Annotated in this window: 27 protein-coding genes (2 of these 27 cut by a window edge); 20 read left to right on the forward strand and 7 right to left on the reverse strand. The window is 64.5% G+C overall.

Features of this window, described 5'->3' with window-relative positions; genetic code table 11:
• Positions 1 to 1,041, reverse strand: the 5' portion of a protein-coding gene (locus J5M73_RS06385) for a cryptochrome/photolyase family protein (protein WP_115580013.1). Its footprint begins 507 nt before the window's first position; the window shows 1,041 of its 1,548 coding nt (coding positions 1-1,041); it begins with the start codon at positions 1,039 to 1,041; the stop codon falls past the left edge of the window.
• Positions 1,035 to 1,745, reverse strand: coding sequence for an SDR family oxidoreductase (locus J5M73_RS06390; protein WP_102865071.1), 711 nt, complete (start codon positions 1,743 to 1,745; stop codon positions 1,035 to 1,037). Before J5M73_RS06390 ends, J5M73_RS06385 begins: the two co-directional genes overlap by 7 nt.
• Before the next feature lie 177 nt (positions 1,746 to 1,922).
• On the opposite strand from J5M73_RS06390, the gene J5M73_RS06395 reads away from it, so the two are divergent.
• Positions 1,923 to 2,066 carry a hypothetical protein gene (locus J5M73_RS06395; RefSeq protein ID WP_162884047.1) on the forward strand — a complete coding sequence of 48 codons (144 nt, stop codon included), beginning with the start codon at positions 1,923 to 1,925 and terminating at the stop codon, positions 2,064 to 2,066.
• 97 nt (positions 2,067 to 2,163) lie between these two features.
• Here the strand turns inward: J5M73_RS06395 and gltS are convergent, their stop codons facing one another.
• Complete coding sequence (gene gltS, locus J5M73_RS06400) at positions 2,164 to 3,375, reverse strand: sodium/glutamate symporter (RefSeq protein WP_102865070.1); 1,212 nt, start codon at positions 3,373 to 3,375, stop codon at positions 2,164 to 2,166.
• 512 nt (positions 3,376 to 3,887) lie between these two features.
• On the opposite strand from gltS, the gene J5M73_RS06405 reads away from it, so the two are divergent.
• From J5M73_RS06405 to pelG, 12 genes are all read left to right on the forward strand, one after another.
• Positions 3,888 to 4,088, forward strand: a complete 201-nt coding sequence (locus J5M73_RS06405) for a hypothetical protein (RefSeq protein ID WP_102865069.1) — start codon at positions 3,888 to 3,890, stop codon at positions 4,086 to 4,088.
• An 82-nt stretch (positions 4,089 to 4,170) separates the two neighbouring features.
• Positions 4,171 to 4,605, forward strand: a complete 435-nt coding sequence (locus J5M73_RS06410; RefSeq protein WP_240321997.1) for a hypothetical protein — start codon at positions 4,171 to 4,173, stop codon at positions 4,603 to 4,605.
• On the forward strand, positions 4,602 to 6,062 hold the full coding sequence (locus J5M73_RS06415; protein WP_207167898.1) for an ATPase domain-containing protein: 1,461 nt from the start codon (positions 4,602 to 4,604) through the stop codon (positions 6,060 to 6,062). Before J5M73_RS06410 ends, J5M73_RS06415 begins: the two co-directional genes overlap by 4 nt.
• 10 nt (positions 6,063 to 6,072) lie before the next feature.
• Entirely contained in the window at positions 6,073 to 7,116 is a 1,044-nt protein-coding gene (locus J5M73_RS06420) for a HAMP domain-containing sensor histidine kinase (RefSeq protein ID WP_102865067.1), read from the forward strand.
• 354 nt (positions 7,117 to 7,470) lie between these two features.
• The gene (locus J5M73_RS06425; protein ID WP_102865066.1) at positions 7,471 to 8,403 is read left to right on the forward strand and encodes an NAD-dependent epimerase/dehydratase family protein; all 933 of its coding nucleotides are present in this window, start codon (positions 7,471 to 7,473) and stop codon (positions 8,401 to 8,403) included.
• An 80-nt stretch (positions 8,404 to 8,483) separates the two neighbouring features.
• Positions 8,484 to 11,294 (forward strand): bifunctional glycoside hydrolase 114/ polysaccharide deacetylase family protein, encoded by a 2,811-nt coding sequence (locus tag J5M73_RS06430; protein ID WP_207815133.1) that lies wholly within the window; start codon positions 8,484 to 8,486, stop codon positions 11,292 to 11,294.
• The gene (locus tag J5M73_RS06435) at positions 11,272 to 14,859 is read left to right on the forward strand and encodes a tetratricopeptide repeat protein (RefSeq protein ID WP_207815135.1); all 3,588 of its coding nucleotides are present in this window, start codon (positions 11,272 to 11,274) and stop codon (positions 14,857 to 14,859) included. Before J5M73_RS06430 ends, J5M73_RS06435 begins: the two co-directional genes overlap by 23 nt.
• Positions 14,860 to 14,887: 28 nt before the next feature.
• On the forward strand, positions 14,888 to 15,409 hold the full coding sequence (locus tag J5M73_RS06440) for a penicillin-binding protein activator LpoB (protein ID WP_102865063.1): 522 nt from the start codon (positions 14,888 to 14,890) through the stop codon (positions 15,407 to 15,409).
• Positions 15,410 to 15,414: 5 nt separating this feature from the next.
• Positions 15,415 to 16,785: a PelD GGDEF domain-containing protein gene (locus J5M73_RS06445; protein ID WP_102865062.1), complete on the forward strand. Its 1,371-nt coding sequence runs from the start codon at positions 15,415 to 15,417 to the stop codon at positions 16,783 to 16,785.
• Entirely contained in the window at positions 16,763 to 17,752 is a 990-nt protein-coding gene (locus J5M73_RS06450) for a HEAT repeat domain-containing protein (RefSeq protein WP_102865061.1), read from the forward strand. Before J5M73_RS06445 ends, J5M73_RS06450 begins: the two co-directional genes overlap by 23 nt.
• Entirely contained in the window at positions 17,749 to 19,281 is a 1,533-nt protein-coding gene (gene pelF, locus J5M73_RS06455; protein ID WP_115580017.1) for a GT4 family glycosyltransferase PelF, read from the forward strand. Before J5M73_RS06450 ends, pelF begins: the two co-directional genes overlap by 4 nt.
• Positions 19,282 to 20,652, forward strand: a complete 1,371-nt coding sequence (gene pelG / locus J5M73_RS06460; RefSeq protein WP_102865059.1) for an exopolysaccharide Pel transporter PelG — start codon at positions 19,282 to 19,284, stop codon at positions 20,650 to 20,652.
• A gap of 133 nt (positions 20,653 to 20,785) precedes the next feature.
• Here the strand turns inward: pelG and J5M73_RS06465 are convergent, their stop codons facing one another.
• A complete protein-coding gene (locus J5M73_RS06465; RefSeq protein WP_207815136.1) occupies positions 20,786 to 21,553 on the reverse strand; it encodes a transporter substrate-binding domain-containing protein in 768 nt (255 codons plus the stop codon).
• A 489-nt stretch (positions 21,554 to 22,042) separates the two neighbouring features.
• Here J5M73_RS06465 and J5M73_RS06470 point away from each other — a divergent pair, with 489 nt between their 5' ends.
• The 6 genes from J5M73_RS06470 to J5M73_RS06495 all read left to right on the forward strand — a co-directional run bounded on the left by J5M73_RS06470 (position 22,043) and on the right by J5M73_RS06495 (position 41,759).
• Positions 22,043 to 24,184, forward strand: coding sequence for a type I secretion system permease/ATPase (locus tag J5M73_RS06470; RefSeq protein ID WP_207167904.1), 2,142 nt, complete (start codon positions 22,043 to 22,045; stop codon positions 24,182 to 24,184).
• Positions 24,181 to 25,569, forward strand: a complete 1,389-nt coding sequence (locus J5M73_RS06475) for an HlyD family type I secretion periplasmic adaptor subunit (protein WP_207815137.1) — start codon at positions 24,181 to 24,183, stop codon at positions 25,567 to 25,569. The genes J5M73_RS06470 and J5M73_RS06475 overlap by 4 nt, the downstream gene beginning before the upstream one ends.
• Before the next feature lie 2 nt (positions 25,570 to 25,571).
• Positions 25,572 to 27,731: a type I secretion system permease/ATPase gene (locus J5M73_RS06480; RefSeq protein ID WP_102865055.1), complete on the forward strand. Its 2,160-nt coding sequence runs from the start codon at positions 25,572 to 25,574 to the stop codon at positions 27,729 to 27,731.
• A gap of 115 nt (positions 27,732 to 27,846) precedes the next feature.
• Entirely contained in the window at positions 27,847 to 36,858 is a 9,012-nt protein-coding gene (locus tag J5M73_RS06485) for a TcdA/TcdB pore-forming domain-containing protein (protein ID WP_207815138.1), read from the forward strand.
• 78 nt (positions 36,859 to 36,936) lie between these two features.
• On the forward strand, positions 36,937 to 38,442 hold the full coding sequence (locus J5M73_RS06490; protein WP_102865053.1) for a TolC family outer membrane protein: 1,506 nt from the start codon (positions 36,937 to 36,939) through the stop codon (positions 38,440 to 38,442).
• A gap of 80 nt (positions 38,443 to 38,522) precedes the next feature.
• Complete coding sequence (locus J5M73_RS06495; RefSeq protein WP_207815207.1) at positions 38,523 to 41,759, forward strand: ATP-binding protein; 3,237 nt, start codon at positions 38,523 to 38,525, stop codon at positions 41,757 to 41,759.
• Here J5M73_RS06495 and J5M73_RS06500 read toward each other — a convergent pair.
• The 3 genes from J5M73_RS06500 to J5M73_RS06510 all read right to left on the reverse strand — a co-directional run bounded on the left by J5M73_RS06500 (position 41,756) and on the right by J5M73_RS06510 (position 44,469).
• Complete coding sequence (locus J5M73_RS06500; RefSeq protein ID WP_115580025.1) at positions 41,756 to 42,673, reverse strand: LysR family transcriptional regulator; 918 nt, start codon at positions 42,671 to 42,673, stop codon at positions 41,756 to 41,758. The genes J5M73_RS06495 and J5M73_RS06500 overlap by 4 nt on opposite strands.
• Positions 42,674 to 42,693: 20 nt before the next feature.
• Entirely contained in the window at positions 42,694 to 43,674 is a 981-nt protein-coding gene (locus J5M73_RS06505; RefSeq protein WP_102865050.1) for a response regulator, read from the reverse strand.
• A 123-nt stretch (positions 43,675 to 43,797) separates the two neighbouring features.
• Complete coding sequence (locus tag J5M73_RS06510) at positions 43,798 to 44,469, reverse strand: hypothetical protein (protein WP_207815143.1); 672 nt, start codon at positions 44,467 to 44,469, stop codon at positions 43,798 to 43,800.
• Positions 44,470 to 44,854: 385 nt separating this feature from the next.
• Between J5M73_RS06510 and J5M73_RS06515 the strand changes: the two genes are divergently transcribed.
• On the forward strand, positions 44,855 to 57,671 hold the 5' portion of the coding sequence (locus J5M73_RS06515) for an amino acid adenylation domain-containing protein (protein ID WP_207815147.1). 7,217 nt of this gene lie beyond the right edge of the window; 12,817 of the gene's 20,034 nt are visible here — the first part of the coding sequence; it begins with the start codon at positions 44,855 to 44,857; the stop codon falls past the right edge of the window.

Raw genomic sequence — 57,671 nt, forward strand, 5'->3', positions numbered from 1 at the left:
GCCGCTCCAGTAGAACTCCGGCAGGGCCCGGGTATTGCCCAGGCCGTTGAGCTCGGCGTATTCCGGCATGCGCAGCCAGTAGATGCCGCGTACATATTCACGCCAGCCGATCAGTTGGCGGATGAAACCCTCCGCGGCATTCAGTGCCACCCGGTTCTCGCGGTAGGCACGCTCGACATCGGCGCAGAGCTGGCGCACATCCAGCAGGCCGATGTTCAGCGCGGCGCTGATCCGCGCATGAAACAGAAAGGGCTCGCCCTCGGCCATGGCGTCCTGGTAATCGCCGAACGCGGCCAGGGAAAAGTCGAGGAAGTGCTGCCACAGCTCCTGCGCCTGCTCGTGGGTCACCGGATAGTCGAAGCGCGCCAGGTCACCGTAGTGATCGCTGAAGCGCTGGCCCACCAGTTGGAGTACCTCGCGGGTAATGGCGTCGTGGCCGAAGCGCGCCGCAAAGGGCCCGCGCAAGCCCCGGGGCAGGGCCTTGCGGTTGTCGGCATCGAGGTTCCAGGTGCCACCGCAGGGGCGCCCGTCGGGCTCCAGCAGCAGGCCGCTTTGCCTGCGCATCTCGCGGTAGAAATATTCCATGCGCAACGACGTCCGCCCGGCCGCCCAATCACGGAACGCTTCGCGCGAACACAGGAACCGCCGATCCACATGAACGGTCAGGGGCAGGCCGGCATCGCGCAGGGCCTGTTCCAGTCGCCATTCTCCGCACTCGGTGACATGCAGTTGAGCCGCGCCGAGGGCCGTCTGCCAGCGCCGCAACTCGCCAGGAAGGCTGCCGCTGTTGTCAGGGTCGTCCAGCTTGACGTAAATCACCCGCCAGCCTTGCTCGCGCAAGCGCTCGGCAAAGTGGCGCATGGCGCTGAAGATCAGCAGGATTTTCTGTGGATGATGCCGGACATACCGCGCTTCGCTGTCGACTTCGGCCATCAGCAGTGTGTCGTGGGCCGGGTCCAGGACCTTGAGCAACTCCAGGTCGAACGACAACTGGTCGCCCAGCACCAGCCCCAGTCGGCCGCCAGTACCGGCGCTTACCATGGCAGACGCTCGCCGTCGTAGGCAAAGAACTGGCCGCTGTCGGCCGCACTCAGGCGGTCGATCAGCGTCAGCAGCTCCCAGGCCGCCACGCTGGCCGGCCGCGCCGCCGCGGAGCCGCGAAACGGTTGCGACAGCTGCGACACCACCGTGCCGGGATGCAGGCTGAGCAGGCGGGCCCCGGGCCGGGTTCGCGCCAGTTCGATGGCCGCGGTTTTAACCAGCATGTTCAGCGCGGCCTTGGAGGCGCGATAGGCGTACCAGCCGCCCAAGCGGTTGTCGCTGATGCTGCCGACCTTGGCCGACAGCAGCGCCATCGCGCCCTGGGGCGCCAGCAAGGGCAGAAAGTGCCGCAGGACCAGGGCCGGGCCCACGGCATTGACCTGGAACACGGCCTTGAGCGCCTGGTCTTCAAGGGCGGCGTAGGTTTTTTCCGGTTTGATGTCGGCGCGATGCAGCAGCCCGGCGGCATGCACAATCAGCTGGTAGGGCGCCTCATCCGCCAATTCGGCGGCGGCCCGGGCAATGCTGTCGGGCTGTTCAAGGTCGAGCGCGGGAAGCGTGCCGCGGGACAGGGCGCGCACCCCGGCGCAGCGCGGGTCCTCTTCGAGCCACTGGCAAAAGGCCGAGCCCAGCGCGCCGCTGGCGCCAATCACCAGAGCACGATAGCCCGCACCCAGGGACTGCATGTTCAAGGTAGTGCTCATTGTGTTTTACCCACCGATTGACGTGGCAGCGAGCCTGACTCCCTGCTCGCACTGTCAAAATCCATGAGTAATAGTTGTACATAAAATTTGATTTTGTACAGGATTTTTGCAGCGATTGCGGCTAAAAAGTCTTCAGGGTGAAGCCGCTGCCGGCTTCGGCAATGGAAGGAGAGGGCAATGTGGGGTTTTTGCTTGATGCTTGGCCTGGTATTGGTCGTGGCGCTGTTCCTTTGCCTGCGCCGGCGCTGGCCGAGGGTGCGGCGACCGATGCGCAAGGCCAGTGCCTGTCTGGGCGGCGAAGAGCAGCAGCCGCTCGATTAGGTTGTACGTGTGCGATTGTGCTGTACAGCTTTGCTCTATGGCTGTGCTGATCATGATTCGCCCGCCGGCACAGGAGTCCGGCGGGCGGAGCGCTCCATCAAGCAGCAACCCCCAGCCAAGGCAGCGCCAGGTACAGCTTGATCACGATGGCGTTGCTGATGTCGATAAAAAATGCCCCCACCATCGGCACCACCAGGAATGCCATCGGCGATGGCCCGTAGCGCTGGGTCACCGCCTGCATATTGGCAATGGCCGTCGGCGTCGCGCCTAGCCCGAAACCGCAATGGCCGGCAGCCAGGACCGCAGCGTCATAGTTGCGGCCCATGACGCGGAAGGTGACGAAGATCGCAAACAGCGCCATCACCAGGGTCTGCACGGCCAGCAGAATCAGGATGGGCAGGGCCAGGCTGGCCAGATCCCACAGCCGCAGCGACATCAAGGCAATCGCCAGGAACAGCGAGAGGCTCACGTTGCCCAGCAGCGACACTTCCTGATCGAAGACCTGATGCCAGCCCAGCGCCGACAGGCCATTGCGCAATACCACCCCGACGAACAGCACGCAGACGAAGGTCGGCAGTTCCAGCGCCGTGCCCTGGATCAAGCCGCTGAGAAAACTCCCGGCCTGGAGGCTGATGGCAACCAGGGCCAGGGTCTCGATGAAACTCAGCGCGGTGATCTGCCGCTCCTTGTAGGGCTGCTCATAGCCTCTGGGCAAGCGCGGTTCGCCTTGTACGGCCCCAGGGGTTTGCACCCGCTTGACCAGCAGGCGGGCGACCGGACCGCCGATCAAGCCCCCCAGCACCAGGCCGAAGGTGGCCGAGGCCATGGCGATTTCGGGGGCCGAGGCCAGGCCATATTGCTCCTTGAACACTGCGCCCCAGGCTCCACCCGTGCCGTGACCGCCGGACAGTGTCACAGAGCCGGTCAACAGCCCCATCAAGGGATCAAGCCCCAGCGCCTTGGCCAGACCGATGCCCATGGCGTTCTGTACCAGCAGAAAACCGGTCACCAGCAGCAGGAATACCGTCAGGTTGCGCCCACCTTTTTTCAGGCTGGCAAAGTCTGCGCTCAGGCCAATGGTGGCAAAGAAGGCCAGCATCAAGGGCGCCTGGAGCGAGGTATCAATGCTGACTTCCATGTCCCCCATACCCCGCAGCAGCAGAAGCAGCAAGGCCACCACCAAGCCTCCGGCCACAGGTTCGGGAATATTGTAGGCACGCAAGAAACCGACTCGGGTGACAAGGCCACGCCCCAGTAACAGCACCAACGATGCGGCCACCAGGGTTCCATAGAAGTCCAGTTGGACCATTCGCACACTCCTCAGTCTGGGTTTCTGGACGCACTGTCAGCCAGTCGCGCCAGCGGCTAGGGTTGAGAGGCCTCAACCTGATTGATTGCGGGCTGGACGGCGGTTACTGGCTTGCGACCTGCACGGATAGCCACGCACATTGCCTGGCGCCGATCAATCAAGTCGGGCCGTTGGATAAGGCTGTTGCACGCAGCGGCAGGCGCATTGAGTGGTCGCGCCGCGGCCGGTAGTCGGTCCGGTGTTCTGCGTGGGAGGTTTTCAAGCCATTGATTCACGCCTGCACTTTGCGCCCGCAATGGCGGGCTGATTGCATTGCGCTGGCGTTAAGAGCGGATTAACAGAGGCCCCGGCGTGCGTGGAAAGCGGTTTTTTAAGAAATGTCTGATCAGGGGCGAGATCAGGCGAGGGCGCATTCCCGAGCAGGATCGATTTGAACTACTGGTTTTGCAGGCACTCCACGGCAGAAGGAACAAGATTTCTTCGTCCAGACGTGTCGCCACCAGGGACAAACCATGAAGTCCGTCGATGATTTCCGGCTTGAGGCGTACAAGCTGCTACTTGAGCTGGATGCTGCAACGACGAGCATGATGATGCTGGTTTCCGCACGACAGACCTGCGGGCCGGAGTGGGAGAACGCAACCCGCAGGCATCAACAGGCTTTTGAGGCCTGGACGCTGTTTCTCAGCAGCCAGGCCCCGGAGCCCTCTTTGTAGGGACAGGGCCGCATGCAATAGCGCTTCTATACGCGGCTATAGGGTGTACCATGGAATTCTTCTCACTCACTATCAGCCAGCCATGTCCACGCTAAGCGAAGAGAGCCGCCAGTTCGTAGCTTCTCTGGCGCGAAGTGTTGGCCCGGAGGCTGACGTTGCAAGCATCGCTCAGGCGATTGTCTCAACCTTGCAGCGCATGAGCCTCGCCCTTACGCCGATTATCGGTGAGCAGGGAGTTGCCGCTCTTTACTGCCGCAGCCTTCATCTGTGCATCTCGGCGCAACCGCGCCTGGCCGGCCTCTATGACGGGCTACAGGCCGAATTGAACCTGACGGCCCTCAAGTCGGTACTCATAGAGCAAAGCCCGGCCGAGGCCCTGTTTTTCGGTGAAGTGATGCTCACCACCTTCTATGAACTGCTGACCACGCTGATTGGTCCCTCGCTCACTGCACGCTTGCTGAGTGGCGTGTGGGAGCCTTTCTTGAGCGATCCCCCTTCGCAGGAACATGCGCCATGAGCAGCAAAGTCACGATCAATCGCTTGGCCACTGGCGTGCCAGGACTGGACGAGGTGCTGGGCGGAGGATTGCCGGAGTTTTCGTTCAATCTGATCGCCGGCCCGCCGGGCTGCGGCAAGACCACCCTGGCTCACCAGATGATGTTCGCCCTGGCGACGCCGCAGCGTCCGGCGCTGTTCTTTACGGTGCTCGGGGAGCCGCCGTTGAAGATGCTCCGCTATCAGCAACAGTTCGACTTTTTCGATAGCGCAGCGATCAACCAGTCGATTCACTACATCAACCTGGCCGACGACACCCAGGCCGGCGACCTGGATGAGGTACTGCGGCGCATCGTCAGTGAGGTCCAGGCTCACTCGCCGGGGTTGGTGTTCGTCGATTCCTTCCGTTCGGTGGTGCTGGCAAGCCAGACCCGGGACAACCCCAACAACAACCTGCCGCTGTTCGTCCAGCAGTTGGGCATGTTGATGACCACATGGCAGGCGACCACCTTCCTCATCGGTGAATACTTCAATGAAACCGACACCAACCCGGTGTTCACCGTTGCCGACGGCTTGATCTGGTTGCGTCAGAGCGTTCAGCGCAACTCCATGGTGCGCAAGATGGAAATCATGAAGATGCGCGGCCAGCCGACGCTGCCAGGACTGCACACTTTTCGCATCGCCACTTCGGGAGTCCGGGTCTTTGCACCGGCGGCCATCGGCACCGTTGAAACGCCACTGGAGTTCCCCATCAAGCGCCTGAAGATGGGCGTTGCGCGTCTTGACGACATGCTCGGTGGCGGCCTGCCGCAGGGGTATTCGCTGCTGGTGGCCGGACCGTCGGGCTCGGGCAAGAGCATTCTGGCGGCGACCTTCCTCGCCGAAGGCGCGCGCAACGGTGAAACCGGCGTGATTGCGGTGTTCGAGCAACGACCCAACCATTCGCAGAACCCCACCCTGGCCGCCCTGATCCACAGTGGCCAGGTTGGCCTGGTGGACAGCCGGGCCGCTGATTTGTCGATTGATGAAATAGTCCATCTGCTGTTGACCGAAATCACCCGGATCAAGGCGACCCGAGTGGTGGTGGATTCTCTGTCCGGCTTCGAGCTGGCCGTGGCGCCGACGTTTCGCGAGGATTTTCGCGAATCTCTGGCGCGGATGGTCAGCGCGCTGACCAGTGCCGGCATTACCGTGCTGCTGACCTCGGAGTTGGAAGATCGCTACACCGACCTGCGCTTCAGTCCCTACGGTACAGCGTTTCTCACCGATGCCATCATCGTCCAGCGCTACATCGAAGTGCAAAGCCGTTTGCAGCGCATCATGGCGGTGGTCAAGGTGCGGGCCAGCGCTCATTCCGATGAGCTGCGCCTGTACCACATCGATGATGACGGCTTGCAGATCGGCGAAATGCTGCCTGATCAGGAAGGCCTGCTCGGCGGTCGTCCCACTCGGCAGCACGTGGACAAAGGCGAGGTGTGAGTAGAAAACGATGAACGAGGTCAATGGCAAGACCGACCAGGCCGCCACGGCGGCTCGTGAACTGTTGCTCCTCGGCCAGAAAATCGTCCAGGCGCGCGCAGTTCTGGCGTCGTTGCAAAAAGAACTGGGCGAAGCCAGCACCCGGGTCGGCGATAGCCAGTACATCGAGCAACTGATCGAGGCCAATCAGCAACTGGTACAGGCCATCCTACTGGCGCAGTCCAGCGCGCAGGAAGCCCTGCGCATCCAGCAGGAGCAGCCGTTGAGCCTGGAGATGCGCGAAGCCAATGAGCAGTTGGTGATTGCAGCGCTCAGCGCGCAACACCTGCAGGCCACCGCCGAGCAACTGCTGGAGCAACAGCGGCACATCCTGGTGCTGGTGGCCCATGAACTGCGCCACCCACTGACGCCCATCAGCATGATTGCCGGCCGCCTGGCCCGGGTCCCCAGTGAAGAGCTGCCACGAATGCAGGCACTGATCGAAGGTCAGGTGCAGCATATGTCGCGACTTGTGGATGATCTGCTGGATGTCTCTCGGGTCAGCACCGGCAAGCTGCATCTGGATCGCCAGGTGCTGGACTTGAGGCAGATTGTCGATGACGCCATCGAGACCTGCAGACCCTTGATGAAGGCCCGGCATCTGCACTTCAGTGCCCAGCGACCGGATGACCCATTGCCGGTCGAAGGCGACCCGGTGCGTCTCAAGCAGATTCTCGGCAACCTGCTGGGCAATGCGGCCAAATACACCCCCGCAGAGGGGCAGGTGACGCTTTCGGTCAGCACCCGGGGCGATGCCGTGCAACTGACGGTTTGCGATAACGGTATTGGCATTTCTGCCAAAGCCCTGCCGTTTATCTTCGAACCCTTCATTCAGGACGCCCATGCTATCGGCTTCAATGGCGCCGGGCTGGGCATCGGCCTGACGGTGGTGCGCGAACTGGTGGAAGCCCATGGCGGAACAGTGCAAGGCATGAGCGAAGGCAGCGGCAAAGGCAGTCGCTTCGTCGTGATTCTGCCCCTGGTGAGCGATTTAATTTCCACCCCCAACCCGTAGCGGTGATCGCCTGATGCCATCACTGTCAAGGCTGACAGCCTTGATCCAGAGCCTTGAAACGCTAAATCGTCAATATATTGGCCTCTGTTTAGCTCTGTAGATGAAAAAATAATAGATCGACGCAATATTGACGCAACAGTCTTTTTATCCCAGTATCCGGCCGCTGAACGCTTGATTTTGTTGATGTTTTTTAACGTCATGGTTTCGGGAGTTCTTCCAGAAACGCGTTTCAGCCTTTGAATAAGCGTGAGTAACCAGGGAAATATTGGCCATAGGGGCTAATAGCCATGGCGTATTCAGTGGGTGTGCTAGTTTCAAACGGCGCAGCTGCGATATTTTTCTTCGGGATGATCTATGTCTACTGAACGGATACTGGTGACAGGGGGCGCAGGCTTCATCGGTTCTCACCTGGTTGATGCGCTGTTGGCCAAAGGCTATGGGGTCCGGGTTCTGGATGACCTTTCGACCGGCAAGGTCAGCAATCTGCCGATGGACAATCCGCAACTGCAACTTGTAGTGGGGGATGTGGCCGATGCCGCGGCCCTGGCAGAAGCCATGCACGGCTGCGGCGCGGTGGTGCACTTGGCGGCTGTCGCTTCGGTCCAGGCCTCGGTCGAGGACCCGGTGCGCACCCACCAGAGCAACTTCATCGGCACGCTGCGGGTGTGCGAGGCCATGGTCGCCGCCGGCATCCGTCGAGTGGTGTTTGCGTCCAGTGCTGCGGTCTATGGCAATAACGGGGAGGGCACCCCGATCAACGAAGACACGCCCAAGTCTCCCCTCACGCCCTATGCGGCGGACAAGCTCGCCAGCGAGTACTACCTGGATTTCTACCGCCGCCAGCATGGCCTGGAGCCGGTCATCCTGCGCTTCTTCAATATCTTCGGGCCGCGCCAGGACCCATCGTCGCCGTACTCCGGCGTAATCAGCATCTTCAGCGAACGGGCCAAGAGCGCACGCCCCATCACCGTGTTCGGTGATGGTGGCCAAACCCGCGACTTTGTCTATGTTGAGGACTTGGTGAAGATCCTGGTCCAGGGCCTTGAACACCCGGCACCTGCAGCCGATGCCACCAACGTCGGCCTCAGCGGCGTGACCACCCTCAATGACCTGATTGCCGCCCTGGAACAGATCAGCGGCCAACCTCTGAACGTCAGCCATGGGGCGGCCCGTTCTGGCGATATCCGCCATTCCAAGGCTGACAACCGGCGTTTGTTGGAGCGCTTCGACCTGGGCACGCCCACCAGCCTGACCGAAGGCTTGGCTAGGCTGTACCGCAGTCTTTAGCTTTGCGGGCTTGCACAGACCCGTTTCCGGGGACTTGAACGTTTGCTGTTGTGCGGATTGATCTATTTGAAGAGTGAGTGATGGACATGGAGTTTCGCCGGGGGAGTGTCTGCACAGTGGTTCGGCGTCTGTTTACTGCATTAGCTTTATGTGCCGGCCATTCGCTGGTGCAAGCCGCCCCGGTGGCTCCCGCCAGCGTCGGTTTCTGGTACGCCGAGCAACCGCCGCTGCCGGAGCTGGCGCAGTTCGAGTGGGCGGTGGTCGAGCCCGGTCATATGGCCCCAGGGGATGTCGCTACCTTGCGCAAGCTGGGCAGCCAGCCGTTCGCCTACCTGTCGGTGGGCGAGTTCGATGGCGATCGCGCCGCACTGGACAAGGAAGCCCTGAGCCACGGAGCCAGCGCCATCCGCAACAAGGCGTGGAACAGCCAGGTGATGGACATCGCCACCCCGGCCTGGCGCGAACACCTGTTCAAGCGTGCCAAGGCCTTGCAGGACCAGGGTTATGCCGGTCTGTTCCTCGATACCCTGGACAGCTTCCAGTTGCTTCCCGAAGCCGATCGCGAACCGCAACGCCAGGCCCTGGCGTCGTTCCTGCGGGAACTGCACAGCCGCCTGCCGAACCTCAAACTGTTCTTCAACCGGGGGTTCGAGGTCTTGGGCGAACTCGACGGCGTCGCCTCGGCCGTGGCGGTCGAATCGATCCATGCCGGCTGGGATGCCTCGACCAAGCGTTATCGTCCGGTGTCCGAGTCCGATCGCAACTGGCTCGAAGGCGAACTCAAACCACTGCGGGCAAAAAACATTCCACTGGTGGCCATTGACTACTTGCCGTCCAACCGTCGTGAAGAGGCGCGCAAGCTGGTGCGCCAATTGAGTCAGGAAGGCTTTATCCCGGTGGTCACCACCCCGGACCTGAATGCCATCAGCATGAGCACCGTGGAAGTACAGCCGCGGCGCATCGCCATGCTCTATGACCCGCGTGAAGGTGAACTCTACGACCACGCCGGGCACCGGATGCTGGGCGGCCTGCTGGAATATCTGGGCTATCGGGTCGACTACCTGCCCGCCGATGACAGCCTGCCGTCCTACAACTTCGCCGGCCTCTATGCCGGGGTGGTGCTGTGGATGACCAGCGGCCCGCCCCAGGACAGTCGTGCCTTTAACAGCTGGATTGGCCAACGCTTGGACGAACAGGTGCCGTTGGCCATCATGGCCGGGCTGCCCATCGAAGATCGCGCACTGCTCAAGCGCCTGGGGCTGAACCTCGCAGCGCCGGGGGCTCGCGGGGCACTGCAGGTGCTGAGCCAGGACAAGACGCTGATCGGTGGCTTCGAAGCGCCGGTCGTGGCCCGTTCCCGTGAACTGACCCGGGTGACACTGCTGCCCGACGGGCCGAAACCGGCACTGTTGCTGGGCGATGACAAGGGAGGCAAGTACGCCCCCGTGGCCATCGGCGCCTGGGGCGGCATGGCCTTGGCGCCTTATGTGGTGGAGTCCAATATCGAGCGCAGCCGCTGGATTCTCGACCCCTTCGCCTTTATCCAGAAAGCCCTGCGTCTGCCGGCGCAACCACGCCCGGACACCACCACCGAGAACGGCCGGCGGATCGCCACCGTGCATATCGACGGCGACGGCTTTCCCTCCCGCGCCGAAGTGCGCGGCACCCCGTATTCCGGGCGCCAGGTGCTGGATGACTACATTCGTCCCAACCCGTACCTGACCTCGGTGTCGATCATCGAAGGGGAGATCGGGCCCAAGGGCATGTCGCCGTTTCTGGCCAGGGAACTGGAGCCGATCGCCCAGGAGATCTTTGCCGACCCCAAGGTCGAAGTGGCCACCCACACCTACAGTCACCCGTTCTACCTGCAGCCGGAGAAGGCCAAGAAGGACGAGGACTTCAGCGCTGAATACGGCCTGCGCCTGAATATCCCGGGGTACAAGAACCTGGATTACAAGCGCGAGATCCTCGGCTCGCGGGACTACATCAATAGCCGCCTGACCACCGCGCAGAAGCCGGTAAAGCTGCTCTTCTGGCCGGGGGACGCGCTGCCCAGCGCCGAGACCATCAAGCTGGCCTACGACGCCGGACTGAAAAACGTCAACGGCGGGCAGACCATCCTGACCAAGGCCAATCCCTCGCTGACCGGCCTGTACCCCTTGCTGCGTCCCACCGAAGGCGGCTTGCAGTACTACGCGCCGGTGATCAACGAGAACATGTACACCAACCTCTGGAAAGGCCCGTATTACGGCTTTCGCGACGTGATCGACACCTTCGAACTGACCGACAGCCCACGGCGCCTGCGGGGCATTCACCTGTACTACCACTTCTATTCGGGGACCAAGCAGGCATCGATCAAGGCCATGACCGACATCTATCAGTTCATGCGTGGCCAGCAGCCGATGTCCTTGTGGATGAGCGACTACCTGGATCGGATCCATGGCCTGTACCAGGCCAGCCTGGCCCGTACGCCCAATGGTGACTGGCAGGTTCGCGGCATGGATGGCTTGCGCACCCTGCGCCTGGACCCGGCGCTGGGCTGGCCGGACCTCGGCCGTTCCCAGGGCGTAGCGGGGGTCCGCGATCTGCCTCAGGGGCGTTATGTGGCCTTGAGCCGCGATCATGCGCTGCTGGCCCTGCGGCCTGAGCGTGATCCACGTCCGGCTCTGGAGCTGGCGAACATTCCCCTGCGGGACTGGCGTTATGTGAGCGACCGACAGGTGACATTCTCATTTGCCGGTCAATTCAACCTGGAGTTCTCGGTGCGTTCGGCCAGCCCCTGCCGGGTCGAGGTCCAGGGCCAACGCTATGCCGGCAAGTCCGAGCAGGGCCTGTGGCATTTCCAACTTCCCATGAAGCAGGTGAGTGATGCCCAACTCTTCTGCAACTAAGGCCCCACGCGCGCGGCTGCTCAATCCCTGGGCATTGCTGGTGGTGGCGATTGTCGTCGGCGTGCTGCTGTGGGCGACCTATCGCAACGAAGATGCGTTCCGTCCCAAGGGCGGCCAACCGGACGAAGTGTCCGCCAGCTATGCCGAAGTCCTGCTGGCGGCCCACCCGGACAACAACGAGTTGCGCACCCAGTTGCTCGACCTGCTGATCCAGCTGGGCGACTACCCGAGGGCGGAAAAGCACCTGGCGCAGTGGCCACAGCCCGATCCGGCATTGAAGGCCTACTACCGCTTGCAACTCGATGCCCTGGCGCTGAACAACAGCACCGACAGCGCCGCGTTGCAGGCCCTGGCCGAGCGCTTCAAGGCCTTTGACTACAAGACACTGCCCAGCCCGCAGCTCGAGCGCCTGGCCACGCTGGCCTTGAGTGCCCAGGCCCCGGGACTGGCGGCGGATGTCTATACCGAACTGGCCCGTCGCGATCCCAAGCAGCGCGATCAATGGCTGCCCGAGGCGGCCAAGTGGTACCAGGCCAGCGAGCAACCCGGACGCGCCGCCGATCTCTATGTGCAACTGCTCGATGCCAGCCAGACGCCGCAAGCGCGTCGCCAGTTCCTGGAGAAAGCCTTCAAGAGCCTGGTGGCAGCGGATCGTGGCGATCAGGCCGCCGAGCTGCTGGCCCGGGAGCTGGCCACCCAGCCGGAGGCGCTGGATGCGGCGCTGCTGGATCAGGGCGTCGACGTGGCGGTGGCGCACAACCGCAGGGACCTGGCCGAGCAGTTCTTCAGTGCCTGGCGCAAGTTGCAACCCGACAGCCCGGAAGTGCTGGCCAAGGAATTCAAGCAGCGCCTGGCCTTCGGTGACCTCGAAGGTGCCCATGCCGTGGGCACGCAGTTGCTCCAGCTGCATCCGGATGATCCGCTGCTGCTGGAGCAGATGGCTCATCTTGCCGAATGGCAGGGCGATTCGGCCTCGGCGCTGGGCTACTGGATCAGCCTGAGCAAGCTGCGCAACAACCCGGCCGAGTTCGAGCACACCTGGCGCCTGGCGATGCAGACCTACGATTTCGACCGGGGCATTCCACTGTTGGCGGGGATCATGAACACCCGGGCCTTGAGCGATGTCGAACTCGATGCCCTGGTGTACGCCGAAGAGTCCAGGGGCACGCCCGAGCAGGCGGAACAGTGGCTGCGCCGCTATGTCGGCAAATACCCGAAACATCGTCTGGCCTGGGTCCGCCTGTTGCAGAACCTGGAAAACACCGCGCAGTACCCGCAGCGGCTGGCGGTCTGGAAGCGTTTCGCCGGCCTTTATCCGTTGACCAGCACCGAGCGGGTGGACTGGGCCAACAACCACCTCAAGCTGTTTGACAGCCCGTCGGCCTGGAAGGTGATCACCGCAGTCGACGGCAACAAGATCGATGACTTCAACTACTGGCAGTCCCGTGCCGCACTGGCGTGGGACCTGGAGTTGGACGATGAACTGCAGCTGGCACTGGAGAAGATGCTGGCCATCAAGGGCTCGCTCAATAGTGGCGACGAGAGTGAGTTGATTGCCCTCTATCGCGTCCGCGATCCGCGCAAGGCCTTGCAGTTGACCGTTGACAGTTGGCGCCGTGAGCACAATCCGCAACGCCTGATTGCGGCCCTGCAACTGGCCCAGGAGCTTCAGGACTGGCCACTGGTGGTCGACCTGCTCAAGGAAGCCGACCAGTACCCGGATGCCTCCGACCGCTCCCAGGTCCTGGCTGCCCGCGGTGCGCTGGCGGTGCAACAAGGCCGTACCGACGAGGCCCTGCGCCTGTATCGCCTGGGCTTGAGCCGCTTCCCGGATGACAACACCTTCCGCGAGCGCCTGATGTGGCTGTATGTCGACCTGGGCCGCACCGGCGAGCTCAAGCCGCTGTTGCAGCAATGGCGCTCCCTGGCCCGCGGTGACAGCACCCTGTGGTTGCCGTTTGCCGCTGCCAGTCAGTTGCTCGGGCGCAATACCGAGGCCCTGGCCTGGTACCGCCTGTACCTGCGGAGCAACCCTCAGGACTGGATGGTCCAGGCGGCCTACGCCGACGCCCTGGAAGGCGCGGGTTATGCCGACTCGGCCCAGCGCCTGCGGCTCAAGCTCAACCGTGAAGTGACGCCTGAGCAGATCCGCGCCACGCCTCAGGGCTATGCGACCTGGCTGCGCCTGGTGGCCAGCAGCTACTCGTCGCGCAAGGCGCTGAACAAGGCGATGCAATGGCAGGACGGCTCCAAGCCGATGCTGCAGTTGTGGTTCGAGCAGATGCTGGCCCGCCTGGATGAGATCAATCAGTCGGCGCAGAAAGATGACTGGCTGGCCTGGGCCCGCGCCCGTGGCCTCAAGGTCAATCGCTACGAACAGATCCAGGAAGCCCTGCGCGGCAACAACCGCCAGGCCCTGGAACGCCTGGTGGCCAGCGACGACCTGGACCCGGCGCAACGGGTCGAGGCCCTCAACAGCCTGGGGCGCAGTGGCGAAGCGCTGGCCGTGGACCTGTCGGCGCTCGGCGAGGACCAGTCTGCGTCGCTCCGTGAGCAATTGCGGCGCCAGGCCATCGAGTTGACCGAGCGCACCCCCCAGGGGGTGCAGATCGCCTGGGATCGCCAGGACTACGGCGGACTGGTGTTCAACGGCCCGCGCCTCACCGCGGCGCGTTACCTGAACGACAACTGGTACGCCAAGCTGGTACTGGAGCAGGGTCGATACAGCGGCGATGTCCTCGACCCATCGCGCCTGGGCAACGAGACCAACACCGAATTGACCTTGCAGCGGCAGTTGGAGAACGGCAACTACAAGCTGATCTTCGACAGCAGCCTGCGCAAGGACGATGACCGCAACGGCCTGGGCGCCAGCCGCACCTGGCAGGTGGACAGCGGCAACGAACTGGACGTCGGCGCCGATTGGCATCGCAAGAACGAGGACAGCGGCTACATGCGCACCTTCGGCCGGCAGAATGATGTCTGGGTCGGTGGGCGGCATCGCTATTCGGCCCGTGACCAGTTGTCCTGGAGCCTGGCCCAGCGCTGGTTCTCGACCCGCGGCGGCGATGACCTGGGCAATGGTCAGGCGTTGAAGATCGAGTTCGACCACACCCTGCAGTTCGAAGGGCCGAACTGGCAATTGCGCAGCGGTATCGACTACCAGCAAAACAGCCTGAACAACCGTTCGCTGCCCAACCTGGCCAATACCCTGGGCGGGGGCATCGACCTGATCGGGGCCGAACTCGACAATCCGGACCAGATCAACAGCCAGACCCTGCTGCAGAAACACTACGGCCAACTGTTCTTCGGCAGTTCGTGGCGGCGTGGCTTCCCGGGAGCATTGAACCGCACGCGCGGGCAATACACCTGGCTGGTGGACGTCAGCTCCGGCTGGCAGTGGACCGACAACACCATCAACTACGCCATCAGTACCGGTATCGGCACCGAGGTCATAGGGGATGACGAATTGGCAGTGACCTTCGGCTACCAGTCGGCGCCACAAGGCGGAACTGGCCAGTCCGGTGGCACCGCAGGTGTCAGCTACAGCGTGCGTTTCGGACGCTGATCATGGAATTCAAAGAGGAGTGAACCTTATGCAATCCATTCGTTGCGTGAGTCTGGCGATGGCCGCTTTGCTGATGGCCGGCTGCACCAGCTTTACCGGTCAAGACAGCCCTGAACTGTCCAAGAGTGCGCGCTGGGGCGTGTTGCCGCTGGTCAACTATTCCCAGACGCCCCAGGCCGGGGAGCGCAGTGAGCAGATTCTGCTCAGCGTGCTGAGCAGCCGCGGCCTGCAACCCCAGGTCTACAGCGGCGCGCCGGGGCAGGGCGAGCAGGCCTTGCTCGACGACAACGAGCGTCTGGCCGGTGCCATGGATTGGGCCCGCGAGCAGAAGCTCGACTATGTGGTGTCCGGCAGTGTTGAAGAGTGGCAGTACAAAAATGGCCTGGATGGCGAGCCGGCGGTGGGCATCAGCCTGCGGGTGGTTGAGGCGGGCACTGGCAAAGTGCTCTGGAGCAACAGTGGCGCCCGTGCCGGCTGGTCTCGTGAAAGCCTGGCTGGCGCAGCGCAGAAGGTGCTCGACAAGCTTGTCGGTGGCCTCAGGATCGAGTGACTGTCATGAGCTCTCCACACATGGACTACGCGCTGGCGCCCCGCGCCAGCGGTCCGGCGTCATGGCTGGAAACATTCCTGGTGACCGCGCTGGTCATCGGCTTGGGGCTGTGGCTGACGCCGCAGGACCCTTTGCAAGTACAGGCCGAGTTTCCCTGGCCGGTGCTGGCGCCGTTGTTGCTGGGCGTGCGCTACGGCTTTGTCCGCGGCCTGATCAGCGCCAGCCTGCTGGTGGCGGCGTTCTTCATCCTGCGTCAGTCGGGGCTGGAGGCTTATGCGCCTATCGCTTCGTCCTACATCGTCGGCGTGCTGGTCTGCGGCATGCTCGTGGGCGAGGTGCGCGACCTGTGGGAGCGGCGCCTGTTGCGCTTGCAGATGGCCAACGAGTATCGCCAGTACCGACTCGACGACTTCACCCGGGCGCACCAGATCCTGCGGGTGTCCCATGATCGCCTGGAGCAGCGTCTGGCCGGCAGCGATCAGAGCCTGCGCAGTTCCTTGCTGGGCCTGCGCGAGCGCCTGCGTGCGGTGCCCAATGGCGATGATTCGCTGACCCTGCTGGCCGAGCCGGTGCTGACCCTGCTGGGCCAGTACGGCTCGTTGCGGGTGGCCGGGCTGTACCGTGTGGAGCAGGCCGGCAGCGCGCCTCCCACTCTGACGCTGCTGGCCTCCACCGGGACCATGGGGCCCCTGGACAACCAGGACCTGCTGGTGCGCTTGTGCCTGGAGCGCGAAGAGCTGGTGAGTGTGCGTGAAGAGCTGCTCGACAGCGGCGGGCAGGCGTCGGTGTCGTCCCTGCAGGCCTGTATTCCCTTGGTCGATACCCAGGGGCGGGTGCTGGCGATTCTCGCGGTGCGGCAGATGCCGTTCTTTGCCTTCCAGGAGCGCACCCTCAGCCTGCTGGCGCTGCTGGCCGGGCATATCGCCGACCTGCTGCACCCGGATTCACAGGTACTGCAGCTGGAAAACGCCGACGCCCAGCACTTCACCCGCCAGCTCAAGCGTTCGCTGGTGGATGTCGAGCAACACGGTCTGTCCGGATGCCTCTACGCCTTTGAACTGACCCAGCCCAACGATGAACTGGCGCGGCTGTTCGAGCGCAGCCAGCGCGGGCTGGACCTGCACCTGAGCCTGGTCAACAGTCGCGGGCACGGGCTGTTGCTGGTGCTGTTGCCACTGACCAGTGCCGAGGGCGCCCAAGGCTACCTGGCGCGCCTGGGCAAGCTGGTTCACGAGCACTTCGGCATGAACGTGGACCTGGCCAGCCTGGGGGTCGCGGTGCTGCCTTACGACCTGGAGTCGGCCCGGCAACGCGATGGGCTGCGTAACTTCCTGTACAACGAGTGTGGCCTGAATGATCAGCAAGTGGCTGTTTAGCGGAGCGCTGTTTTTCGAGGTGGGGAGCTGGGCCAGTCTGACGACTCAATTGCCCGACCTGCAGATCGCGCTGCTGTATGCAATGTCCCACGGTATCGCCTGCGGCCTGCTGACGGCGGCGGTGTGGCTGCTGTTGCCGGCCCGCTATCGCCGGCCGTTGCCCTGGAGTCCGCTGTTCATTTTCAGCCTGGCGTTCTTTGTACCGCTGCTGGGCTCGGTCGGGGTGATTGCCGCGATCTTTCCGGCGCTGTATCTGCCGCGCAAGCGCGAGACGCAGATGTGGCAGGCGGTTGGCATTCCCGAACTGCCGTTTCGTGCCCAGACCCATCTGCATTCGCCGACCTTCGGCGACAGCGGCTTGCAGGACGTGCTGCGCCACGCCCCGGACCCCGACCAGCGCCTGGCAGCGCTGCTCGCCACCCGCAAGATGCCGGGCAAGGAAGCGGTGCCGATCCTCAAGCTGGCCCTGGGAGATCCCAGCGACGATGTCCGCCTGCTGGCCTATTCGATGCTCGACAAGCAGGAAACCGACATCAACCAGCGCATCCAGACCGCCCTCGAACAGCTGCCCGGTGCCGCGCCGAAGAAGGCCGGCGCCTTGCATGCCACCCTGGCGCGCTGGTACTGGGAACTGGCCTACCTGGGCCTGGCCCAGGGCAGCGTCCAGCAGCACGTGCTAGGGCAAGCCGGCGAGCATGCCGAGCTGGCGCTGGAGGCGGGAGAGGGCGGCGAGTTGCTGTTGCTGGCCGGGCGTATCGCCCTTGAGCGGGGCGACATCGGCAAGGCGCGACTGCACATGCACCAGGCCCAGGAAGCGGGCATGGACCCGGCCAAGGTCCTGCCGTTTCGGGCCGAGATCGCCTTTGAAACCGGCAACTATTCAGAGATTCCCGCGCTGCTCAAAAGCTTGCCGCCGCAGATGCAACAACGTCCGCCCTTTGCCGGGCTGGTAAGGACCTGGACATGAAAACCGCCGTCAACCCAACGCCCATTGCCGATGTCTGCCTGTTGCTCGAGGGCACCTGGCCTTATGTGCGCGGCGGTGTGTCCAGCTGGATTCACCAGATGATCCTCGGTCTGCCGCAACTGACCTTTTCCGTGCTGTTCATTGGGGGGCAGCGCGAAGCCTACGGTCAGCGCCGCTACGAGATCCCGGCCAACGTGGTGCACATCGAAGAAGTGTATCTGGAGGAGGCCTGGCGCAATCCCAAGCACAAGCGGGTTGCCCACACGGCGTCCCTGGAGGAATTGAGCAACCTGTACCGTTACCTGCACAACCCGGAGAAACCGGCCGCCGAGCTGGGCATTGGCGTGCTCGATTCCCTGGCCCAGGCGCGTATCACCCTGGATGACGTGCTTTACAGTCGTCCCAGTTGGGAGGCGCTGACCGAAGGTTACGAACAGCACTGTGCCGACCCGTCCTTCGTCAACTATTTCTGGACCCTGCGCACCATGCAGTCGCCGTTGCTGATGCTCGCCGATGCCGCCCGGCACATGCCGCGGGCCCGGGTCCTGCACTCGATTTCAACCGGTTATGCCGGGCTGGTGGGCTGCATTCTCAAGCAGCTGTGGGGCTGCCAGTTGCTGCTCAGCGAACATGGGATCTACACCAAGGAGCGCAAGATCGACCTGGCTCAGGCCAGCTGGATCGCCGAAAGCAGCAACCAGGCGCTCAACGACAGCATGGACGCAGGCTCCGGTTACATCCGCATGCTCTGGGTGCGCTTCTTCGAGCGCATCGGTCATCTGGTCTACGAAAGCGCCGACCAGATCATTGCCCTGTACGACGGCAACCGCCAGCGCCAGATCAAGGACGGCGCGCCGGCCGAGCGCACCCGGGTGATTCCCAACGGCATCAACCTGGACGTGTGGACCCAGGCCCTTGAGTCCCGGGCCGACGGCATCGCTCCGGTGGTCGGGCTGATCGGCCGGGTGGTGCCGATCAAGGACGTGAAGACCTTCCTGCGGGCCATGCGCGGGGTGGTCAGCGTCATGCCCCAGGTCGAAGGCTGGATCGTCGGGCCGGAAGAGGAAGACCCCGAGTACGTCGCCGAGTGTCGCAGCCTGGTGGCCAGTCTCGGGCTGGAGCAAAAGGTGCTGTTCCTCGGGTTCCAGAAGATCCAGGACATCCTGCCGCAACTGGGCCTGATGGTGCTGACCTCCATCAGCGAGGCCCAGCCCCTGGTGATTCTCGAAGCCTGGGCCGCCGGCACGCCGGTGGTGAGCAGCGACGTGGGCTCCTGCCGTGAGCTGATCGAGGGCGGCGAGGCGGCCGACCGCGATCTGGGGCTGGCCGGGGAAGTGGTGGCCATCGCCGATCCCCAGGCCACGTCCCAGGCGATCATCGACCTGCTGCGCAGTCCCGAACGCTGGAAGTCCGCCCAGGCCGCCGGTTTGCTGCGGGTGCATCGCTATTACAGCGAAACCCTGATGATCGAACGCTATCGTGCGCTGTATGACACCGCCATGGGCACCGCACACAAGGAGGCTGTGTAAATGGCCGGCATCGGTTTTGAACTGCGCAAGATTCTCTCCCGCGACTCCTACACGGCGACGCTGCACGCCTATGTCTATGCCGGGCTGATCAGCTCCGGACCCTGGGTGCTGTCGATTCTCAGCGTGATGCTGGTGGGGGTCATCAGCCTGGGGCTGGTGATTCCGGAGGTGTTGATCCGCCAGTTCCTGATCACCGTGACCTACCTGATGGCCACGTCGCTGATCCTCACCGGCGGTTTGCAGCTGTTCTTCACCCGTTTTGTCTCCGACCGCCTGTTCGAGCGCAAGTACGAGCAGATCCTGCCGAACCTGGTGGGTGTACTGCTGCTGGTGACCCTGGGCTCCGGGGTGCTGGGCATCGTGCTGTTGGGCACCCTGTTCGACCAGCCGCTGCTCTACCGCCTGCTGACCCTGGCCAACTTCGTGGTGCTGTGCAACCTGTGGCTGGTGATCATCTTTCTCTCGGGGATGAAGGCCTATAACCGCATCCTGCTGGTGATGCTGGTGGGCTACGGACTGATGGTCGGCAGCGCATTCTTCCTGCGCCACATGGGCATGGAAGGCTTGTTGCTGGCGTTGCTGCTGGGGCATAGCTCGCTGTTGTTCCTGTTTCTCTACGACATCCTGCGCGAGTACCGGGCGGAAAAGCTGGTGGCCTTCGACTTCCTCGACCGTCGCCAGGTGTTCCTCAGCCTGCTGTTGACCGGGTTTTGCTACAACCTGGGCATCTGGATCGACAAGTTCATCTTCTGGTTCAACCCGGACACCTCAAGCCAGGTGATCGGGCCGATGCGCGCCTCGATCCTCTACGACTTGCCGATCTTCCTCGCCTACCTGGCGATCATTCCCGGCATGGCGGTGTTTCTGGTCAGGATCGAAACCGACTTCGCCGAGTGGTACGACCGGCTGTTTCGCGCGGTGCGCGACGGCGAGACCCTGCAGCATATCGGCTCGCTGAAAGCCGAGATGACCTTCTCGATCCGCCAGGGCCTGCTGGAAATCTGCAAGGTCCAGGGGCTGACGGTGGTGCTGCTGTTTCTCTTCGGTCCGCGCCTGCTGGAGTGGCTGGGGATGTCCAGTTATTACCTGCCGCTGTTCTACATCGACCTGATCGGGGTGAGCATCCAGGTGGTGTTCATGGCGATCCTCAACGTGTTTTTCTACCTCGACAAACGCGCGATCGTGCTGGAGCTGTGCCTGTTCTTCGTCGCCCTCAACGCCGCCTTGACCCTGCTGAGCCTGCACCTGGGGCCGAGCTACTTCGGTTATGGCTTTACCCTGTCGCTGCTGATCTGCGTATTGCTGGGGCTGGCGCGGCTGTCGACGGCGCTGGATGACCTGGAGTACGAGACCTTCATGCTCTCGCGTTAAGGCCGTGCACGGCCTCTCCAGGCTCGCAGTCATGACGCCAGCGCAAGCCGGGTACAGGGCCGAGGTGATGCAGTGCACTGCGTGAGTTGCCCCCTGGCGCGAGGTGCTGATTGACCTGCGCCGGGGCAACGGATCACCGCTCTTTCAGGTAAGCGTTTTTTATCCGCTCCAGCGTGCCGTCCTTGCGCAGTGTCTCGACTGCCGCCTGCAAGTGGCGCACGAGTAGCGCATCGCACTGTCTGGAGCAGGCCAGATACAGATCGGTCTTCATCAAGGACGGACTGACCTGCAACGTCCTGTTTGACAGCTTGCGCCAGATAGCTTGCGTTTCAGGAATGCCGTTGAACCAGGCATCGACGCGCCCCATCAGCAGCAATTGCGCCGGATTCTCACCAATCTCAAACGGATAAATCTGGGCATCGCTAAAGCCCTCTGCCCGCAGTTTTTGCTCTTGGGCGCTGCCTCGGCCAACGGCGATGCGGGCAAAGGTTTCCCGTGCCTGCTGCATGCTCTGGACGCGTTTATCGAGGCTGAAAAACGCTCTGTCCATGGTCATGATGGGCGCGATCCAGGTGTAATCAGCCTCTCTTTCTGGCGTGCGCGACAGCGGAATGATCAGCTTGTCGACGCCTTTGCGTACGCTTTGCTGGGCTCGTGCCCAAGGCACTTCGACAAAGTGCAGCGCATATCCGGCCCGGGTCGCCGCTTCCAGTGTCGCGTCGCCGACGATGCCATGCAGGCCGGACTGATCCAGCATCGATAAAGGCGGCGCTTCGGCGATGTACAGCTCGAAGCTACGGGACTCTGCGCCAGACACTGCGGGCCCCCAGGCCATCAGCGCGAGCAGCGTCGTCAGGATCAGCGCCCCCCGCTGGCGCAACGATTGACTCACCTGAGTCATGGCAGTAACTCAACAGACAGTGGCATTTCATGCTCTCGGATTAACGCTGCGTATTCGACACCTACAAAGACCGACCGCAACGACCTGCAAAACGTGCCGCCAAGATTAGAGGGTTATGTGCAGAGATGGATGGATTTGACGGATTATTTTGACCGCTGATTGCCATCACGGTTCAGGGCTGGCGCAACCGGTGAGGGCAGCGACTGGTACGCGCTGAGACTCAGGTTGAACAGCCGTGGGCAGCGCTGTATCAGTAGCCTCGTCAGCCTGGGGCCAGGTCCCCCTGCATGCGCAGCCTGGGCATGCCGGGGATTTAGGGGACAGCTTTAAGTTTTAGTTAAAACGCTTCAATCAAACTGCTGATTATCATTCGCAATTAGCTGACTCAGACTGCGTTCGTGCCTCCACGCTCCCTGGAGCAAGCAACGAGCGGTCTATGCCAGTCACTATTGCACCACCCCGCAGTCTGTTTTTTGCGGACGCGCCGCTATGACGACGCTGTCTGCCACCTCATCCGCGGCCGACACGGCCGTTCAATCAGCCTTGGCCTGTTGCCATCTGCTGCTGCAACTGACCCAGGAACGCCTACCGCCAGCTGCGCAGCCGCCATCCCAGGAGCAGTCCCCCTCGCCGGACCTGCGCCAGGCCCTCAGGGACTATGCGCGCAACGCCGGCGTTGATCTGCGCCTGGAACGCCTGGCGCTGGCCCGACTGACGCCGAAGATGCTGCCCCTGGTCTGGCGCAACCACAGCGGCGAATTCATGCTGCTGGCGCGGCTCTCGGACACCCAGGCGCTGGTGCAGCGACCTTCAATGCCGACTCCGGACATGCTCGATCGCCAGCAGTTGGCCGAGCAGTGGAGCGGGGAGGTGATTCGCCTGCGCCAGAGCGGCCTGCGCTTCGATCTGTCCTGGTTCGTACCGGAGCTGCTGCGCCATCGGCGGATACTCGGCGAAGTGTTGCTGTGCTCGCTGTTGCTGCAGGTGCTGGCCCTGGCGACGCCGCTGTTCTTCCAGGCGGTGATGGACAAGGTCATGGTGCACCGGGCGCTGTCGACCCTCGACGTGCTGGTGCTGACCCTGGTGCTGGTGGGCCTGTTCGAGGTGCTGCTCAAGGGCTTGCGTGAATACCTGGCGGCGCACACCGCCAATCGCATCGACATCGGCCTTGGGGTCAAGCTCTTGCGCCATCTGCTGGGCCTGCCGTTGCTGTACTTCAAGCAACGCCAGGTGGGGGCGATCATCACCCGGGTCCAGGAGCTGGACAGCATCCGCGAGTTTCTCACCGGCTCGCTGCTGACCCTGTGTGTCGACGTGGCCTTCACCCTGGTGTTCTTTGCGGTCATGGCCTGGATTTCCTGGCCCTTGACCCTGCTGGTGCTGCTGACCCTGCCGCTGTATGCGCTGCTGGCCTGGTTCAGCACCGGCCCGCTGGAGAAGCGCATCGAGCGCCAGTTCTACAGCGCGGCGCGCAACACCGCCTTTCTCAATGAAAGCGTCAGCAGCAGCGAAACCATCAAGAGCCTGGCGGTGGAGCCGCGCATGCAGCGTCGCTGGGAGTCGCAGACGGCGCAGATGGTCGAGGCCGGGTTTGCCAGCCAGACCCTGGGCAGCGCCATCAGCCAGAGCGTGATGCTGTTGCAGAAAGTCACCGCGGTGGCGGTGATCTGCTGGGGCGCGAGCCGTGTCATCGACCTGCAGATGAGCATCGGCCAGTTGATTGCCTTCAACATGATGCTGTCCCACGTCAGCCAGCCTGTGGCCAAGCTGATCGAGGTCTGGCAGCAGTTCGTCCGGGTGCGGGTGTCGGTGGACAAGCTGGGCGACATGCTCAACCTGCCGGTGGAGCAGGCCGAGGGGGATTTGCGCCCGACTCAGGCGCTGCGTGGCGAAGTGCGCATCGAACAGTTGGTGTTCCGCTACCGCCCGGAACTTGCATGGGTGCTGCGCGGCCTGGACCTGCATATCGCCGCCGGGCAGACCTTGGGTATCGTCGGCCCGTCCGGCTCCGGTAAGAGCACGCTGACCCGCCTGCTGCAGAAACTCTACACCCCCGATGGCGGGCGCATCCTGATCGACGGCTTGCCCCTGGATCAGTTGCAGCCGGCCTGGCTGCGCAGCCAGATTGGCGTGGTGCTCCAGGAAAACTACCTGTTCAACCGCAGCGTGCGCCACAACATCGCCCTGCGCCATCCCACGGCTTCCCTGGAAAGCGTGATTGCCGCGGCGCGCCTGGCCGGTGCCCATGATTTCATCCTGCGCCTGCCCCTGGGCTACGACACGGTGCTGGCCGAAGCCGGCAGCTCGTTGTCCGGCGGCCAGCGGCAACGCATCGCCATTGCCCGGGCACTGATGGGCGACCCGCGCCTGCTGATTTTCGACGAGGCCACCAGCGCCCTGGATGACGAATCCCAGGCGCTGATCCAGGACAACATGGCAAGCATCGCCCAGGGACGCACGGTGATCATCATTGCCCATCGCCTGTCTGCGGTACGGCATTGCCAACGCATCATCGCCCTGGAACAGGGGCGTATCAGCGAATCCGGCAGCCATCAGCAACTCTTGGCCAACGGTGGTTGCTACGCGCGCCTGTGGGCGTTGCAGCAGGCGCTGAGCAAGGAGGCGTCATGATGTTCGGCACGCTGTTGTCTCGCGCACGTCGCGCCTGGCAACGCCTGGGGCAGGCGCGGACGCGGCTCAAGCGCAGCCGCGACGAGTACGAGTTCCAGCCCGGCTACCTGGAAATTGTCGAGCGGCCACCGGCGCCCTGGGCGCGCTGCACGGCGCTGCTGCTGATCCTGGCGATCCTGCTGGCCCTGGGCTGGGCGATCTTCGGTTTTCTCGACATTCATGCCAGTGCCGCCGGACGCCTCATGGTGTCCAGCTACACCAAGGTGATCCAGGCCCACGAGGCAGGTGAAGTCCGGGCCATCCATGTGCGTGACGGGCAGCGGGTCAAGGCCGGCGAGGTGCTGGTGGCGCTGAACCCGATTGGCATCGACGCCGAACTGAGCGAGTTGCGCACGCAACTGGACTTCAAACGTCTGGAGCTGGCCCGGGCTCGCGCACTGCTGACCCCGGAGCCCTTGCACAGCTATCAGGCGCCGGCGGGCCTGGATGCACAGCAGGTAGCAGCGGCCCGGGAGCAACTGCTGAGCACCTGGAAGGAAATCAGCGCCAACCTGGACAGCCTCAATGCCGAGATCGCCATCAACCAGGCCAATCAGCGGGCCCGGGGCAGCGAGATCAGCGCCCTGGGCAAGCTGTCCAGCAATGTGCGCAAACGGCTCCATGCACGCCGGGCGATGGCGGCTGAACAATTGATGCCCATGGTCGAGTTGCTTGAGCAGGAAAAGGAGCAACTGGAAGTCGAGCGTTCGCTGGCCCAGCAACAGGCCGAGTTGCAGGTGCTCAAGGCCCAGGCGCAGAACCGTCGCGAGCAGCGCGACAGCTTCCTGGCCAGGACCCAGCGCGAGCAGCACGAACTGCTCAACCGCAGTCAACAGGAGATCGCTGTGCTTGAGCAGCAACTGATTCGCGGCCGCGACCGCCAGCGCCTGCAAACCCTGCTGGCACCGGTGGACGGCGTGGTCCAGCAACTGGCGGTGCATACCCTGGGCGGCGCCGTGCAAGCGGCGCAACAGTTGCTGGTGATCGTGCCCGAAGGGGCCGAGCTGGATGCCGAGGTCATGGTGCTGAACAAGGACGTGGGCTTCGTCAGGGCCGGCCAGCCGGTGGAGATCAAGGTGGATGCGTTTCCCTACACCCGCTACGGCACCTTGCGCGGCACGGTGGAGCATGTCTCCGGTGATGCCATCAAGGACGACCAGCTGGGGCTGGTGTTCCCCACGCGGATTCGCCTGGAGCGTGCGGCCATTGCCGCGGGGCAGGGCTGGATGCCCTTGCAGGCGGGGATGAGCGTGACCGGCGAGATTCGCACCGGCGAGCGGCGGGTGATCAATTACCTGCTGAGCCCGATTCGTGAGTATCAGTCCGAAGCGTTGCGGGAGCGTTGAACATGACCCGCGCTTTCGATGCCGCCTCCGAACCCTCAGCGACGCTGCTCGACACCGGCCTGCACGCCCTGGCCTGGGCCGCCCGGCGCTTCGACCTGAACATCAGCGTGGCGCAACTGACTCACCGCCTGGGACGGGTTGAAGGTCCGGCCGACAGCCTTGACCTGCGGCGCTGCGCCGGCTGGATCGGCCTGCGCGCACGGGCGGTGCAGAGCCGGGTGCAGCGCCTGCATCACCTGCCGCTGCCGGCACTGTTGAACACCCCTCACGGCTGGGCGGTGCTGGAGGCGGTAGAGGACGAGCAGGTCCGGGTGTTCTGGCCGTTGCAGGGGCAATGCCAGAGCCTGTCGCGCCAGGAGCTGGCGACGCTCTGGCAGGGCCAGGATCAGCGAACGGGAGAGGTGCTGCTGCTGGCCGAGCGGCACGTGCAACTCAAGACCGGTGGTTTCGGCGTCTCCTGGTTCCTGCCGTCGATCCTCAAGCATGGGCGCCAGTTTCGCAGCGTGCTGCTGGTGTCGCTGATGCTGCAAGGGGTGGCGCTGGTCACGCCGCTGCTGTTCGAGAACATCATCGACCGGGTCCTGGTCAGTCGCGGCCTGTCGAGCCTGCAAGTGCTGGGGATCGCCATGTTGGCCCTGGCGCTGTTCGAGCCATTGTTCGGCTTGTTGCGGTCCTGGCTGTTCAGCAATGTGGCGAGCAAGATCAACGCCGAGTTGTCCGCGCGCCTGTACCAGCACCTGATCCAGTTACCGCTGGAGTATTTCCAGCGCCGCCAGAGCGGCGAGATCATCGCCCGGGTCGGCGAGATGCAGCAGGTCCGCCAGTTTCTCACCGGCTCGGCCTTGACCCTGGTGCTGGACCTGGCGTTCTGCGGGCTGTTCATCGCCGTGATGTACAGCTATGCACCGCTGCTGACCTGGGTGGTGGTGGGCTCCCTGGCCCTGTATTTCCTTTTCTGGCTGTGCGTGGGGCCCTTGCTGCGCAGCCGGGCCTTGCGCGAATACGAGTTGAATGCGGCCAACACGGCGTTTCTCACCGAGACCGTGAGCGGCATCGAGACCATCAAGACCGGGGCCATCGAAAGCGCCTTCCAGCAGCAGTGGCAGCGCCAGCTGGCGGCCTATGTGCGGGCGGCGTTCCACACCCGCATCGTCGGCATCTGGGCCGGGCAGGGCATCGGCCTGATCCAGAAGCTGACCGCGGCGCTGTTGCTCTGGTGGGGCGTAATGCTGGTGCTGGACGGCCAGTTGAGCCCCGGCCAGCTGGTGGCCTTCAACATGCTGGCCGGGCATGTGGTGGAGCCGATCCTGCGCCTGGCCCAGGTCTGGCAGGACTTTCAGCACACGCTGATTTCCCTGCGCCGCCTGGGGGACATTCTCGACAGCGACTGTGAAAGCGGTAGCGGCGGTCTGGCCTCGGTGCCGGCGTTGCAGGGCGCCGTGAGCTTCCAGGGCGTGCGCTTTCGCTACGAAGAAGACGGCCAGGAGGTGCTGCGCCAGCTGGATCTGGAGATCCAGCCGGGCGAGTTCGTCGGCATTACCGGGCCCTCCGGTTCCGGCAAGTCGACCCTGACCCGCCTGCTGCAGCGCCTCTATGTGCCCCAGCACGGCCGGGTGCTGGTGGACGGCATCGACCTGGCCATCGCCGACCCGGTGGCCCTGCGCCGCAACATGAGCGTGGTGCTCCAGGAGAGCGTGCTGTTCGCCGGCAGCATTGCCCAGAACATCCGCCTGTGCCGGCCTCAGGCCAGCGATGCCGAAGTGCGGCACGCCGCCAGTCTGGCCGGGGCGGCGTCCTTTATCGAGGCCCTGGCCCAAGGCTACGAGACCGAGGTGGGCGAGCGGGGCGGCCAGCTCTCCGGCGGCCAGCGGCAACGCATCGCCCTGGCCCGGGCCCTGCTGACCAACCCCGGCATCCTGTTGCTGGATGAAGCCACCAGTGCCCTGGACTACGAGTCGGAAGCGGCGGTGATGGCCAATCTGCAGGGCATCGTCCGCGGCCGCACGGTGATCAGTGTCGCCCATCGCCTCAACACCCTGCGCCACGCGGACCGGATTCTGGTCATCGATCAGGGCCGGGTGCTCGAACAAGGCACACATCAACAGCTGCTCGCCCTGGACGGCGTGTATGCCCGGCAATGGGCACTGCAGATGAAGGATTGACCCCACCCACGGCAGGAGGACTCAGCCACCCGTCATGTCTCCCCACTCCGCATATCCATAGGCAGCCCTGCGCAATACGCAGGGCCCGGCTCAAAACAGACAAAGGATCATTGCAATGGCTTTTATGTCCAAGGACTTCACGCGCCTGCTCAATACCCTGATCGACCAACAGATCAAGACGGCAGGGCGGCAAACCGAATGGTTCCACATGAGTGCCGACGAGCGCGCCGAGTACATCGGCCAGGTCGGCGAGCGGCTGCTGGAAATGCAGCAGAGCACCCTGAGCGTGCTGGCCGCCCAGCACTACCAGATGCAGGACAACCCGGTCTCGGTGAGCGACCAGTTGCAGGTGCTGCAACAACGCCGCAAAGAAATGAAGGCCATCGCCGACACTCCGGCCACCCTTGCCTACAAGCAGCAACTGGACCGCGACATCCAGCTGTACAGCCGCCAGGACACGGCGATCAGCCACTATGACAGCACCTGGAACAAGGCCCTGCGGCTGCTCAGTCCTGGTGGCGCCAAGGCCGAGGTCCTGCAAGCCGATGCTCCGGCCAAGCAGAAAGAGCTCAAGGGCCGGATCAATCGCCTGGAGAAGCTCCTGAGCGTGCAGGTTGCCGACTCCACCTTCAGTCAGGCCTACGTGACCCTGTTCTCCGAGCTGCAGGCCTACAAGGAGGTGAGTACTCGCTACAACGCCTTGCTCAAGGCCGCACCGCAGCAGCAGGCCGCGAGCCTGGCGGCACTGGCCAAGCCGCCTCGGGCTTCCGACGAGCTGCCGGTGAACCTGTCACTGCTGATGATGGAAGAGCGCCCGGGCTATATCCGCATGAACGTGGCACTGGTCAATGCCAGTACCGATGGGCGTTTCAAGGACTTCTACCTGGACCACGGCCGGCTGGTGGTGCCCACCGACGGCGTGCTGAATTTTTCCTTTGGCACCGCGGCCCGGTCCCTGGCCTGGCAGCAACAGTACCGGCTCAAGAGCGAGCCGCCGTCCATGCGCTCGCCGACCTTTGCGCCGATTCGCTCGGTGCTGGTCAAGACCGGGTTCGTCGAGCAGTACTTCGCCAACCATCTGGTGTCGGAAAGCTCCCTGCGTGAAGGCTTCAAGGCCCAGTTGCTGAGCAACGGCCACAAGCTGCTGTTGACCAACGTCGATCGCAAGGTGCCTAACCAGGTCGGCATCCAGGTATCGGGCCAGTCGCCCGGCACTAGCGTGCCTCGCGAAGTGCCCCTGGCCGGCGCCTTGAGCGAGCTGATCAACCAGAACGCGGACCTCAGCAGCTTCCAGACCCTGGGCGTCGAAGACTATCGGCAGCACAGCTACCACCCGGACCGCGACGGGCTGTTCGTCAATGTTCATGAGCTGCAGCGCTCGGTCGGCTTTGCCGAGCACCAGTACCTGCTGGAAATGCCCCAGGGCGACGCTTTCCGTTCGGCGACGCCGTTTGCCCTGATGACCGTCGAGGGCGACAAGGTCAGCAGCAGCCACCTGAGCAAGGCCCAGACCGAGGCTTTGTACCAATACAACGCGGCGTTTTTCGAGCGCCTGGAACAACTGCGCGACAAGGGCTTCAAGGCCAGCCGGCTGTTCGAAGGCAGCAGCGAGCGCGCCACCTTCGTGCAACAACTGACGCGCTTGCTCGAACGCAACCACATCACCCCGGCCGGGGTGCTGCTGGCGCAACACAGCCGCCCGAGCCTGCGGGATATCAAGGGCAACAACCTGAACAAGGTGCTGTGGGAACAGGCCTTCGCCGCGTCGGTCTGGCAGAGCCACGACAACGATCAACTGTTGTTCGACCTGGGGCAGAACCTGGTGCAGAGCCAGGCACTGGGCAAGGTCCTGCAAGGCGGCTATCTGCAAAGCGACATTGCCCAGGCCAAGTTGCTGCTGGCACCGCTGTATGAACAGTGGCACGCCCAGGCGATCGAGGTGGAAACCCAGCGCGTGGCCAGCGCCAACGCCGCGCAGCATCCCGGCAACCCGAAGGTGCATGTCTTCGATAAGGTGACGCTGGAGCGCGGCCTGGACAGCAAACTGCTGAACCTGTTGTTGAGCGGCCCCCAGGGCCTGGCGCCGGCCGACGGCGCCTTGCGGCCGACGGTCGAGGCGCTGTTGTCCGGCGACCAGGGCCGCAGCCTGCGCAAGCAGGCGTTGTTCCATGCCCTGCGCCCCGTGGCCGACAGCTTTTCCAAGGCCGCGGTGCCGGTCAATGCCCATGCCGCGCTGACGCCGAAAACCGGCGCCGACAAGGTCATGATCAACAACCGGCTGAATCAGCCCGACCCCTACCTGATCCTCAATACCCACCCGGAGCAGGCCCAGACCGATACAGCGCTGCTGATCCAGGACGACAAGTACCGCAGCTACAGCCAGTTCCGTCCCGATCCGAACAATGAAGCCACGCGCTACATGAACGATTTGGACACCCCGTTCGTGGGGGGCATTTCCGGCACCACCCAGACCGTCAGCAATGCCTTGCCGGAGTTGTTCGGTCGTGTGCCGAGCGTCAAGCAGTACTGGCAGTTCCAGATGGCCAACGCGGCCTTCATGATCCGCAACGGCTATCACTCGTTCTTCGAAACCCTGTATGTCGCCGCCCGTTATGAACCCCAGGGGCCGGACAGCATCGGCCAGGACCTGCTGCAGACCTTCGACCGCTACCGTGCCCAAGGGCGCCGCGAGGCCTTGCACGGGGAGCTGTACGACGCGGTGATGGCCCGAGTCCTGCCCATCGTCAATCAAGGCCTGGCGCCGAGCGAGGAGTTCCATCCGCCGCGCTTCACCGACCTCGGCCCGCTGCCTGCGCTGTTGGGGCAGGCCGACAAGGACCGGCAACTCAAGGGCGGACTGACAGCCCACGAGGCCGGCTTCGAACCACGCCAGGGCAGCGCCGACATTCATCAGTTTGCCGCCGACCCGGTGCAGTTCGCCCAGACCCACACCCTCAGCGCCGAGGCCCTGGTCAAGGCCGGACGCTTGCCGGCCCAGGGCCACGTGCAGTTGGTGGAAGTCGCGCCCAAGCTGTATGAGCTCGAATACACCGAGCACAGCGCCAACTCCGTGAGCACCGCGAGCGCGGACAGCGTGCCGGCGTACTTCCTCGGCTACAACGGGCCGAACCAGGCCAACGCCGCGCCGGCCTATGTGGACATTCCCCGGCAGGCGCGCCCGGGCAGCTTCCTGTTTACCGGCACCTTGTCGGGCTGCTCGCTGGTGGTGACCCGCCTGGACGCCGATACCTATCGGGTCTATCACGACGGTCGGGTCAACAGTTCGCTGCTGTACGACAACGTGGTGATGGCGGTCGACTACAAGGACTACCAGGTGGCCGGCACGGCCGAGGGCCTGGCGGCGGCGTACATGCAATTCGTCGACGGCCAGTGGCAACTGGTGTTCCAGCGCCAGGAGTACCAGCGCGAAGGGCAGATGGTCTGGCCGAAGTTGCGCGAGGGTGCAGAGCCGCTTGCCATCCAGACCGCCGACAGCCAGGTGCAGGAACGCAACCGGACCCAGTTCGCCGAGTACCGCGAACAGGTGCACCAGAACCTGAAGAAAGTCGCGAGCCAGTTCGGCGTGTCCAGCGAAGGGGTGGCCGATGGCGTCTACAACGGCGGCGATTTCTCTGCCGAGCATCCGGCCATTGCCGCCTGGAATCGGCTGCGCGAAGCGGTCCATGCCAGGGTCAGTGCCGACATCGAACAGCTCAGCAACCAGCGCTATCAACTCCAGGAGCAGCGGCGCGGGGCGGGCGACAAGCGCCTGATCGACCAGCAGATCAAGCAGCTCAACCTCACCCAGGATTTCTACCGGGCGCAGTACGAGCCGGTCTTGCGTGAGGCCGCTTCGGTAGAAAAGACCTGGCTCTGGCAGCAGATCCAGGCCAAGCAAGGCAGCGCTGCGGTGGTGCGCACCGACGACACGGCGATCCAGGGCGGGGGCGATGAGCGCAGCACCAGCATCGGCGAGCGCTACGCCATTGCCGAGGCCTATCAGCGCGGGGCCCGGGGCACGGCCTTCAGCGATGGCGTGCGGGATTTCCGCGAGATCAAGATCCCCGGGCTGGACGGCAAGCAGTCGGCCCTGGAAATGAAGCGCCTGTTTCTCGACGGCCAGCTCACGCCTGGGCAGCGTGGCGCCTTGAGTGCTCGCATCAGCGAAACCAGCCAGGCCGAATACGTCGACAAGGTGCTGCGCCAGACCGCGACCTTCAGTGAAGACTTCCAGGGCGCCGGCAGTGTCTTCAGTCAGTTGGCACCCCAGGACTTTTACCTGTCGCTGGTGGGGGATCGCTCCGGCGGTCGCTGCTACCCGCTGGTCCGGGCCATGGCCGTGGCCCTGGCCAATGGCGGCGAGGCGGGGGTCAACAGCCTGGTGCAGAAGCTGTTCCTGGCCTCGGCCGATCCCCAGGCCGGCAGCTCGACCTTGCTCAAGAACAGCCTGATCCGCCTGCATTCCAATGTCGACGCGGTCCAGGCCTCCAAGGCGCTGGGGCAGTTCCAGTTGTCCGACGTGGTGGCGCGGCTGGCCAACAGCGGCAGCGACTCGATGTTTGCCCTCAATACCCGGAACCACTCGATGCTGGTGGGCAGTGCCCAGGGCCCCGAAGGCCGTCGCTACTACTTCTATGACCCGAACGTGGGGATCTTCGCCTTCGATTCCAGCAAGGGCCTGGCCAAGGCCATGGAGCAGCACCTGGTGCGCCGAAAACTGGCGGCGCACTACAGCTCGTTCGGCAGCCAGTCGCAGCCGGCCTTCAACCTGGTCGAGATCGACACCCACAAGATGGCCGAGGTGCCGCTGGGCAGCGGGCTGAATGTCGCCGATCTGTCCCGTCCCGAGGAACTGGCCGGCGTCATCGGCCAACGCCGTCAGGTGGAGCAGGCGGTAGGTGCCCAGCAGCGTGTCAGCCAGGACCTGCGCCTGGGTGCGGCGCTGACCACCTTCGACGCCGAGCAATGGGGTGCGCGCTTCGATGCCGCCAGCACCCGACTGGCCCAGGAGCACCAGCTGAGCAGCCAGTGGATACCGATCATCGCCAACACCGAGGCGCAGCCGGAGGGCGGCTATCGGGTGCAGTTCATCAACCGTGACCAGCCCGAGCAGACCCGCTGGCTGAGCACCGACGACGGCACCTTTGTCGAATTCCGTCGTTTCGTCGATGAGCACATGAGCGTGCTCAGCGAGCACTTCACCCTGGAACACGGGCAGATCCGGCCCCGCGCCGGGGTCGGCGAAGCGGCGCATGTGGACGGCCTGAACGCGGGCTTTGCGGTCCAGACCCTGATCCAGTGGTTGGCCGACAAGAACCGCAAGGACGCAGCCCAGGGCGTGGTGTCACCGGACCTGGCCACGGCCCTGAAGATCCATAGCTACCTGGGCCTGGCGCAGATCGGCCACGGCACCGTGCAAGATGTGGCCAAGGTCACCCAACTGGTGCAAACCGCGTTGCGTGGCGAGGCCCTGGCCGCCGAGTCCTCGCTCAAGGACTTTGCCTCGACCCTGGGGCACACGGTCAACGAGGGCGCAGGCGTGCTGTTTGGCGGGGTCATGGTCGGCCTGGATGCCTATGAGCTGGCCCATGCCGAAAACGATGTGCAGAAAGCCGTATTCGGCACCCAACTGGCGTTCGATTCGGCGAGCTTCGTCAGCGGCGCGGCGGGTATCGGTGCCGGGTTGGTCGGCGCCTCGACCACCGCGGCGGTGCTGGGCGGTGCGGGGGTGATCCTCGGCGGCCTGGCGGTAGGCTTCACGGCCCTGGCCCAGGCTTTTGGCGCGGTGGCCGAAGACGCCAAGGCGGTGGGACGTTACTTCGATACCCTGGACAAGGCCTATCAAGGCAACGGCTACCGTTATGACGAGAAACAGCAGGTGCTGGTGCCGCTGCCCGGAGCGGTGGTCAAGCGCCTCGACCTGCGCTCAAGCGAGGTCGGTTTCGACAGCCAGTACATCTACCGCACCCATCACGGTTCCACCGGCTCCGGGGCGATCAACTACTTCTTCTGGGTTGGCGACTTCCCGCGGATGATCAACGACCGCGCCCAGGCGATCGAGGTGCGCAGCGGCATTGGCCACGGCGCCCAGCCGCCCAAACTCGACCACGGCGACAGCCGGACGGTGATCCTGCCGGGCACGCCCAAGTCCTACATCAGCTACGAGTACATGATCCTGCCGGGGGCCACCACCCGGCATGACACGGGCTTCGATGTGATTCGCAGGCTCGAGCAGGACCGGCGCTTCGACTACGACTTCTACATCTTCCCGAGCGAGGAGACGATCCGGCGCATTCACCAGGAGTACGTCGAGACGCCGGTAGAAGTGCTGCTGGATGGGCGCAACCGGCAATTGGTGGTACCGCAATTGCCCAAGGAACTGTACGGCTACCTGCGCTACGACATTCAGGGCGCCGGCGGCGAATACCTGATCGGCCTCAATGAAGGCACCGAGGTCAGGCTCAGCAACGAGGCCGGCCGTCAGCCGTCACGCTGGATCATCGACAGCAGCCAGCTGGAGAGCGACAGCATTACGGTGGCCAAGGACCATTTGCTGGTGGGCGGGGTCAAGGTCAAGCTCGATCCGGCCCAAAGCGGCCAGGTGCTGCTGGTCAACGCCAAGGGCGAAGTACGGGCAGTCGATTTTGTCGGCCAGACCACTGACGTGGTCAAGGAAGACGCCAGCCAATGGCAAGTGCCCGGGCAGCGCATCGAACAGCACCTCAAGGACCTGGCCCAGGCCCATCAGTTGCACGGCCAATACGTGCTGGTGGAGAACTACAAGCACGGTGAGCGCAATGTCGGTCGGGCGTACTACGACGTCGCCAAGGACCGCATGCTGTTCACCGACACCGATGTACAGCAGGCCGGCAACGCCCAGCTGGGCGCGGTCATCGGCGAGCATGCCTACTTCGTCGATGCCCAGAACGCCGCCGCCTGGCGGGTCGAGATTGCCAGCGGCAAGGTCGATGCGCAGTTCGCCCCGTCGTTCAACCAGAGCGCCGGCCAGATCAGCCGGTTCTGGCAAGAGGGCGACGCGGTGTATCTGGCCCGTCGTTATCAGCTCAAGGAACGGGAAGCCGAACTGAGCTTCCGCATCCTCGGTGACCGGATGGAGCTGGTGGGGGTGGTCGGCGATGAGTCGCTGCTGCAACGGTCGGCAAGCAACGGTCAGCATGGCAGGGACGCCAAGACCCTGCTCAGTACCCTGCTCAAGGGCTACGAGGCTCAGACCACCCCGCGCGACACCCCGGTGTACAGCCTGGGCGCGCCCCTGCTGGAGCCGACCGCGGCAGAGCTGATCACGGTGTTTGGCCTGGATAACGCCAAAGTCGCGCACCGCTACTGGGTGCGCAGCAGCGATGGTGTGGTGATTAAGCCGAACCTGGCGCCACCGGCCGGGCAGGCGCCGAGTACCGATGTGTCGGGGCAGGTGCAAAGTGCCTGGAAGATTCCGGCGGACCTGGTGTTGGCCGGCAGCCTGGCCCAGCCCGGTGGCCAGGAGGTGTTCTATTTCTACAGCCAGGCGCAGCAGGTGCTGTTCCGCCAGGAAGGGCCGGGGCAGCAGGTGCTCGATGCCGGCCAGCCAAGCGCCTTGCGCCTGGCCACGCCGCCCCTGGCCAATGTGCTCAATCTCAACGGCCATCTGCTGGCCGTGACCCAGGACGGGCGCATGGCGCGGATCGAGGCGACCGGGCGCCTGAGCTATGAGGCGGTCAACGAGCATTGGCTCAAGGGGCGCAGTAGCTGGTGGAAGGACCTCGCTGAGGTCGCCGGCAGCAACGCCACCCTGGCGGTATTCGGGGTCAAGGCCGCCGACGGCAAGCGTGCGTTGCCAGTGTGGTACCACAACGCTCAGGTGGTGGTGGCGTCGTCCGCGCTGCAAGACAAGCCGCTGCAGTTTCTCGGCTTCGACGGTGCCAGTGGCAGTGCCCGGCTGTTCGAGCCCGAGAGCGGCAAGCTCTATCTGCAGCCGCCGCTGACATCCCAGGCACTGCCGAGCGCGTTTGGCAACGATGAGGTGCTTGAGGCCTCGGCCCAATTGCCGGCCGCCATTGACTGGATGCCCACGCTGCAACTGCGCTCGGCGGTCCAGGTCGATGCCGGCTTGCGCCTGACCACCGTGCAGGGCGAAGTGCTGCTGCGCAGCAACAACGGCGATGTGCAGTTGGTGGCCGTGGACAAGGGCTGGCAGCAGGCACATCTGGGTAATCTGCCCCAGGCCCTGGCGACCGTGGCTGGACAGTGGGGCGCCAAAGGCGTGTTGACCTTGCAGGATGGCGCCAGCCGCGGCTGGTTCGATATCGCCAGTGGGCAGATGTTTGCCAGCAGCGGTATTGCGGGCAGCGACCTGCGCTTTATCGGAGTCGCTGCCGGGACGCCGAACTCGGCCTATGTCTATAGCCCGACCGAGCAGGCGCTGTATCAGCTCAAGGACGGCAAGGCACAGCAGCTTGGCCACTACGCCAATGTCGAGCGCATCGGCTCCTCGCTGCTGCTTCAGGGCGCCAGCGGCAATGGTCATCAGGATGATCTGGCGCCGCCGTTGATTGCCGGGGTCGACAGTGTGGTGCTGCACGGCGGCGCCGGGGGTGACACCTACCGCCTGACTCCGGCGATGTGGGCGCATTACCGCACGGTGGTCATCGACAACGACGATCCGGGCCTGGCTCTGGACCGGGTGATCCTGCCGGTGGCCGATGGCAAGCACATGCTCGTCAGCCGTCGGGGTGAGGACGTGCAGTTGACCGACACGGGCAATGGCACCGCCCTGGTGCTGCGCCAGGTGCTGGGCAGCCAGGCGGCCGCCCATGGGCATTTGCTGATCGAGCTCAAAGGCGATGCGTCGATGCTCAGCGTCGAGCAGCTGCTCAAGGGCTTTGGCCCGAGCGGATCAGCCCGGGACAGCGTGTTCGAGCTGGCCTGGAGCCAGCGCGAGACGCTGCCGGCGGCGAATGCTCTGAGCTCGGCGGCGGCTGGGCTGGACCCGGCGGCAGATGGCCAGGGCCCCAGCCTGGCAAAACTCAGCGGGGCCATGGCGGCCTTCGCTGATACAGGCGGCGCTCGCGAACAGCTGCCCAAACACCATCAGGCCGCGCAGGCGGTGCTGGTGCCTTCACTGACCTGACCACGCAGCAGAAACACAGGAGGGGCGCAAAGCCTCTCCTGTCTGCGGCCCTCTCTTTTCCCGGTGTTAGATCCAACCATGAGCAAACCCATGAATTCGCGGCAGCGAGCCTTTGCCGGCTGGCTGCTTGTCGTCCCGCTGTTGGCGGCGCCCCTGGCGCAGGCGCTGCCATTGCATCAGCAAGACCTGCCACCAGACTCAGCGCAGCATCCGCCACCCCCTATGCCACAACAGCGGCCCCAGGCGCTGCCCAGTGACCTGTGGCGGGTGTACCTGGATGCCCGGCAGAACAACAGCGAGCTGGCGGCGGCCCAGGCCGATCAGGCGGCCCGCGCCGAGGCGGTGCCCCAGGCCAGGGCCGGCCTGCTGCCGACGCTGTCCGCCAGCGCCGATCTGAATGCCACCCGCACCTCCCTGCAGCAGCCACGGCAGGACACCCGGCGCAGTGGCAACAGTTATCAGGCGGTGCTGAACCAGCCGATATTCCGCGCCGATCGCTGGTTCGCCCTCAAGGCGGCGCAAGCCGAAGACCAGCAGGCCCAGCTGGAGCTGGCCGCCGCCGAGCAGAAACTCATGTTCGACAGCGCCCAGGCCTACTTCGGCCTGCTCAAGGCCCAGGACGCCCTGGCGGCGGCCAAGGCCGAGGAAGCGGCGCTCAAGCGCCAGCAGCAACTGGCCGAGCGCGGCTTGCAACTGGGCCTGTCGGACCGCACCGATGTGCTGCAGGCCCAGGCCGGGCATGACACCGCGCGGGCCAACCGCATCGTCGCGCAGAAGCAGACCGACGATGCCTTCCAAGCCCTGGACACCCTGACGCATCAGCAGTACCAGGCGATCCAGGGGCTGCGCCACGACATGCCGGTGCTGTTGCCCGAACCCAACGACGCCCGGCGCTGGGTGGACACCGCGGTGCGCCAGAACCTGACCCTGCAGGCCAGCCAGTACGCCCTGGAGGCGACGCAGCAGACCCTGAGCGCGCGCAAGGCCGGGCACGCGCCGACCCTGGATGCGGTGCTGCGCTACCAGATCGGTGACAACGACAGCCTGGGTTACGGCAACAGCGATATCCGTGGCAATGGCTACGGCGGCAACGTCGAGCAGCGCACGGTCGGGCTGCAATTGAATATTCCGCTGTTCAGCGGCGGCCAGACCCGCTCCCAGGTGCGCGAAGCCCACCAGCGGATGAACCAGCGCGAGTCCCTCAACGACGGCTTGCGGCGTCAGGTCGTGGAGCAGACCCGCAACCTGCATCGTGGCCTCAACAGCGGTGTCGATCAGGTGCAGGCGCGGCGCCAGTCGATCATTTCCAACCAGGGCGCGGTGCTGGCCTCGCAGATGGGCTTCCAAGTCGGAACCCGCAATATCGTCGATGTGCTGGAGGCGCAGCGTCAGCTGTACAACGCCGTGCGCCAGTACAACAACAGCCGCTATGACTACATTCTCGACACCCTGCGGCTCAAGCAAGCGGTGGGAACCTTGTCGCCCCAGGACCTCAAGGCGCTTTGTGATTACCTCAAGGCCGACTACGATCCGGACCTGGATTTTCTGCCGCCGGAGTTTCCACGCCGGCTGGCCAAACGCTGACAGGGCCTGGCAAGGCACCGGGCCAGGGTTGGCGGGCAGGTTTTTTTTCAAGGTAAAGGGGCGAGCGGTTGTACGGGTTATTGGACTTCTTCGACAGTCACAAACGCTGCTGTTATGCCTTGGGGGTGGTGATCGCGGTCGGCGCCGCGGTGGCGTTGGGCAACTACTACCGGGTGCAGGTCGAAGACGTCTACCGGGCCAGCGTCCAGATGCAGACCCAGGAGCAGGCCCAGGACCTGGAGCAATGGAAATCCAACGGCTTTGCCATTGGCGCACTGTCGATCCTCGGGCGCCACAACCCCTGGCTCAAGCGCATCGTCCTGGAGCCTGCGCCCTCTGCCGAGCTGATGGAACGGGCCACCCTGCCGCTCAAGACCCTGTCCCTGGTGGTGGATGCCAACCATGCGTTTGTCCTCAACCGGGACGGGGTGGTGGTGGCCGCCTACGACCAGCAGGGACAGACGCCCCTGGGGCTGAATGTGGCCTTCCGTCCCTACTTCAAAGTGGCCCTCAATGGCGGTAGCAGTGTCTACGGCGCCATCAGCACCAGTACCGGCACGCGCATGTTCTACATGGCGGTGCCGATCTTCGAGTCGCGTACGCGCCAGGACCAGGTGATCGGGGTGCTGGTGGCGCGGTTTGACGCCGATACGCTCGATGCCAGCTTGAGCAAGCCCTACAGCGCCGATCTGCAGATGATCCTGTCCCCCAGCGGCGTGGTGCTGGCCGCCAGTTCCCCGGACTTGGTCCTCAAGTCCGACCGCGCCTGGCCCTGGAACCGCTTCACCGGGGAGATCCGCCGCCAGTTCAGCGACTATCGGTTTGCCAACGGGGTGCCCGAGCGCTTGCCCTTCGATGCCCACCAGCCGGTGGTCCGGCTGGACGGCCGGCGCTACAGCCTGTCCCGGGTGGATTTCGACTGGAATGACCCGAGCGGTCCCTGGACCCTGATCACCCTGGGCGACCTGGACGCACTGTTACCGGCGGAACAGGTGCTGCTGATCGAGGGAGTGAGTGCCCTGGTGTTCTTGCTGTTGCTGTGGGGCGGCCTGCGGCGTCTGGCCGACGCCCGACGACACAAGCGTGACGTGGCGCAGATCGAGCAGAGCGAACAGCGCCTGGACATGGCCCTGCAAAGCGGGGCCCTGGGGCTGTGGGACTGGAACCTGCGCCTGGGGACTGTCATCAACAACGATGTCTGGCTGCAGATTCTTGGCTACAGCAAACAGCAGATGGAACAGGCCTTCGGCCATGGCCTGGAGCGCTGGACCGCTCTGGTGCACCCGGACGACTACGAGCCGGTGATGGCCCGGCTCAAGGCGCACCTGAACGATGAAGTCGGCGAATACCGCGCCGAATACCGCATGCGCAACAAAGAGGGGCAATGGCTGTGGGTCATGGACATCGGCAAGATCATGCAGCGCGACGCCAGTGGCGCGCCGACGCGAGTCACCGGGGTGCTGCAGGACATCAGCGAGCGCAAGGCGGTGGAAGCGCAAATCCAGCAATCACGGCGCGATGCCGAGCGGGCGACCCAGGCCAAGTCGGAATTTCTCGACTGCATGTCCCATGAAATCCGCACGCCGCTGAACGCGATCATCGGCATGGCCCATCTGGTCCAGGACTTGCCGTTGGAGCCGGTGCAGCGCGACTACATCGAAAAGATCGACCGTGCGGCCAAGCACCTGGTGGGCACCATCAACGGCGTGCTGGATCTGTCGAAGATCGAGGCCGGCAAGCTGAGCATGGAGCAAACCGGCTTTGACCTGCGGGAGCTGGTGGACGATGTGTTGCTGCTGGTTCGCCAGCGCGCAGAGGAAAAGGCGCTGCGGCTGCAGCTGGATATTCCGGCGTCGCTGCCGCGCCGTTACGTCGGTGATCCACTGCGTCTGGCCCAGGTGCTGACCAACCTGGTGGACAACGCGATCAAGTTCACCGAGGCCGGCCATGTCTGTATCGGTGTGTGCCTGGTGCGCCAGTGGGATCATCAGGCCCTGCTGTGCTTCAGCGTCACCGACACCGGGGTAGGCATCAGCGACGAGCAGCAGGCCCGTTTGTTCAATGCCTTTGTCCAGGCCGACCGGTCCATCAGTCGGCGTTACGGCGGCAGCGGCCTGGGGCTGACCATCTCGAAGAAAATCGTGCAACTGATGCAGGGCGATATCTGGGTCAATAGCCGGCTGGGGCAGGGCGCGACGTTCAAGTTCAGTGTGCAGCTGGGGCTGGCGCCGCCAGCGCTTGAGCAAGGGCACGCTTCAAGCGGCACTGCGCCTGCCGGGCCATCGATGGGCGAGGTCGCGGGGCCGGGTCTGGTCAATGCCCCGGCACGCTGGCTGGCGGGGAAACGGGTGCTGGTGGTCGAGGATAACCGTCTCAACCAGGAAGTGCTGCTGGGCCTGCTGCAGCGCGTCGGGGTCCAGGTGGTGCTGGCGGTCAATGGTGCCGAGGCCTTGCGCCTGTTGCTGGAGCAGGGGCATTTCGATGCGGTGCTGATGGATTGCCAGATGCCGGTCATGGACGGCTTCGGCACCACACGCAAGATTCGTGGCTACCCCCATTTGCAGTCCCTGCCGATCATTGCCGTGACCGCCAGTCACCAGGCCGATGTGCAGGGCAGGGCGCTGGCGGCCGGCATGAGCGATCTGCTGAGCAAGCCCCTGGAGGTCGCGGCGCTCTATCGGACCCTGGTGCGCTGGATTGCAGGCACGGACATGCCGCTCGCGCAGAGCGCAGCGCTGCCGGATGCAAGCGTCTTGACCTCGACCTACGAAGGGATCGACACCGCGCTGGGGCTGGCGGTGGTCAACCAGGACCTGGCTCTGCAGCGCAAACTCTTGGTCGACTTTCGTGACGGCCAGCAGCAGGTCATCGAGCGCTTGTGGCACGCCCATGCCGCCGGGGACTTGGCCGCCATCGGCTTTCTGGCCCACAGCCTGCAGGGCAATGCCGGGAGCATCGGCGCCACGGCGGTCAAGGAAGCCGCTAGACAACTGGAGGAACAGGCGGCCGGGCCGGCAGCGCTGGGGCCGCTGATCGAGCATCTGGCGCAGTGCCTGGAGCCGGTACTGGCCGGCCTGGCTTCCCTGCCAGTGGCGAACGAAGATCTGGCAGCGCCAAGCCAGGGACTGGACGCTGAGCAGGTGCTGGCGCTGGAGCGGCTGGCCCAGCTGCTGCGCAAGCATAATGCCCAGGCCCTGGCGCTGATCGATGAGCTGTACGAGCAATACCCGTGCGGCCCGCTGCGGGCCATTCAAGAGCGGATCTACCGCTTGGAGTTCCAGCAGGCCCTTGACCTGCTAGAGGACTTGCAGGGCTAGCGGCTGTTCTGGCTCAGGGCCTGATAGCGGGCCATGCGGTCGGTGCAGTGCTCGACCAGGCATTGATGCAAGGCGCGCAACGACGAAGTGATCTGCGAGCGGTGCGATACCACCAGATTCAGCGGCGCAGGATCGGATTGCCAGCCCGGCAGCAGCGCCAGCAAGCGACCGGCGAGCAGGTCCTCGACGACATTCAGCAGCGGCAGGTTGACCACGCCGTGGCCGGCCACGGCCCAGCGCCGTGCGGCATCGCCATCATCACAGCAAAAGTGCCCTTGCACCGGCACGTCCTCGACCTTGCCGGCGCCATGGAAACGCCAGCGACTCTCCGGGCGGCCGATGCTGTGACAGATGATGCATTCGTGTTCGCTCAACTGTTGCGGCGCCTCAGGCTGGCCATGTTGCGCCAGGTAATCGGGCGCGGCGCAGGCGATGAAGTAATGCTGCTTGAGCACCGGCAGCTCGACCAGATCCAGCGCCTGGTTCTTGCCGTAGCGCAACGCGGCATCGAAGCGCCCCTTGAGCAGGTCCTCTTGCTTGTCGCTCAGCGCCAGCTTGATGTACATGCGCGGCCGCTCATGCTTGAGCCGGGCGAGCATGTCCAGCAGCAAATTGCGGCCCAGGTCGGAAGACACCGTGAGTTCCAGCATGCCGTCATCGTGGCGCAACGAGCGCTTGCCGTTGGCCAGGATCTTCAACGCGTGCTGGGCACTGTCCAGGTAGCGTGCGCCTTCGGGGGTCAGCTTCATGGTGCGAGTGGAGCGGGTGAACAGCCGCACCCCGAGGCGACTTTCCAGGCGCTTGAGCCCCAGGCTGGCGGCAGCCGGGGTGATCGACATGACGCGGGCAGCGGGGGACAGGCCCTGCAGCTCGGCGATCAGAATGAACAGCTCCAGATCCGCGAAGTTAGGCATTGGCCAGGCTCACCGTCCGCTCACCGGCCAAAAAAGGTCTGTGACGAACTGAGCAAGGCCGCCGACAGTGCCTGCGGGTCGCCGCCGATGCATTGCTCGAACCCGGGCTGGCGGTACAGCTGGTCCATGGCATGCGCATGCCGACTGTGGAGGTCCTCGGGCGCGCTCTGCAGCAGGCTCAGGTGGTAGTTCAGCGCCAGGGCAAACAGACGGGCCGAGAGTGGCAACTGCTCGCCGCTGGGCAGCTCCCCAGGGCCCTTGAGCAAGGCGTCGGCGTGGGTCATTTTCCAGGCGAGGTTGAGGATCGGATCTTCCGGCTCGGCGTGGGCGAGAATCTCTTCGATCAACAGCCTGCTGTGGCCCAGGGCCTGATCGATGCGGCTGCCCGGCTGATTGAGGCCCATCAGCGCCAGGCAGGCGGCGCTGCGAAAGGCTGCGGGGTCGCGCCGGCTCAGGCTGCTGCGCAGCACAATCGACAGGCTGTCGAGCAGGGCTTGGAGACGGATCAGCGGATTGCCGGCCAGTTGCAGGGTCAATGCACTGACAAAACCGTCGCGCATGTCGCTGCCGGCGCAAGGTCCGGGCGCCGCTGGCAGGCCATGCAGGGGCTTGTTGCGGTAGCCCAGTTGTGTGGCCACCCGGGCCAGTACCACCGGCGGTGAAATCGGCTTGGCGATGTAATCGGCGGCGCCCAGCAGCAGCCCCAGGCGTTCATCTTCGACGCTGCTGCGCGAGGTGAGGAAAATCACCGGAATGGTTGCAGTCGCCGGGTCGCTCTTGAGCGCGCTGAGCACCTGGAAGCCGTCCATCTCAGGCATCAGGATGTCGAGAATGATCAGGTCGGGACTGGCACTGCGCGCCAGGGCCAGGCCACGCTCGCTGTTCTTCGCCAGCAGCACTTCATACTCGCAGGTCAAGGTTTTCGACAGCACTATCAGCGACTGCGGATCGTCGTCGATCGCCAGGAGGGTATAGGGCTTGGAAGCATGCTCTGCGGGCATGACGAGGGGCCTGAACAAAATAGGCCGGCAGTCTAACTGATTTGCGTTATGGGCTCCTAGCGTCCAGCTGCCGCAGTCAGCGTACCGATGGTTTGACGGCCGTGCCCGGTGCTGGGTCCGGCCTCACTCCAGCCTGTCACACAGGTGCTCGGCCTTGATGATGGTTTCGCCCAGGGAGCGAAAATAGGCGCGCCAGAATTCCACGGCTTCCTGTGCGGTTTCCCGGTCATTCACGCATTCAATTTCGAAGATGTCCGTGCCTTGCAGCGCCGTACCCTCGCGCCAGACCCGCAAGGCCGGATCGGGCGTTTGCTGGATGCGCTGCAGCAAGCTGTTTTCGTGATCCTTGATGTCGTCCAGGACATAGTCGACGAACAGGCAGTAATCAGTGGGGGGGCAAACGCCAAAGACGTGGAAACGATCCGTGTTGGAAGTACTCACGAAGGTCATCCTTTTCATGATGGCATTGTGCCGAAAGCCGATAGGCACGTAGATCGTCAGCCTAATACCGATCTGGAAAATTGCCATTGGCAATTTTTCTGCCTGCCACAAACAGGCCCTTTCGATCCGCTGAAAGCGCTGGAGCAGAGCCGCGCCGGGGGCTTGAGTGACGCTGGTCGGGTGTCGCCCGACAGGCCATCCGTCCATCCTGTGTAAAGTCTGGGTCTGTGAATTTGACAGCTCATTTTTGCCTACTACGCTCGTACCGTTGCCTTGCAGCAAGCGATACCAAGCGGCAGGCACCAGCGAGAAAATACGACCCAAGTAGTGTGAGTAAACAACGAAGCAAGGCATGCACCGTTGTCTCTGGCAATCTTCAGGCACTCACTGGTAAAGGGAATTACTGTGTTCAGGAACACGGATGTGTTGGTCTTGCTCCTCATCGAATCCACGTTGAACAGCCCCAATTCTTGCCGCTGCGGCGAGGCTGTGGGCGGCTTTGCGCATTTCCTCTCCCGGGCAGGTGCCTGTGAGTGGGACGCCCCGGTCCCTTCAAGGACCGTCGGCTTGCGGCTCTACGCGCCGTTGAGTCCTTAAGCGGCACAGCCAATCCGAACACTTCTGGGTATCGATCTGACGTCGCCTGGCAAAGCGCCTACTCAAGCGTGCCGCGCTGACGCAATGACACGGATGAACAGTCGCCGATGATCTCGGCCCAACCTGACAGGGAAGTCGCGCAGTGCCAGACAACAACGCCACCAATGACGGTCCACAGAGCACTCCGCGCGCAGCGCAACCCGCTGATCGGACTGCCGAAGCCGCGCTCATTGCCGGCTGGAACCAGACCCACTACGCGTATCCGCTGGACCAGTGCCTGCAGCAGTTGATCGAGCAACAGGTGCAGCGCAGCCCCGATGCCGTGGCGGTGTGCTTCGACGATCAGACCTTGAGTTTCTGCCAGTTGAATCGTCGGGCCAATCGCCTGGCCCACTACCTGCGCGAGCTCGGTATCGGCCCCGACAGCCTGGTCGGGGTGCAGATGGAGCGCTCGCTGGAGCTGATGGTCGCGTTGCTGGCCATCCTCAAGGCCGGTGGCGCCTACCTGCCGCTGGACCCGGGTTACCCCGAAGAACGACTGGCCCTGATCATTGACGATGCCGCAGTCAGCGTGGTGCTGACGCAGCAGCGCTTTGCACATCGGCTCAAGGCCCAGGCCGTTGAAGTGATCTGCCTGGACGACACGGCAAGCGAAGAGCTGCACCCAAGCGAAGACAATCCCGCCTCGATCAACAGCCCCGGCGATCTGGCCTATGTGATCTACACCTCCGGTTCCACCGGGCGTCCCAAAGGCTGCATGTTGCCGCACAAGGCCATCTGCAACCGTCTGCTGTGGATGCAGCGCCATTATCAGGTCGGGCCGGCCGAGCGGATCTTGCAGAAGACCCCCTTTACCTTCGATGTCTCGGTCTGGGAGCTGTTTCTGCCGTTGCTCAGCGGTGCCTGCCTGGTCATGGCCAGGCCGGAAGGGCACAAGGATGCCCATTATCTGGTGCAGATCATCCAGGCACAGCAGATCACCATCTGCCATTTCGTGCCCTCCATGCTGCGCTTCTTTCTCAAGCATCCGGCCGTCGCCGAGTGCCGCTCCTTGAGCCAGGTGTTCGTCAGCGGCGAGGCCCTGACCCACGATCTGCTGCTGCAATTCTGTTCGCGACTGGATGCCCGCTTACACAACCTGTATGGCCCGACCGAGGCTGCGGTGGACGTCACTTGGTGGCCCGCCGAACCAAGGCCCGACCAGCGCGTGCCCATCGGCCGGCCCATCGACAATATTCAGATTCATATCCTTGATGCCCAGTCCCATCCCGTGCCGATTGGCCAGACCGGCGAGCTGTGCATTGGTGGTGTCGGCCTGGCCCGGGGGTATCTCAATCGCCCCGAGCTGACGGCGGAAAAGTTCATCCGCGACCCGTTCTGCGCGCAGCCCGATGCGCGGCTGTACCGCACCGGCGATGAGGCGCGCTTTCTCGACGATGGCCAGATCGAAGTGCTGGGGCGTTTCGACTCCCAGGTCAAGCTGCGGGGATTTCGCATCGAATTGGGCGAGATCGAGAACACCCTCAAAAGCCATCCAGGGATCAGTGATGCCGTGGTGCTGGTCCAGGACCCCGGCAGCGAAGACCCCAAACTGGTGGCCTATGTCGTGGCCCAGGGGCTGGACAAAAAGACGATCCGCGACTTTGTAAAGGCCCGCCTGCCGGAGTACATGACGCCCAATCGGGTGCAGTTCGTCGAGCAGATCCCGGTCACGGCCCACGGCAAGACCGACCGCCAGGCGTTGCTCGCCGCTGATGGCATCGCGCCCGCCAGCGTCCGTGCACCGGCGCTGGAGCCCCAGGCACTCAGCGCCTGGTTGCAGCAGTATTTCATCGAGGCGCTGGGGATCGAGGCGCTGGGGGTCGACGATGATCTTTTTGATCAGGGCGCAACTTCTTTCACCCTGGTCCAGGCCGTCCACAGCATTCACCAGCAGTATCAGGTCACGCTGCCGGTGGAGGTGTTTCTTCAGCAGCCGACCCTCGCCGCCGTCATCGCCTACATCCTCGATCAACAAACTGTCGCCGCCGACCAGAACGGCGTGGCGCAGGCCTTGCCGGCGCCGCGAGCCAGCATCCAGGCGTCAATCTGCCTGCAAGCCGTGCCCTTTGATCCAGGCGCCTATCGACGAACCACCGACGTGGCAGCCCCCAGCCTTCAACGGCTGGGGGGCCTGCTGTCGTTGCTGCGTGAAGTGACCCTGGAGGGCAAGGGCAAGTACCTGTATTCATCGGCCGGGGGCCTCAACGCCATCCAGTGCTATCTGTATGTGGCCCAGGGGCAGGTCGAGGGATTGCCGGCAGGCGCCTGGTACTACCAGCCACGGCTCAACCGCCTGTTGCCAGTCCGTCTGCCGGCCGAACTCGATGCGCACGCCCTGGCTGCGTCGCCGCTGGCGGCAGCCGGTCTGGCACTGTTTCTGGTGGCGGAAATGGCCGCCATCGAGCCCATCTACAACCACGCCGCCCCGGCGCTGCTGGTACTCGAAGCGGGTTATATCGAGCAACTGTTGCTGTCGCGCCAGGCCGACTTCGGCATCGCGCTGGCCCCGGCCTATGGCGTGGACGTGGCGACGCTTGGGCCACTGTTGCAACTGCAGCCCAGCCACCGTGTGCTGCATTGCCTGATGCCGGCCCAGGCCTCTGTGCTGGGCAGCGGGCAGCCCGGCGCCTTGTTCGCCGACTTTCTGGCCGGTAACAACAACGGCTTCGACTTGCCGGGCAAGGATGCGCTGGAGCAGCTGCACCGCCAACAACGGCAGATTCGCCGCGACCTGGCGGAGCAGGGGGATGGGGTCATCGAACTGCCGGCAGCGCCGATCAGCGTCGATGCACTGCAACTGCGGGCCGCCAAGCGTCAGTACGGCGGCGAAGCACTGAGCGTGGCGCAGTTGAGCCGGCTGCTGAGCCTGTTGCGGGCCGAGCCGGACAGCGGCTGCCTGTACCACGCCGAGCCCGCCCTGCCACTGAAGATCTACCTGCATCTGGCCGGCCCGACGGATCAATCCCCGGGCCAGGCGCAATGTCCGCCCCCGGGCATCTACCGCTACCACAGCGACCGTCATTGCCTGAGCCGCATCGGCGAGGCTGAGCCGCAGGCGTTCAACGGCAGCTACACGCCGTTCAATCGCAAACATGCACAACAGGCCCGTTTGCGGATATTCATCATTGGCGCTCGCTCTGCGGCCTACGGCGCTGACAGCCGCTATTTCAACCTGCTCCAGGCAGGAAGAATCGGCCAGTTGCTGTTGGACCATCAGACGGAGTTCGGCGTCGGGCTGTGCCCCATCGGCTCGATGTACTTCGACAAGGTTCGCGGCGCCTTCGACCTGGAGGAGGGCGATGAGCTGTTGCACAGCTTCGTTGGCGGCACCGTCAGCCAACGGCTGCCGCTGGGCTGGCCACGGCTCGAACGCCAGGCTGATGAACCACCAGGCGCCGCGCCCGAGGGTGAAGGCGCACTGGCGATCATCGGCATCAGCGGTCGCTATCCTGGCGCCGCCAATCCCCAGGAACTGTGGCAAAACCTCAGTGCCGGACGTTCGTCGATCCACAGTGTCAGCGGCCAAGCGCTGCTGGCTGGCGACCCGACCACGGCGGATGCGCCGCAGTGGGCGGTGGGCACACTGGCCGACAAGCAGCTGTTCGATCCGCTGCTGTTCAACATCACCCCCGCCGAGGCGAAAACCCTGGACCCCCAGGAGCGGCTGTTCCTGCAAACGGTCTGGCATTGCCTGGAAAACAGCGGCTATACCGCAGCCGGTCTGCGCCGCACGGCGCAACGGGTTGGCGTGTTCGTCGGGGCGATGTGGGGCGATTACCAGCACCAGCGGCCAGGGGCGCAGGGAGAGCGAGCCACCTCGTTCCATTCGGCCATTGCCAACCGCGTCTCGTACTTCAATGACTTCAATGGCCCCAGCGTGGTGTTCGACACCTCGTGCTCGTCTGCGATGACCGCCCTGCATTTCGCCTGCGCGAGCATTCGTCGCGGCGAATGCCAGGCGGCGATTGTCGGCGGCGTCAACCTGATCAGCCATCCGTCGCACCTTGAGCTGCTGACATCGCTGCAACTGTTGTCCGCAGAGGGCCAGTCGCACCCGTTCGGCCGCAATGCCAATGGTTGGGTGGCGGGTGAGGGCGTTGGTGCCCTGCTGATCAGGCCACTGGAGGCTGCCCGCCGCGAAGGCGACCAGATCCTCGGCGTCATCCGCGCCACGGCCATCAGTCACAGCGGCAAGACCTTTCGCTACGGTACACCCAGCGCCGAGAGTCAGGCTGCGTCGATGCGCCAGGCCCTGGAGCAGGCGGGACTGCCCGCCGAGGCCATCGGCTACGTGGAGGCTGCGGCGCCCGGCGCCAGCCTGGCGGACGGCGCCGAGTTCGCGGCGCTTGGCAAGGTCTTCGGCGAGCGCCCTGGCCAGACGCCGCTGAAAGTCGGCTCGATCAAGGCCAATATCGGCCACCTTGAATCGGCGTCGGCCCTGTCGCAGATCACCAAGGTCCTGCTGCAATTGCAACACGGCCAGATAGCACCGACCCTCGGCTGTCATCCGCTGAGCCCGTTGATCGGACAGGGGCCGGGCAATCTGGCCATCGCCGACACCTTGAGCCCATGGCAAGGGCCGCGGCGGGCCTTGATCAATGCCTTCGGCGCCAGCGGTTCCGGCGGTCATCTGATCCTCGAAGCAGCGCCCCCCGTGGCCGCGCCGAGCAAGGCCGTCGGGCCCTGGCTGTTTCCCTTCTCCGCCGCCAGTCAGGCGCAGCTTGAGCAACTGCTGGCGGCGTTTGCCGATGATCTTCAGGCTGGGCGCCTGAGCGCCGCAAGCCTCGGCGACATCAGCTACAGCCTGTGTGTTGGGCGGGTCGCGCAGGCCCAGCGTGCGGTGCTGGTGGCTGACAGCGAAGCCCAGTTGCTGGCGCTGCTCAACGCCACCCAGGGCGACTCGGTGCTACGAGGCCGCCTCGACAGAGCCGCGCCAGCGCCGACCAGCGAGGCGGACCTGCGAGGCCTCGATCGCCAGGCCCTGAACGCCATCGCTCGCCGTTGGCTGGCGGGTGAGACCGAGCTGCTGACGATTGCCCGGCACGATTGCCGGCGCGTGGCGTTGACGGCGTACCCCTTTGCCGCCATCGACTGCCATATCGGCCACAGCCCCAGGGGCGATATGGTCGCGCCGCCTGTGCCCGATGAGGGGCTGCAAACGGCCCTGGAGGGCTACCTCAAGCAACACTTCTCGAAGGTATCGGCCATTCCCGAGGCCAGCATCGACAGCCTGGAAACCTTTGATCGCTACGGTTTGACCTCGCTGATGATCACCGAGCTCAACCAACGGCTGGCGCAAGGGTTCGGCGAGTTGTCCAGCACCCTGTTCTTCGAACACCAGAGCATCCGTGCACTGGCGATCTGGTTTGCTGCCGAGCATCCGTCGCGCAGCCGCCAATTGCTGGGGCTGCAAGCGCCCGTTGCAAGCGCTGCCGCCCCCCGGCAGGCCGCACCCGGCCCCGACATCGAGCGGCGTCAGGCCTGCGATGAGCCCATCGCCATCATCGGTCTGGCCGGACGCTTTCCGGGGGCCCCGGACATCGAGCACTTCTGGGACAACCTGAAGAACGGGGTCGACAGCATCAGCGAGATCCCCGCCGAGCGTTGGGCGCACCTGCAGTACTACAGCCGCGACCGCAGCCTCAAAGGCAAGATCAACAGCAAATGGGGCGGCTTTATCGACGACGTCGACCGCTTTGATCCGCTGTTTTTCAACATTTCGCCGCGGGATGCCGAGCGCATGGACCCCCAGGAACGGATCTTCCTGGAAACCGCCTGGCACACCCTGGAAGACGCGGGCTACGACCGGGCCGCACTGCAGCGTCATTACCAGGGGAAAATGGGCGTGTTTGTCGGGGTGATGCACGGCGAATACTTGCTCTATACCCGCTCGGCCGCTGCCGACTGCACCGATGATGCGGTGGACGCTTCCTTTGGTTCGATTGCCAATCGGGTGTCCTACGTCTTCGACTGCAGCGGCCCGAGCATGGCCATCGACACCATCTGCTCGTCGTCGCTGACGGCCCTGCACCTGGCGGTGCAAAGCCTGCAACGTGGCGAGTGCCGGGTGGCGCTGGCCGGTGGCGTCAACCTGTCGTTGCACCCGAACAAATACTTTATCCAGTCGCAGCTGACCATGTCCTCCAGCGATGGCCGCTGCCGCAGTTTCGGTGAAGGTGGCGACGGCTTTGTGCCGGGCGAAGGCGCCGGCGCGGTGTTGCTCAAGCCACTGTCCCAGGCACAGGCCGATGGCGACAATATTTACGGCGTGATCCGCGCGACGTCGATCAACCATAACGGCAAGACCCATGGCTACACCGTGCCCAGCCCGAATGCCCAAGGCGCCATGATCGCCGAGTCCCTGGAAAAGGCCGGGATGGATCCCCGGGAACTGAGTTACATCGAGGCTCACGGCACCGGCACCGCGTTGGGCGATCCGATTGAAATCAGCGGCCTGCAACAGGGCTTTGCCCGGCGCAGCGCAGCCCTGGGCAGCGAACCGGCGCCGGCGCAGCAGTGCGCACTGGGCTCGGCCAAGTCGAATATCGGCCACCTGGAATCGGCCGCCGGGATCGCCGGGGTGGCCAAGGTCCTGCTGCAGCTCAAGCATCGGCAACTGGCACCGTCGCTGCATTCAAGCCGGCTCAACCCGGGCATTGCCTTTGACCAGTCGCCGTTCCACATCCCGCAGCAACTGCAGGAATGGCGCCGACCACGGCTCAACCTCGACGGCCGGGAGCGCGAGTACCCCTTGGCCGCTTCGGTGTCGTCGTTTGGCTCCGGCGGCTCCAACGGTCACGTGATCATTGCCCAGTACCTGGCGCCCGAACGGGATGAACCGGTTGCCGGACAGCCCGCGATCATCGTGCTGTCGGCCAGGACCCCGAGCCAGTTGCAGCAGCAGGTCGAACGCTTGCAGCAGTTCCTGCAACGGCGCGAGCAGCAAGGCCAACTGCCGCGTCTGGCGGACCTGGCCTTTACCTTGCAGCAGGGCCGCGAAGCCCTGGAGTATCGCCTGGGGTTCAGCGCCGCCTCCTTCAGCGCGTTGCAGGAGCGTCTGGCGCAGGGCCTGGCGCAACTGCTCAAGGCCCCCGAACACTTCGGCTGCTTTGACGGCCTGCATCTAGGCCGGGTGCAAGAGAACAAGGCGGCCATGGCCGTGCTGGCCCACGATGAAGACATGGCGGCGACGCTGGCGGCCTGGGCCGACAAGGGCAAGCACCAGAAGCTGCTGGAGCTGTGGGTCAAGGGGCTGAACTTCGACTGGGCGCTGCTGGGGATGCCCATGGGCAGCGTCCGGCGGATCAGCCTGCCGGGTTACCCCTTCGCCCGCGAGCGGATCTGGGTGTCCGGCGATGTCCAGTTTCCGCTTCAGGTCGAGTCCCTGGGCGAGGCCCGTCTGCACCCGTTGCTGCACCGCAACGTGTCGGACCTTGCGCAACAGAAGTTCACCGCGGTGTTCAGCGGCGCTGAGTTCTTCCTGCGCGATCATCGCGTGGGCAGGCAGAAAGTGTTGCCCGGCGTGGCCTATCTGGAGATGGCGAGAGAGGCCCTCAGTCGCTCCCTAGGCGACCGCGCCACCCGCGCGACCCTGAGCCTGTGCCATCTGGTGTGGTCGCAACCGTTGACGCTCAGCGAGCAGGGCACCGAGCCCGCTACGCTCGAGATCCACATCAATAGCCTGGCCCCCCAGCGACTGACATTCGAGATTCGCCAGCAGCCACAGCGCACCCTGTGCTGTCAGGGCGAGGCCCTGTTGCATGACAACGCCGTCCAGGCACCGGCCTCGCTGGCGTCGCTGCAAGGCGCAATCCACGGCCATCGTCTCGACGCCGAGGGCCTGTACCGCCTGTTCGACAGCATCGATATCCATTACGGCCCCAGCCACCGGGCGGTCCGCGAGCTGCGCATCGACGGCGGCCAGGTGCTGGCGCAGATCCAGCTGCCGCCGTCACTGAATGCCGGCCACGGGCAGTTCGTCCTGCACCCCAGCCTGATGGATGCGGCGTTGCAGTCCACCCTGGGGCTACTGGTCGCGGATCAGCTGGACCAGGGGCTTGCACCGCAACTCGAACACACCGCAGTGCCCTTTGCCCTGGAGCAGTTGCAGCACAGCGGCGCAGCACTGGGCGAACAGATATGGGCCTGGGTGCGACCCGGCGCGCAACGCCGGGAGGCGGGGCAGTCGAGCGTTGATATCGATATCTACAATCACCAGGGCGAGCATTGCGTTGCCCTGCAGGGCTTGGTCCTGCGCGAGCTGAAAGCACCGTCGCCACTGCAACTGATGCTCGACGACCCATCGCGGACGGACGCCTATCTGCTGCAGCGATGGCGCCGGGTCACTGTGCAACCGATGCCGTCCAGCGGCGCCCGGCTGCTGTTGATCGCCAACGATCCCCAAGGCTTGCAACAGTTGACTGCCCGCTATCCGCAGGCCGCGACACTGTTGCTCGACGGCAGCGAAACCAGCGACAGGATCGCTGCATTGCTGGGCGAGGCCGGCCCCCTGGAGCATCTGCTGTGGCTGGCGCCAGGCGCGGGGGCAGCAGATACCAGCGCCGACGGCATGATCCGCGCCCAGCAACGCGGCGTGCTCGGCTGCTTCCGCTTGATCAAGGCATTGCTGGCCCTGGGCCTGGACCAGCAGCCGTTGGCCTGGACCGTCATCACCCGGGCCACCCTGACCGTGTTCGCCGAGGCCAGCCCGCTGCATCAGGCCGCCAGTGAGCCGGTGGCGCCGGCTCACGCCAGCGTCCACGGGCTGATCGGGGTGATGGCCAAGGAATACAGCCATTGGCCGGTGTGCCTGCTGGACCTGCCGGCGGGGGACAGCTGGCCGGACCAGGACCTGCTGTCACTGCCCGCCGATCCACGTGGCGAGGCCTTGGCCTGGCGCCAGGGCGTCTGGCATCGCGCCTATCTGGCGCCGTGCCTGGTGCCGGCCGACAGCGCCGCCGGGGTGGGCAGTCTGTATCGCGACGCCGGTGTGTACCTGGTGGTCGGAGGGGCCGGCGGTATTGGCCGGCTGTGGAGCGAACACCTGATCCGTACCCGGGGCGCCCGGATCATCTGGTTGGGGCGCCGCGAGCAAGACAGCCGGATTGACGCGGCCATCAGCGAACTGGCCCGACTGGGCCCGGCGCCGCGCTACATCCGCGCCGATGCCGGCAACCACGCTGCGCTGCAGCAGGCGGTGAGCCAGGTGCTGGCCGAGCATGGGCAGATTCACGGGGTGATCCACGCGGCGATCCAGCTTGAGGACCAGAGCCTGGCCCGCATGGACGGGCAGAAGTTCGCTGCGGGGCTGGCCGCCAAAGTCGATGTCTGCGCCCGTCTGGCCGAGGTGTTCGAGCACCAGCCGCTGGACTTCATGCTGTTTTTCTCCTCGTTGCAGAGCTTCACCCGGTCGGCGGGGCAGAGCAATTACGCCGCCGGCTGCACCTTCAAGAACGCCTTCGCTCACTACCTGGCGCAACAACGCGGCTACCCGGTGAAGGTCATCAACTGGGGGTACTGGGGCGAGGTCGGCTCGGTGGCCAGCGACGACTATCGGCGGCGGATGGCCGCGGTCGGGCTGGGTTCCATCGACGGCGAATCGGCGATGCAGGCCCTGGACGTGCTGCTCGGGGCCCGTGATGACGGCGCGCCGTTGAACCAATTGACCTTCCTGCGCACCTCGCAGCGCTTGAGCGACACCTTCAGCCAACTGGGGCTGGCCCAACATCCCGGCGGCACCTTCGGCGTGTACGGCGAAGTTCGCCCGCCGGCTTACCCGGCGCTGATCCAGCGGCTGCAGCGCAATCTGCAGCCGAGCAATCAGCAGGTGCGGCATGCCACCGGGCAGCTACAGGCGCAACGGGCAGTGATCGACGAATTGCAGCGTGGCCTGCTCTACGCCCAGTTGCAGCACCTGGGCTGCTTCAGCCAGGACGGCGAATCCGTAGCTCAGATGCGCCAGCGTATCGGGCTGTTGCCGATGTACCAGCGTTGGTTCGACCAGAGCCTGGAGGAACTGGCCCAGCACGGCTACGTCGAGCGTGCAGGCGATAGCTGGCGTGCCAGCCACCCGCAGCCGTTGATGCTTGAGCAGCTGTGGCACGAATGGGATCGGCAACAGCCGGGGTGGCTCGAATACCCCGGTCTCAAGGCCGAGACCCTGCTCGCAGCAGCGACCCTGCGCGAGTTGCCGCAGATCCTCGATGGCCGGATGGCCGCCACCGACATCCTGTTCCCCGACGCTTCGATGTCCCGGGTCGAGGGCATCTACAAACACAATCCGGTGTCCGACTTCTTCAACGAAGTGCTGCTCGATGCCCTGCTGGAGTTTGTCCGCGCTCGCCTGGAGCAGTCGCCGCAGACGCCGATCCGCATCCTGGAGATCGGTGCCGGCACCGGCGGCACCAGCGCGCGAGCCTTTGAAAAACTGCGGCCGTTCCAGGCGCAGATCGCCGAGTACTGCTACACCGACGTCTCCCAGGCATTCCTGATCCACGCGCAGCAAGCCTACGGCCCGCAGACGCCGTACCTGCGCTATCAGCTGTTCGATGTCCATCAGCCCCTGGCGGCTCAGGGCATCCAGCCCGACGCCTATGATCTGGTGATCGCCACCAACGTCCTGCACGCCACGCCGGACCTGCGTCGGGCCCTGCAAAACGCCAAGGCCGCGCTCAAGCACAACGGCCTGTTGCTGATCAACGAGATTGCCCGCAATGGCCTGTTTACCCACCTGACCTTCGGCCTGCTCAAGGGCTGGTGGTTGTTCGACGATCCGCAGTTGCGCTTGCCCGGTGGCCCGGCATTGGCCCCAGCGCAATGGAAGCAGGTGCTGGAAAGCGAAGGCTATCGACAGGTGTATTTCCCGGCGCTGGCCGAGCATGACCTGGGGCAGCAGGTCGTCATCGCCCAGAGCAATGGCCTGGTCTGGCAGGAGCCTATCGACACCGCCCAAGCGCCCGCCATCGCGCCTAGCCAGCGCCACCAGCCGGCGTCCCAGGCATCGCGTGCGCCACAACCTGGGGTCATCGCCGCGCCGCTGGGCGAGGTCAGCAGCGCCCGGCTCAAGGCCGAGACGGTGCGCTACCTCAAACAGGTCATTGGTGGGCTGTTCAAGATCGAACCCGAGCAGATCGACGCCCGTGAAGCCTTGGAAACCTATGGCATCGATTCCATTCTGGTGGTGCAACTGACCAACCTGCTGCGGGACAAACTGACGGGGATCAGCAGCACGCTGTTCTTCGAATACCAGACGGTCGACGCGCTGGCGGAGCATTTTGTCGCCACCCAGCAGGATCGGCTCAAAACCCTGTTGGGCCTGGGGCAGGTGCCGTCAAACCCATCGCCATCAGCAACAGCAACAGCAAGCGTCGAACCAGCGGCCCCGTCTCGCTTCAGGGTCATGTTGCCCGACAACACCCCGGCCGCTGGCCGCGATTCAGACGTCGCCATCGTCGGTCTGGCGGGGCGCTACGCCCAATCCGATAACGTTCGCGAGCTGTGGCAACACCTCAAAGCCGCCGAAAGCTGTATTGCTCAGGTGCCGGCGGACCGCTGGGACTGGCGGCAGTACTTTGATCGGACACCGGGCACCGAGGGCCGCGTCTACAGCCCGTGGGGCGGATTCATTGGCCAGATCGACCAGTTCGATCCACTGTTCTTTCACCTGTCGCCCCGGGAGGCGCTGAAAATGGACCCCCAGGAGCGGCTGTTCCTGGAAGAGGCCTATCACTGCATCAGTGATGCCGGTTATACCCCCGCACGCCTGGCCGAGCGGCAGCGAGTCGGGGTGTTTGTCGGCGTGATGAACGGCACCTACAGCCGCCAGTCCAGCTACTGGTCGGTGGCCAACCGGGTGTCGTATCAGTTCAACTTCCAGGGTCCGAGCCTTGCAGTCGACACCGCTTGTTCGTCGTCGCTCACTGCGCTGCATCTGGCCGTGGAAAGCCTGCACAACGGTGTCAGCGACTGCGTGCTGGTGGGCGGGGTCAGCCTGCTGGTGGACCCGGTGCACTACATCGGCCTGAGCGAAATGAAAATGCTTTCTTCGGGCCAGCACTGCAAAGCGTTCGGGGCCGATGCCGACGGCTTTGTCGCCGGAGAAGGGGTGGGCGCCATGCTGCTCAAGCCGCTGGCACAGGCCGAGGCCGATGGCGACCGCATCTACGGCGTGATCAAGGGCAGCATGATCAATGCCGGTGGCAAGACCAACGGTTACACCGTGCCCAACCCCCTGGCCCAGAGCCGTTTGGTGGTCGATTCCCTGGCCCGGGCCGGGGTCGACCCCAGAGCCGTGAGCTATGTCGAGGCCCACGGCACCGGCACCGCGCTGGGTGACCCGATCGAGATCGCCGGTCTGGCCCGGGCATTCAATGCCGATGCCGCCACGCCGCTCAAGCAGTACTGCGCCATCGGCTCGATCAAATCCAATATCGGCCATTGCGAAAGCGCAGCCGGTATTGCCGGTATCACCAAGGTGCTGCTGCAACTGCAGCACCGCCAGTTGGTGCCGTCACTGCACGCCGCTACCGCCAACCCGCACATCGATTTTGCCAACAGCCCGTTCGTCGTACAGCAATCGCTGGCGCAATGGTCGCGCCCGCAGGTGCTGATCGACGGGGCGCTGCAGACGTTCAAGCGCATTGCCACGGTGTCGTCCTTCGGCGCGGGTGGCGCCAATGCCCACGTGGTGATCGAAGAGTACGAAGACCTGCGGGTCCGGCCACAGATCACCGTCAACCACGAGCAACCGGCGCTCATCCTGCTGTCCGCCAAGACCGGCGAACAGTTGCTGCAGCAAGCCCGACTGTTGCGCGAGGAACTGGAGCGGGGCGTGCTGGTTGACGCCGACCTGCCGGCGCTGGCCTTTACCCTGCAAGTCGCTCGTGAGGCGATGGAACATCGCCATGGCTGGCAGGTTG

The sequence above is a fragment of the Pseudomonas sp. 50_B genome (assembly GCF_017491625.1).
Classification (GTDB): domain Bacteria; phylum Pseudomonadota; class Gammaproteobacteria; order Pseudomonadales; family Pseudomonadaceae; genus Aquipseudomonas; species Aquipseudomonas danubii.

What these genes read in the sequence shown, in the direction of transcription:
- J5M73_RS06405 (WP_102865069.1), top strand. Translation starts at nt 3,888, where the DNA reads ATGAAGTCCGTCGATGATTTCCGGCTTGAGGCGTACAAGCTGCTACTT.
- J5M73_RS06435 (WP_207815135.1), top strand. Translation starts at nt 11,272, where the DNA reads ATGCCCAACTCTTCTGCAACTAAGGCCCCACGCGCGCGGCTGCTCAAT.
- gltS (WP_102865070.1), bottom strand. Translation starts at nt 3,375, where the DNA reads ATGGTCCAACTGGACTTCTATGGAACCCTGGTGGCCGCATCGTTGGTG.
- J5M73_RS06440 (WP_102865063.1), top strand. Translation starts at nt 14,888, where the DNA reads ATGCAATCCATTCGTTGCGTGAGTCTGGCGATGGCCGCTTTGCTGATG.
- J5M73_RS06430 (WP_207815133.1), top strand. Translation starts at nt 8,484, where the DNA reads ATGGACATGGAGTTTCGCCGGGGGAGTGTCTGCACAGTGGTTCGGCGT.
- J5M73_RS06425 (WP_102865066.1), top strand. Translation starts at nt 7,471, where the DNA reads ATGTCTACTGAACGGATACTGGTGACAGGGGGCGCAGGCTTCATCGGT.
- J5M73_RS06485 (WP_207815138.1), top strand. Translation starts at nt 27,847, where the DNA reads ATGGCTTTTATGTCCAAGGACTTCACGCGCCTGCTCAATACCCTGATC.
- J5M73_RS06475 (WP_207815137.1), top strand. Translation starts at nt 24,181, where the DNA reads ATGATGTTCGGCACGCTGTTGTCTCGCGCACGTCGCGCCTGGCAACGC.
- J5M73_RS06480 (WP_102865055.1), top strand. Translation starts at nt 25,572, where the DNA reads ATGACCCGCGCTTTCGATGCCGCCTCCGAACCCTCAGCGACGCTGCTC.
- J5M73_RS06465 (WP_207815136.1), bottom strand. Translation starts at nt 21,553, where the DNA reads ATGACTCAGGTGAGTCAATCGTTGCGCCAGCGGGGGGCGCTGATCCTG.
- J5M73_RS06450 (WP_102865061.1), top strand. Translation starts at nt 16,763, where the DNA reads ATGATCAGCAAGTGGCTGTTTAGCGGAGCGCTGTTTTTCGAGGTGGGG.
- pelF (WP_115580017.1), top strand. Translation starts at nt 17,749, where the DNA reads ATGAAAACCGCCGTCAACCCAACGCCCATTGCCGATGTCTGCCTGTTG.
- J5M73_RS06445 (WP_102865062.1), top strand. Translation starts at nt 15,415, where the DNA reads ATGAGCTCTCCACACATGGACTACGCGCTGGCGCCCCGCGCCAGCGGT.
- J5M73_RS06510 (WP_207815143.1), bottom strand. Translation starts at nt 44,469, where the DNA reads ATGCCTTGCTTCGTTGTTTACTCACACTACTTGGGTCGTATTTTCTCG.
- J5M73_RS06500 (WP_115580025.1), bottom strand. Translation starts at nt 42,673, where the DNA reads ATGCCTAACTTCGCGGATCTGGAGCTGTTCATTCTGATCGCCGAGCTG.
- J5M73_RS06505 (WP_102865050.1), bottom strand. Translation starts at nt 43,674, where the DNA reads ATGCCCGCAGAGCATGCTTCCAAGCCCTATACCCTCCTGGCGATCGAC.
- J5M73_RS06395 (WP_162884047.1), top strand. Translation starts at nt 1,923, where the DNA reads ATGTGGGGTTTTTGCTTGATGCTTGGCCTGGTATTGGTCGTGGCGCTG.
- J5M73_RS06490 (WP_102865053.1), top strand. Translation starts at nt 36,937, where the DNA reads ATGAGCAAACCCATGAATTCGCGGCAGCGAGCCTTTGCCGGCTGGCTG.
- pelG (WP_102865059.1), top strand. Translation starts at nt 19,282, where the DNA reads ATGGCCGGCATCGGTTTTGAACTGCGCAAGATTCTCTCCCGCGACTCC.
- J5M73_RS06415 (WP_207167898.1), top strand. Translation starts at nt 4,602, where the DNA reads ATGAGCAGCAAAGTCACGATCAATCGCTTGGCCACTGGCGTGCCAGGA.
- J5M73_RS06470 (WP_207167904.1), top strand. Translation starts at nt 22,043, where the DNA reads ATGACGACGCTGTCTGCCACCTCATCCGCGGCCGACACGGCCGTTCAA.
- J5M73_RS06420 (WP_102865067.1), top strand. Translation starts at nt 6,073, where the DNA reads ATGAACGAGGTCAATGGCAAGACCGACCAGGCCGCCACGGCGGCTCGT.
- J5M73_RS06390 (WP_102865071.1), bottom strand. Translation starts at nt 1,745, where the DNA reads ATGAGCACTACCTTGAACATGCAGTCCCTGGGTGCGGGCTATCGTGCT.
- J5M73_RS06410 (WP_240321997.1), top strand. Translation starts at nt 4,171, where the DNA reads ATGTCCACGCTAAGCGAAGAGAGCCGCCAGTTCGTAGCTTCTCTGGCG.